Origin of the sequence: Streptococcus sp. 2018162 (assembly GCF_019754175.1) — a bacterium.
Classification (GTDB): domain Bacteria; phylum Bacillota; class Bacilli; order Lactobacillales; family Streptococcaceae; genus Streptococcus; species Streptococcus hashimotonensis.
Map to the genome: position 1 here is coordinate 6,113 of NZ_JAIJZP010000013.1, position 46,173 is coordinate 52,285.

The following is a 46,173-nucleotide window of genomic DNA, read 5'->3' on the forward strand; positions in this document are numbered from 1 at the left end:
GATTGTACGAACACCGGCCTTACCAGCTACGGATACGACTTCCTTACCTTCTTCAAGAGTAGGATCGTCTTCACGAACTGTCTCATAAGCAACAGCTTCTGTCTCCGTTACTTCTTCTGTTGTGATGCCTGGAACTTTCTTCGTACCAACCTTAATCACTTCGTTCACAGCTGGAGTTGTAACGCTATCGCTCTTAACAACACGACTTGTTTCTACTCCATCTGTCTTCGTTACGGTATAGACGATTGTACGAACACCGGCCTTACCAGCTACGGATACGACTTCCTTACCTTCTTCAAGAGTAGGATCGTCTTCACGAACTGTCTCATAAGCAACAGCTTCTGTCTCCGTTACTTCTTCTGTTGTGATGCCTGGAACTTTCTTCGTACCAACCTTAATCACTTCGTTCACAGCTGGAGTTGTAACGCTATCGCTCTTAACAACACGACTTGTTTCTACTCCATCTGTCTTCGTTACTGTGTAGACGATTGTACGAACACCAGCCTTACCAGCTACGGATACGACTTCCTTACCTTCTTCAAGGGTAGGATCGTTCTCACGAACTGTCTCATAAGGAACGGCTTTGGTCTCCGTTACTTCTTCTGTTGTGATGCCTGGAACTTTCTTCGTACCAACTTTAATCACTTCATTCACAGCTGGAGTTGTAACGCTGTCGCTCTTAACAACACGACTTGTTTCTACTCCATCTGTCTTCGTTACGGTATAGACGATTGTACGGACACCGGCCTTACCAGCTACGGATACGACTTCCTTACCTTCTTCAAGGGTAGGATCGTTCTCACGAACTGTCTCATAAGGAACGGCTTTGGTCTCCGTTACTTCTTCTGTTGTGATGACTGGTGCTTTCTTCGTACCAACCTTAATCACTTCATTCACAGCTGGAGTTGTAACGCTATCGCTCTTAACAACACGACTTGTTTCTACTCCATCTGTCTTCGTCACAGTATAGACGATTGTACGGACACCAGCCTTACCAGCTACGGATACAACTTCCTTACCTTCTTCAAGGGTAGGATCGTTCTCACGAACTGTCTCATAAGGAACGGCTTTGGTCTCCGTTACTTCTTCTGTTGTGATGACTGGTGCTTTCTTCGTACCAACCTTAATCACTTCATTCACAGCTGGAGTTGTAATGCTATCGCTCTTAACAACACGACTTGTTTCTACTCCATCTGTCTTCGTTACTGTATAGACAATTGTGCGAACACCGGCCTTACCAGCTACGGATACGACTTCCTTACCTTCTTCAAGGGTAGGATCGTTCTCACGAATTGTCTCATAAGGAACAGCTTTGGTCTCTGTCTCTTCTTCAAGAGTAATTACAGAAACAACTGTTTTCTTCGTACCAACCTTAATCACTTCATTTACAGCTGGAGTTGTAACGCTATCGCTCTTAACAACGCGACCTGTTTCTACTCCATCTGTCTTTGTCACAGTATAGACGATTGTACGAACACCTACTTGTCCCGGCGTCGCAACTTCTTCCTTACCTTCTTCAAGGTTCGGATCTTTTATCCGAATGGTTTCATACGGCTCTTCTTTCGTCTCTGTCACTTCTTCTGTTGTGATAACAGGAGATGGTGGCTGAACAGTTCCACTCAATTGAGCGCGGATTGCCTCAATACGAGCTTGGAGTTTTGCTCTTTCTGCGGAGTTTTTTACATTACTCACCGCAGCGATACTAGTAGCATACCCCCCCATAGCATCGGATTCTGTAAACAAATAGTCAGCAGTATCCTTATCGCCATCTGCAAGCGAAGCTTCTATTTCAGACAAATAGCCTGAAATCTTTTTAATTAAAGCAAGCTGCTCTGCATCTGGAAGTTCTTCATCTTCTCCTGGAGGAGTTTCCCCGGGTGGAAGATCGTTGGCATTGACTACCGTCGAACCGATCAACATTACATTGTTAAACCACGGCAACGGGTTCAACAAACTTGCAATGAGAGCAAGTCCAACGAGTCCTTGGAACCTTTTACTTCTCATAAAATTTCCCCTTTTCATAATATTTTAGGAATTTAAATATCCCAAATAATTATAGCGTTTATATAGAGAAAAATCAATAAAAAACAAAACTTAGGTGACTTTTATAAAGCCTATAGCTACACGTTTTCAATCTATTTTCATCTGTTTTTTGTCTGTTTTTTAACACATTTCTTTGAAACTTTAAATATTTATATATATGTATATTGATATACGTTTTTTTCTTGCAAAATAGATAGAATAAATACCCACATTCCTCTTAAATGATGTAGCTCTCCAGCAAAAATAAAAAGACAAAAATCCTGCATAAACACATCAAACATGATAGACAGAACAAGTTTTCTCTCTTGAAATTCCACACTGAATCTCAAACAAGCAAAAAGGCAGCAGAAGCTGCCTGGGTTAGCAATTATGCATTGCCACCGTTTTTCTTAATGATTTCATCTTGTACAGATTTTGGTACATCTTCGTAGTGGTCAAATACCATCATGAAGGTACCGCGACCTTGTGTTGCTGAACGGAGTACAGTTGCGTAACCGAACATTTCAGCAAGTGGCACATATGCACGAACGATTTGTGTGTTACCACGAGCTTCCATACCGTCAACGCGACCACGACGTGCAGTAACGTGACCCATAACGTCACCAAGGTTATCTTCTGGTGCAGTGATGGTTACAAGCATCATTGGCTCAAGGATAGTTGGTTGAGCTGTTTTCGCTGCTTCTTTAAGGGCAAGAGATGCTGCCACTTTGAAGGCTGTTTCAGATGAGTCGACATCGTGGTATGAACCATCGTAAAGCTTAGCTTTCACGTCAACGATTGGGTAACCAGCAAGAACACCGTTAGCCATAGATTCTACGAGACCTTTTTCAACCGCTGGGATGAATTCACGTGGAACCACACCACCGACGATAGCATTCTCGAACTCGAAACCTTTACCTTCTTCGTTTGGTGTGAATTCAATCCAAACATCACCGAATTGACCTTTACCACCAGACTGGCGTTTGAAGAAACCACGAGCTTGTGTAGAAGCGCGGAATGTTTCACGGTATGATACTTGAGGAGCACCTACGTTTGCTTCAACCTTGAATTCACGACGCATACGGTCAACAAGGACATCCAAGTGCAACTCACCCATACCAGAGATAACTGTTTCACCAGTTTCAACGTTTGTTTCAACGCGGAATGTTGGATCTTCTTCAGCCAATTTAGAAAGGGCAATACCCATCTTGTCTTGGTCAGCTTTAGACTTAGGCTCAACCATCAATTGGATAACTGGTTCTGGAACGTGGATTGACTCAAGGATGATTTTTGCTTTTTCATCTGTCAATGAGTCACCAGTTGTAGTATCTTTCAAACCAACCGCAGCGGCGATGTCACCTGCATAAACAGTTTCAATTTCTTGACGGCTGTTTGCATGCATTTGAAGAATACGTCCGATACGCTCACGTTTACCTTTAGAAGTGTTCAATACATATGAACCGCTGTTAAGGACACCTGAATATACACGGAAGAATGTCAAACGACCTACGAATGGGTCAGTCATGATCTTGAAGGCAAGAGCTGCAAATGGCTCTTCGTCTGATGCATGACGCTCTTCTTCAGCATCTGTATCTGGGTTAACACCTTTAATAGCAGGGATGTCAAGCGGGCTTGGAAGGTAGTCGATAACCGCATCAAGCATCAACTGAACACCTTTGTTTTTGAAGGCTGAACCACACAATACTGGGAAGAATTCAACGTTGATAGTTGCTTTACGGATAGCAGCTTTCAATTCTTCGTTTGTGATTTCTTCACCTTCAAGGTATTTCATCATCAATTCTTCATCAGTTTCAGCAACTGCTTCAACCAATTTTTCACGGTATTCTTCAGCTTGCTCAAGGTATTCAGCTGGAATATCTTCTTCAAGAATATCTGTACCAAGGTCGTTAGTATAGATTTCAGCTTTCATCTTGATCAAGTCGATGATACCACGGAACTCATCTTCAGAACCGATTGGCAATTGGATTGGATGAGCATTTGCTTGAAGACGCTCATGAAGTGTGCTTACTGAGTAAAGGAAGTCAGCACCGATTTTATCCATTTTGTTAGCGAATACGATACGTGGAACACCGTATTCAGTTGCTTGACGCCATACTGTTTCAGTTTGTGGCTCAACACCTGATTGTGAGTCAAGAACGGTTACCGCACCATCAAGAACGCGAAGTGAACGTTGTACTTCGATTGTGAAGTCCACGTGTCCTGGTGTGTCGATGATGTTTACACGGTGGTTATTCCATTGAGCTGTTGTCGCAGCAGATGTGATAGTGATACCACGCTCTTGCTCTTGCTCCATCCAGTCCATTTGTGATGCACCTTCGTGAGTTTCACCGATTTTGTGGATTTTACCAGTGTAGTAAAGAATACGCTCAGTTGTCGTTGTTTTACCCGCGTCAACGTGCGCCATGATACCGATATTACGAGTTTTTTCTAATGAAAATTCGCGTGCCATGAGGTTTGTTCTCCTATATTTTTAGTTTTCTATTCTGATTATACCATATTTTAAGAAAAGCGAGTGGGCAAATCCCACCCGCTTGATTTCTTACTAATGGTGTGAAGTGGTTGAGGCAAGCCTCAATCCGATTTTTGATGGTTGAACGAAGTTCGTTCAACTAATTGAGTTCAACTGACAGTTTATGTTAAACGCAGAACTGAACTCGAACGGCCTGCTGGCAACGAAAAAAGATAAATCTCATTGAATGCAAAAGCATTCTGCTTCGATTTCCTATTTTTCGTCGGCAGGCACGTTCTCTGTATCTTAATCTTACCAGCGGAAGTGTGCGAATGCGCGGTTTGCTTCTGCCATTTTGTGAGTATCTTCACGTTTCTTAACAGCTGCACCTGTGTTGTTTGCTGCATCCATGATTTCTTTCGCAAGGCGATCAATCATAGTGTGCTCACCACGGTTACGAGCGATTGTTACCAACCAACGAAGACCAAGTGTTGTACGACGCTCTGGACGAACTTCAACTGGGACTTGGTAGTTAGAACCACCGACACGACGTGCACGTACTTCAAGTACAGGCATGATGTTTTCCATTGCTGTTTCAAATACTTCAAGTGCATCGTTACCAGTTGCTTCTTTGATTTGATCAAAAGCACCGTAAACGATTGATGCAGCAGTACCACGTTTACCGTCCAACATAACACGGTTAATCAAACGAGTTACCAATTTTGAGTTATACAATGGATCTGGCAATACTTCGCGCTTAGGCGCTTGATTTTTACGACTCATTTATATTTCCCCTTTCTTAGCCTTTTGGACGTTTAGTACCGTATTTAGAACGGCCTTGCTTACGATCGTTAACACCTGCAGTATCAAGTGCACCACGAACGATATGGTAACGTACCCCTGGAAGGTCTTTTACACGTCCACCACGAAGAAGAACAACGCTGTGCTCTTGCAAGTTGTGACCGATACCTGGGATGTAAGCAGTAACCTCGATAAGGTTGCTCAAACGTACACGAGCAAATTTACGAAGGGCTGAGTTAGGTTTTTTAGGTGTCATTGTTCCGACACGAGTTGCAACACCGCGTTTTTGTGGTGATGAAACATTTGTTTGAACTTTTTTACGGCTGTTGTAACCAACGTTCAAAGCTGGTGATTTAGATTTTTCTACTTTAGACTTACGTGGTTTACGTACCAACTGGTTAATTGTAGGCATCTACATTCTCCTGTATATATTTTTTATTTTTGGTGATAGGGCATTGGTGACAACCCCTATCTGTGTGTACTTTTGCAACATTTGTCAGCACGTCCCTGTACACTCTTGAGAGACCAAAAGTAAAAAGTACCGTCTAATATAGTACCACATCCCAAGCCCATTGTCAAATAGATATGTTTGAAATTTTCAAGAAAAAACACAGCCAATCAGCTGTGTCATTTTGCTATTTCTTAGTAGCCCATACCCATTCCATCCATACCTTGTGGCATAGCTGGAGCGGCTGGTTCTGGTTTGTTGGCAACGACTGCTTCAGTTGTCAAAATCAAGCTGGCTACGGAAGCCGCATTTTGAAGAGCTGAACGTGTTACTTTAACAGGGTCAATGATACCTGCATCCATCATGTTGACCCATTCGCCTGTCGCTGCGTTAAAGCCAGTGCCAAGTTCTGAATTCTTCAGTTTATCAATGATAACCGAACCTTCATAACCTGCGTTATAGGCAATCTGACGCACAGGCTCTTCCAAGGCACGAAGGACAATATTGCGTCCTGTTTCATCGTCGCCTTTCAACTCCAATTTCGCTACGCTATCAATAACATTGACAAGGGCTGTACCACCACCGGCAACGATTCCTTCTTCAACTGCGGCACGTGTTGCGTTGAGGGCATCTTCGATACGGAGTTTCATTTCTTTCAACTCAGTCTCCGTAGCGGCACCGACTTTGATAACTGCAACACCGCCTGATAATTTGGCCAGACGCTCTTGCAATTTTTCACGGTCAAATTCTGAAGTTGTTCCCTCAATTTGTGACTTGATAACAGCGACACGGTTGGCAATGGCTTCTGGATTTCCAGCACCTTCAACAATGGTTGTACCATCTTTGTCGACCACAACTTTGGCAGCCTGACCAAGTGCTTCAATGGTCGCATCTTTCAAGTCCAAACCAAGGTCTTCTGTAATCACTGTACCGCCAGTCAAGATAGCGATGTCTTCCAGCATAGCTTTACGACGGTCACCAAATCCTGGCGCCTTAACAGCAACAACGTTAAATGTACCACGAATCTTGTTGAGAACAAGGGTAGGAAGCGCTTCGCCATCCACATCGTCAGCAATAATCAACAATGGACGATTGGTTTGGAGAATGCTTTCCAAAAGTGGCAAAATATCCTGGATGTGAGAAATTTTCTTATCGGTAATCAAGATGAATGGATTTTCAAGTTCAGCCACCATCTTTTCATTATCTGTCACCATGTATTGTGACAGATAACCACGGTCGAATTGCATACCTTCAACCACATCCAATTCTGTTTCCATACCGCGAGATTCTTCAATGGTGATAACGCCGTCTGTTCCCACGCGCTCCATAGCTTCTGAAATGTATTCACCAACTTTTTCAGAACGGGAAGATACCGCTGCTACCTGAGCAATTTCAGCTTTATTCGATACAGGACTTGCTTGTGCTTTCAAAGCTTCAACTGCAGTTGCAACTGCTGCTTCAATCCCACGACGGATACCGATTGGGTTGGCACCTGCAGTTACGTTTTTCAAGCCTTCGCGAACAATCGCTTGTGTCAAAACAGTGGCAGTTGTTGTACCGTCACCAGCAATGTCATTGGTTTTTGAAGCCACTTCGGATACCAACTTAGCACCCATATTTTCAAAATGGTCTTCCAACTCGATTTCTTTAGCAATGGTTACACCGTCGTTTGTAATGAGTGGTGAACCGTAAGCTTTTTCCAAGACAACATTGCGACCTTTAGGACCCAAGGTTACTTTGACCGTATCAGCCAAAATATCGACACCACGGACCATGCTCTCTCGTGCATCTGCTGCAAATTTAATTTCTTTTGCCATTTTCCTACCTCTATTCTACAATTGCCAAAATGTCTGCTTCACGGATGATGTGAACGGTTTGGTCTCCGTCTTTAACTTCCAATCCTGCATGAGCATCAATCAAAACAGTATCTCCAACTGCCACTGCTGGGGCAACCAAGTCACCATTCAAGGTACGAATCCCTTGTCCGATCGCTAGGACACTTGCTTCTTTTGTCTTTTCTTGACTTGTACCTGCTAGGACAAATCCACCAACTGTTTGTTCTTTTTCTTCAATTTTTACGACGATACGATCGCCCAATGGTTTCAACATGGTATTACCTCCTGGTCTTTTTAGCACTCTTTACCTCCGAGTGCTAATTCACATTTCCTATTGTATCACTTGGTCAAAAATAGTCAAGAAAATTCTATTCCTTTTTCGTGAAAATCCTTCTTAAGTATGAGATAGAATTTACCTATTCATTATTGGTAAACTATGCTATACTATTTTTAAGAAGTTAGGGGGTATTCATGAAATTTTTTAGAGATTTAAAAACAGATTACCTTGAAAGCCGATTTTCAGCCTACGAAAGTTTTGCAGAATGGTTTTTAAAACGTAAATTAGGCTTTTGGGGGAGTGGGAAAGAACTCGACTGGTCAAAAAGAGTTCCCCTCACTTCCAAACAGTAGGTTCGGGCTAAAATAGTCCACTGGACTATTTTACTCCCACGCCCGCACAGCTCAAAAGGTTCAGTGAACCTTTTGAGGTTGGAAATGAAGCGAACTCTGTTCGCAACAGTCGTAAGGTCAGATTTGGAGTGGGAAACACGAATTGCTGAGATTTGCTTCGCAAATCTTATCTCCAACCTTTAACAGTCCACTGGACTGTTAAACCCAATCAACCACTGCGCTGAGATGTTGACACGAACTCTGAGAAGCGAGACTGGACTTTTTGCCCCGTCGCCTATCTACTCTGGCTAGTCTGGATATTTTTCTTTAGCCACCCTCACTACATCATCTTTTTCTTTTATGGCGTTATTTTGTTATCACTGATTGTTATGCTAGTAGAATGGTGGAAATATAGAAAATGAACAGCAAAAAACGCCAACTTTCGTCAGCGTTTTTAAGGAGATATGAAAAATATTTAGGATTGACTATAGTATAGCCTACTTTTCAACATTCTCCATCGGTCTTGGGACCGATATTAAAACGGTAATTCCTCCTCTTCCAGAACCAAGTCAGCTAGGTCATCGCCAGTATTATTTTCTCGCATGGCACGTTGGGCGCGGCTTTCGAGCAACTGGAAGGTATTGCCCAAGATTTCCGTCACATAGTGGTTGCTGCCGTCTTTTTCGTATTTTCGCGTCCGCAATTCACCATCAATAGAAATTAAACTTCCTTTACTACCATAAGAGACAAGTGTTTCCGCCAGTTTTCCCCAGAAAATAACATTGAGAAAATCCGCTTCACGTTCGCCATTTTCTGTTTTGAAACGGCGATTCACAGCAATTGTAACACGAGTCAGATTTTTGCCATTTGGCGTTTGAGTCAGTTCCGGTTGGGCCGTCAAGCGACCGATTGCAATGATTTTATTATACATTTTTTATCCTCCTACTTATTTATTCGTAGGAAAGATGATAAAATGATGAAAAAGGAGAAAAATAGATGAAAAATATCCTTACCGCAAAGCTCCAATCTACCCAATCTTATACCAATCAGGAGCTCAGCTGGTTGTTGGAAAACATCGGTCATCCTGATCCTGCTATACGCGATGAATTGGTTTATGCTAGTTTTTGCCACATCTTTCTAGATGGTTTGATTACAAGAGAACAAGCACAGTCGCTACTACAATTCTCTCAAGAAACCAATCCCCTTTCCCTAGAAAGCTCCACACTAAAACGAAGTTTTACTTGCTTGCTTTACTGTCTTCTGCTGTCTATTGACAATGACCAAGATTCTGAGTACTCTGCATTTTTAAGCACTGACGACCGCGAACTGCTTTTCCAACAGGCCTTGGATTATTTGACGATTGAAGATGACTGGTCTGGCTACGATGAAAAACTCGGCTGGATCCATACCGCTGCCCACGGAGCAGATTTTCTTCTGGCTGCAAGCTGTCATGAGCAATTTCCCAATGATAAAACCGAAGAAGTCTGGCAGGCTATTGTCACTTGTCTAAAGAAACAAAAGCAAGTTTTCTCCGCTGGTGAAGAAATCCGCCTGGCACAGATTCCTGTCTACCTTTTGCTGAATGAGAAAGTAACTAGCCAGGAGCTGGCAGAATGGATTAACAAACTAGACTTTCCCAACCAAGAACCTCTGGACTACTTCCGGTGGCTTAATCTCCAACATTTCCTATCCAGTCTCTACTTCCAACTCAATTCACATCAGGTTTTGACAGAGGAACTCCGACAGGCTATTGAAGGAAAAATTGAAACAGCATAAAAGAATTGGCCATCTGACCAATTCTTCTTTTTCTATCCCTTCCAGTGTTTTACTGGATCAAAGGCTTCTCCGACCACTGCGGAGTCGTCCAATTCGATAATACCACGGACTTGTGGTGCGTTTGGCAGAGCCAATTCACGTGGGCTACACATCATACCAAAGCTATCCTCACCACGCAATTTCCCTGGGAAAATTAGGCTACCGCTCGGCATCATTGCCCCCGGAAGAGCTACAATGGTTTTCAAACCTTGGGCAGCATTTGGCGCACCAGCTACGATTTGCACTGTTTTGTCACCAACATTGACCTGACAGATATTGAGGTGGTCGCTGTCTGGATGAGGAACCAATTCCACAATCTGACCGACTACGAACTTTGGAGCATTGTCGTTGACCAAGCTTTCAGAAAAGCCTTCTTTTGCTAATGCTGCATTCAAGGTCGCAACTTGCTCGTCTGTTAGGAAAACTTGACCATTTCCAGCAAGCTCAACCAAACTTGATGCTTCAAAAATATTCCAAGCCACTGTTTTTCCTGTTTCTTCTAGGAAAACACGCGCCACTTGACCCTTACGTTCAAACTGGACAGCCTGACCCTTGTCCTCAGCAACAATCACCATCAGAACATCGCCAACGTGTTCCTTATTATATGTAAAAATCATTTCTTTTTCATTTCTCCTTTATGCAAATAGACCGGTCAAGCCTTTCCAAAGATTTTCAAAGAAGGCACCGATTTTTTCTAAAATCCCTGAATCTTGTAGATTCTTATAGGCTTCTGAAATTTGTTGCTCCGCCTGTTGCTTGAACTGGTTGAGCTGGGCAGCAACCTCAGCCGAATCAATGGCAGAGGTTTCCTGATAGGCTTTGGCAAAGGTAACCAATTTTGAAACCTCATCTGCTGTGATGACATTTTCCAAACCGTTATTGGCCAAGACATCGTTAATAATAGTATTGATGTCTGATTCGGAAGCTACCTGACCGTTGGACTGTTTGTAGTCGGCAAGAGCAGTCTTGATTTCCGCTACCGCCTTATCCAAAGCCGAACTATCAAAATTGGCGTCACCTGTATGGGCTGTTGCCACTTCATTGACTGTCTCTAGCTCCTGCTGAGCTACTTCGGTTCGGGCTGTATCAACTGTTTCACCATTGGCCGCGAGAGCCTTGTAAACACCTGTCAAAGCAGACTCCCCCGTTACCTGAATCGGAGAAGCTACATCAATCAAGACATCCGTCGCACCAGCTGTAATAGCCGCATTGGCATACTGCGTTTCGGTAATCAAGGTGATGTTCTGTGGCGTCTTAATATCCACCACAACCCCTTTCCCAGCATCCTGCTTTTGCACCAAGACAGATGAATAGAGGGAGGCTGTGTCCGCTCCAGATGTACCTAAATATTGGTCCATATCCGTACCAACAACTACCTGACGACTGACATTATTAACATCTGAAATACCAAATAGATTGTTAACCTCTGTCGCCTGCGCATCTGACAAACCGCCACCATAGACCAGTGTTGGCTTGCCCCATTTTTCATTGATAACATCTGTCTGAATTTCCGCTTGTGCCAGCGGGGCCAAACTTAAACTCAATCCCAGCACCACAGGTGCTAGAAGGATTTTTCCTAATGATTTCTTCATGTTCTTTCCTTTCTTTTGGACATAGCAGAGCTTCTCTGCTAATCTATCTACCCAGTCCAGATAAGAAGTTCATGATTTCTTCCTTGGTCTTGCGATTCTTATCAACAAAACGACCGATTTCCTGACCATTTTCCAAAACAACCAGACTTGGAATGCCTAAAATAGCCCATTCCTGCGCCAAAGACATAAAGTCATCTCGATCCAGTTGCACAAAACGGAAATCTGGAAAAGCCTCTTCGATAGCTGGCAAATGCGGTTTGATATAGTGGCAATCTCCACACCAAGTCGTCACAAATAGAAAAACAGTTGGCTTGCCATCTTCAATCAAGGCAGCTACTTCTTCAAGATTTGTTGGAAAAATCATTTTTCTTCCTCCCTGTATTGAATAGAACCTTGGGTATTTTCAAATAGAAATACCTGTCCCGCCTCCATCACAACCCCTCCGATAAGAGTTGTCTGCGTAGAAGCTGTTTCATCCACATAGACCGTGGCAATCTCTCCTAAATCAGCGAAAAAGTCACGCACCTCCTGCAAGGCCTGTGCTTTTTTACGGTCTTCTTGGATTTTACGGTAAAATTGAGCACTAGCGGTGAGCACACCTGCCCCCAATAAGCCTGCTAGCAAGGCTGTCTTTTTCTTTTTCATGTTGACTATTTTATCATATTTCCTCGGAATTTTCCCCAAAAATGCCATTGGACTTGTGACAGCTGAGACAAACTCGCACCACTTGACAAAAGACTTAAAAATAGATAGAATGGTCTTACAGTGAGAAGTTCGATAATACATCGGCAATCAAAAAGCCCCCAACGTTCCCAGCGTTGAGGGTTTTCTTTTGGAGCGAGACAGAACTCTAATTTAGTAAAATGAGTTCGTTGTCTCGCCCACGCACAGTTGATTAGGTCAGATTTGGAGTGTGAAACACGAACAAATCTACCAATCAACCACTGCGCTGAGATGTTGACACAAACTCTAAGTCATAAATCCCTCTCTATTGTCACGATTGTTGAGCCATCTTTCAAACAAAACTGTTAGAAAACTGACGAACAAAGGTACAAGAAAAACTGTGATATAGTCTTTTAGTTTACTTTTAGTACGAGGCAATGAGCCGCAGACATAACTGAAGTTAGGCAAGGCGAATTAACGAAGTAATAAAAGAAAAACTAAATGACGATAAATGCTTCCCACACTTAACAATCACTCCCCTCTCTATTTTGAGGGGCATTTCTATCCTAGCAAATTTCAATCACTCTCGTCAATACTATCCATATTTTGCCGTATTTTCAAGACAAGTCTAGTTCTTCGTGATAGAATAGTAGTAATCATGTCATGGAGGAAGAAGTATGACTCTTTTTGAAAAAATTAAAGAAGTTACAGAATTGCAAAGCTTACCGGGATTTGAAGGACAGGTTCGCAACCACATCCGCCAGAAAATCACACCGCATGTGGACCGCATTGAAACAGATGGACTAGGTGGAATTTTTGGCATCAAGGATACGGCTGTTGAAAATGCTCCTCGTATCCTAGTGGCTGCACATATGGATGAAGTCGGCTTTATGATTAGCCAAATCAAGCCAGACGGTACTTTCCGTGTTGTCGAGCTAGGGGGTTGGAACCCTCTGGTCGTATCCAGTCAAGCCTTCACGCTTCAACTACAGGACGGTCGGACCATTCCTGCCATTTCAGGTTCAGTGCCTCCCCATCTTTCTCGTGGGGCTAACGCTTCTGGCATGCCTGCCATTGCGGATATTATTTTCGATGCTGGTTTTGCCAATTATGACGAAGCTTGGGCGTTCGGCGTTCGTCCGGGGGATGTCTTAGTTCCCAAAAACGAAACCATTCTAACAGCCAACGGAAAAAATGTCATTTCTAAGGCTTGGGACAACCGCTTCGGTGTTCTTATGGTGACCGAACTACTGGAAAGCCTATCGGGTCAATCTTTGCCAAATCAGTTGATTGCTGGGGCAAATGTGCAAGAAGAGGTTGGCCTACGTGGAGCCCATGCTTCTACAACTAAGTTCAATCCAGATATTTTCCTTGCTGTTGATTGCTCGCCTGCAGGCGATATTTATGGCGACCAAGGAAAAATTGGTGACGGAACGCTACTTCGTTTCTACGACCCAGGTCATATCATGTTAAAAAACATGAAAGACTTCCTCTTGACGACTGCTGAAGAGGCTGGGGTGAAATTCCAATACTACTGCGGTAAAGGTGGAACAGATGCTGGTGCAGCTCACTTGAAAAATCAAGGTGTTCCATCAACGACAATCGGTGTCTGCGCTCGCTACATCCATTCACACCAAACCCTCTACAGCATGGATGACTTCTTAGAGGCCCAAACCTTCTTGCAAGCTATCGTTAAAAAGCTAGATCGCTCAACGGTTGATTTGATAAAAAACTATTAAAACAAAAGACTTTGCTAGGTAGAATGCCCGGCAAAGCCTTTTTTCTATATAGTCGAATGAATTAGCTTTCAGACAAGGAACTGAGGTGCAGATAGTACTAGAGTACGGCAAACCGAAAGTGACGATGTATCAAAGCTAATTCAAATGACTATAAACTCTTCTAAAATGTATTTCCTCACATAGGTAATGAAATAAAGTGAACCTGTAATCAGGTAAAGTTTTTTGGGATTGTCCAAGTCTGCCTGCTCCAACCACTCCTGATAGGTCTGAACTCGTTCATAGCCTGACGGATAATCTTTTAACTGCACTGCACGGAAATCGTCAAAGGTTGTCACGCTAACAGGTCCAAATTGGCTAAGCTGGGACAACATCTGGTCCACAGGCTTGGTATTGATGGCCGCAAAGAGGATTTCAATATCTCTGTCCGCATATTTTTCCTCTAGGAGCTGTGTCAGGACGGCGATGCTTTCATTATTGTGGGCTCCGTCAATCATGAGCCTTGGTTGTATCAATTCTAAGCGGCCCGGCCAGATGGCTTGGGACAAGCCCTGGCTGATGGTTTCATTGGTAATCTTTGGAAAATGAGGTCTGATGAGCTGAGCTGTGGTCACTGCCAAGGCTGCATTTACCTCCTGGTGATGACCCTGCATAAGCAGTGTTAAATCCTCAACTCGGCCGAAGGGGCTTGAAACCGCAAAGCCTGCTCTGCTATTTTCCAAAATAATTTCCCGCCCTACCGCATAGGTCAGACTCTGAAGCTGACGGGCCTGCTCCTCAAATACTGCCAGCACGTCTGGCTGGTCGGTCGCATAAAGGAAGGGAACCCGCTCACGCAAGACAGCAACCTTGTGACGGGCTATAGCAGCGTGGGTCTCTCCCAAAAAAGCCTGATGGTCCAAGCCGATAGAAGGACAAACTACCGCTAGAGGATTAAGGACATTGGTCGCATCATGCAAACCGCCCATGCCCGCCTCCACCAAGAGAATGTCGGGACGCTGGTAGTGAGCAAAGTAGATAAACATAGCCACTACTACAATCTCAAACTCCGAGATGGCACCCAGTCCAGCTGTCTGGTCCAAGTCCTCAATCAAGGGCTGCAAGTCTGTCACAATCCTCGCAAAATCGTCCTCCGAAATCATCTCCTGCTCAAAGACAATCTGCTCTCGAAAATCAATGATAGACGGTGACGTAAAGCGGCCGACGGTGTAATCCGAAAACCGTAAGATAGACTGTAAGGCATTCAAGGTCGAACCCTTGCCATTTGTTCCAACAAAGTGAATAGTCGGCACTTGAAGCTGGGGATTGTCCAAGCGTTCCAAGAGCCAGTTGACACGTGCAACACCGTTTTCTAAATCTGATGCAGGGCGATTCGATAGCCACTGACGAGTTTCTTGATAATCCATGATTCCCTCTCTACAAAAGCAGCAACAGGGGGATGACCTGTTGCTCGATACTGTTTTATTTAATACCCATTAACTTGGCCAATTCAGGTATTTTTTGTAAACTTGGCAAGACAAGCATGGTCACGACAATGCGTAACGGAATTTCAAAAATAGCCTTAATCAAACGACTGCTATACAAGGCAATCCAAGGAGTTCCAAAATGGAAATGGAGGGCAATCGGTGTCATGATAAAGGAAATCACAACCTGAATCAAGACAACTACACCAGCCACATAGAGCCAATCAGCTTTGTTTTTAATATTCAGCGGCTTCTGATAAAAGAACCAGCCGTAGATAAAAGCCGATACCGCCTCAATCAAAATCCAAGTGAAGAGAACAGTTTGCCCGCTAAACAAGACAAAGACTGGGTCTGAAATAGCCGCAAAGACAGCCGCCCAAACCGGACCAGCAATAGCTCCCAAAATAGTATTGGGAATGAAGGTAAACTGGACCTGCAAGGTCTCTGAAATCCGAATGGAGAAATAGTTCTCCACAACCATAACCAAGGCAAGGGTCATCGCAATAGCAGTCAACAACTGCACCGTTAGTTTTGGAATCTTCTTTTCCATAAAAAATGCTCCTTTTTCAAAAAAATGGAGCTGTCGTGTGTATTCGACAGCGGATGCAATGATTTACCGCGCTACTCTTAGCCAGACCCCAATGTTCCTACTCTAGGAGACATCAGATACAAGCAAAGATCAGCTTCGTTATGTGGCAACATCCCATCCACATACACTTGACGCAAACCATCTACTCTGTGCAAATTTCTTTGCCAGTCTATTGTATCACACACTATATATTTTGACCACTTGCTAAAAACTATACCTTTCTAAAGATATAAACTATAAGAGAAACAGGCAGTCTCCGACTGCCTGTTAGTTTTTCTTATTTCAAACGTTCAACTTCACGCGCAATAACCAACTCTTCATCCGTCGGGATAACCAAGACACGAACTTTTGATTCTGGCGTTGAAATATCACCATAGTTACCAAATACATTTTTTGCAGGATCCAACTCAATACCAAACCAAGACAAGCCTGCTATTACATCATTGCGCATAAGCGGTGCATTTTCACCCATACCTGCCGTGAAGACAATAGCATCCGCACCATTCAGAACCGCAAAGTATTGACCAATGAATTTCTTGATACGGTCGATAAAAATGTTATAAGCCAAAACAGCATCTGGGTTCTTAGCTTCCAAACCTGATTCAATGTCACGCATATCGCTTGAATAACCCGATACACCAAGCAAACCTGATTGTTTATTCAGCATGTTAACAACATCCGCAGCATCCTTCAACTCATCAACATTTGCAATCAAGTAAGGAATAATCGCTGGATCAATATCTCCCGAACGAGTACCCATCATTGGACCAGCTAGAGGAGTGAAGCCCATAGAAGTGTCAACTGATTGACCGTGGTAGTTGGCAGTAATAGATACACCATTTCCGATGTGAGCCGTAATCAATTTTAATTCCTCAAGCGGACGTCCCAATACTTTTGCTGCCTCATGCGCTACATAATAGTGGCTAGTTCCGTGAGCTCCGTACTTACGAACCTTGTGGTCGGTATAGTACTTTTGTGGAATCGGATAAAGATAGGCATGCTTTGGCATCGTAGTGTGAAAGGCTGTATCAAAAACAGCTACATTCAAAACTTCTGGTAGTACTTCCTCAAATGCACGCATTGCTGCTACGTGAGCAGGGTTATGAAGCGGTGCCAAAGCACTTAGTTCTTCAATTTGCTCAACCTCTTTTGGTCCAATAACAGCTGATTCTTTGAAAATCTCTCCACCTGCAACAACACGGTGTCCGATACCAGTAATTTCCTCGTAAGCAGCGATGATGTTGTGTTTAAGCAAGTCTTCTAGGAGAATCTTAACCGCAACCGTATGATTAGGAATATCTAAAACTTCACTTTCTTTCTTCCCATCATACTTAACTGTTGAGATGGAATCATTCAAACCGATGCGCTCAATAATCCCTGCTGCTAGTACTGTTTCTTCTGGCATTTGATAAAGTTGCCATTTTAGACTTGAACTACCTGCATTAATTGCAATTGTTTTTGACATATCTTACCTCTTTTAAAGCGTTTTCCTAACTAGTATAACAGATTTTCACTTAAATTGCATTCTCTTGCTTCCAATTTTTGAAATTGAGCATGAACTTCTGAATAGCTTCTGGTTCTTGAAGACTTTGTAAGGGATAAACAAACGGCGCCAACGGTCTTGCAGCTTTCTTTTGCAAGACAAAAATAGACTTGGCCATAGCAGCCTTCCCAAAGAGATTTGGTGGCAGGGCAATCATGGCAACAATATTGGCTTGCTCCTGTAACCAGCCTTTCAGTAAATCGCTTTGCGGACTAGTCAACAAATCATTTGGAGCCAAGAGAATAGCGAATCCATCCTTTTCCAGATATTTGAGGGATTGTTCCATGAGTAAATGATGGGCGTAGGTATGTTCATTTGGACTGGCAACCTGATAACGACTGGCAATCTGGTCATCTGGATAGTAGCCGATAGGCAAATCTCCCAAAATTACTTGACTTTCCTTCAAAATCTGCGGACGTACCGCATCTCCCTGAGCAAAAGAAATATCTGCCTGCATGACATCCGCAATACTTGCCGACAAATCAATCAAGAGGTCGTCCACTTCAATCCCCAAATAATCTAATTCTTTCTGGCTGGCGTTGAGAATAGTCTGAGCTAGATTGCCTGTCCCCGAACCAATTTCCAGAACCGTCACCTTGGAAGTAGCTACTAGTTGGTCCACTAGAAAAGATAGGATAAATCCGATAGAGTCTGGTGTGAACTGGTGATTATACTGCATGGGTTCAGTCTGATTGGCCTTGATGAGTAGGAACTGGAAGGCACGACGCCATTCTTCCTTGGTTAAATCTAGTTGTTTCAAGGTCTTGTTATTATTGACAACAAGATCTGTCTCATGCTGACCAGCTACGTAAGCAGCATTTTGCTCAATCATGGCATCATAGATATTGGTGCCTAGCTGGTTTTGGATAGTCTGTACGTTTTCTAATAGCAGGTCGTAAGCCTGTTCGATCTTTTCAAAATTCATACTCTTATCTTATCAAAAATTCACAGACTTTGCACCAAAAAGAGAGCGAGTCAACTCACCCTCCTTCTGAGGATAGCCCCAAAGGAAATTGATAGGTATACAGACCATCACTTGTTAACTCAACTGCAACCAATAGTTGGTCACCTTTAAGTTGATAACGAGCCTGTCCCTCTCGAAAGGAGACCCTTCCTCCATCCTCCTTCTGCTTAGAACCTGTGGTTAAATTTGCTTCCTTTTTATTCACCGCCGCTCCCGCAACTATTTTTTCTACTTGCAAGTCCTGCTCGACCTTGTCCAAGACCATCTGAGCCATGATATAAGCAGTCGTTTCTTGCCTTGCCACCTGTACCAAGCGACTCTCAGCCTCTTGGCGGTGGAGATAAAACTGAAGCAAAAGACTAAAAACTGCCAGCATCAAAAGGGCATAGAGCAGGATGCCCGCCTTAACTTTTTTCTTTAAAAGCATAGATAAAGGTCCGCTCCTCCCCGTTTTTAAAGCTAAAGTCGATGCGCACCAGCTGGTTTTCTTGGGAAATGGCTGCGCTATCCACCTGATAGAGCATGGGCTGGTAGCCCTGTCCCCTGTCATTTGTTTTCCGAAAATCATCCGACCGTGACTTACCAAAGGCCAAAGCCTGCCCTCCCTTATCAACATAGACCTTGCCATTTTCAACCTTGACCAAGTCAGCCTGGTCCCACTCCGACCGCAATTGACTAGAGAAGATCAACCATTCCTTTTGAACGGTCTGACCTTGATAATGCGCTTCTTGGACCAGCAGTTTTGACAAGCCTTCAAAGACCAGAAGACTACCTGAAAGAATGACTAAGGCTACCAAGCATTCCAAGAGAGTAAAAGCAGGAATTTTACTTTTTAACAACTGATAGAACCTCCTTTCCCTCGTGGAAAACAATGATCTTATCCGCTGTTCGTTGAACCTGAACTGTAACACCGTTTAAGGCTAGGTTATCTTGCTCGGTTTGAACAGCCATCTGTGCTAGATTGAGAATCTCCTGTTGTTCCAATTCCCAAGCCTGTCGCCTACGACCTGCATCCACCGCTGATAAAATCAGGCTGCAAATAGTCACTAGGGTCGCAAGGGCAACCAGACTTTCTAGCAAAATATAAGCCTTATTCTTCTGTTTTCTTATAGCGACCACTCCCTATATATAATTGATACGTGACTGTCTTTCGACTAAGCCGAAAACGAATCTTGGCCAGAGAAGAATTTCCACCATTTTCTTCAAATGTGATGGTCTTCCCTTCCAATACTTCTACATTTCTGGGTACCTGTACAGCCTGATAACCATTGGTCACTTCCTGTCCGCCAATAGCAAGGTTCACTGTTTGATGGGAACTGGCTGCCAATTTCTGACTGTCTTTATAGATGGCCTCAAATTCCCAGAGAAAAATCTCTTCCTGAACAGACCGAAAGGCCGTTTGCACCGTTCCTGACAGGCTGATTGCCAGAAAGCTGATGACAAATAAGGTCAGCAGGCTTTCAAACAGGGTAAAAGCCTTATTTTTTCGCCGTAGCATACTGCTCCGCTTGTTTTGGTGTAATATAACCAGCCTTTTGCAAGTCCTCCACCGTTGCTTCCTTATCATATTCCAATTCATAGAGCTCCATTTGACTCTCTACTACCTTAACAACTGCCGCATCCCCCTTCTTCTGAATAGCATCCTTCTGCTGGCTCAAATTTGGCACAAAAAGGAGCAAGAGCAGGCTAATGATCCCCAAAACGACTAACATCTCCACCAGAGTGAACCCTTTTACCTTCATTTCAATTAATTTTTTCATTTTACAACTCCATATTTTGATAAATCGGCAGCAACATGGCTGCGTAGATGAGAACGACCATTAAGGCCACAAAGAGAAAGACCAGCGGTTGAATCAGCTGCATGGCTCTATTGACCCGAGAGAAAAAGTCCTCCCAACATTCGGCTGCATAGACTGTCAACTCGCTTCCCAACTTGGACTTGACCTGACCATACTCGACAATCAAACTCAGCTCTCGCTTAAAAAAGGCATAGGTCTTAATGTGTTCGTGCAAGCTCTGACCATTGGAAAGCGACTGCTCCAGATCCTGCCCAATCTCCCGAAAGAGCTGCGATTGCTGCTCCTGCATCAAACCCACAATCTGCGGCAGGTCCAAGCCTTGCCCAATCAAACTCCCCCACTCCCTGGCGTAATAGGCCGTCTGATAGGTTTGGATGAGTTTTCCGAAAAATGGCAGAGTTGCTAAGCAGGAAAAGACCCTGATTTTGTTGGTTTTGCGAAACCAAACAAGACCAGCTAAGACCGCCACCAAACTAAGTCCACAGAGGGATAAAAAGATGGTCGGTAGATGATTGATCAGCACGGTCGCTGCATTGCCTTCCTCCAACTGGGGCAGAAGATAATTTTTCAAACCCAGCATAATCAAGAGCAGAAAACCTAGTAAGATAATTGGGTAGGTCGCCACCTCAATCAGCTTTTTACGAACCTTGCTGACATTTTCCAGATAGGACTGGATATGGCTCAAACTGAGGCTGGTATTGCCATGAACTTCTGCCAGAGCCACCTGTGTGACCACCGCATCTGAAAACCGCAAATCCGCCAGCAAACTTGAAAAGGGTTTGCCTGCTAACAGCCCGTCTGACAAGACCTGGGTATAGGGATCTGCCAGAAGCTGACTGCGTTTGAGGAAATCAACAATCTCCCCCAAATGAAAACCACTAGCAAAAAGATTATTGAAAAGCTCAATGACCTTACGCTGGCGAACCAAGGGCAATTTTTTCTGTTTCTGCCTGCCGAAGACTGATATGTCCTGCTGCAAAAAGGCGATCAATTTGCGCATTCCACCGGTCTGCGGAATGGTTTTGGTAATTTCCCTTTGCAAAATCTACTACACCTCCTCCCCCAATCAAACGTTGATAAGCAATACCTTGAAGGGCATTGTTTAACTCCTCAGGACTGACACCTAGTTCTAACATACGGGTATAGACACCTGAAATAGACCTTGCATGAACTGTTGAGAAAACGGTAGCTCCCGTCAGGCTGGCTCGAATGACTGCTCGAGCGGTTTCTGCATCCCGAATCTCACCAATGATGAGCAAGTCTGGTCGATGGCGGAGGGACAGTTTGATCAGATTGTCGTAGGTGGCTCCGATGGCTTCATTGAGCTGGAGTTGCAGCATGTCCTCCTGTTTGATTTCGACAGGATCCTCGATGGTCAAAATCTGCTTGTCTGGGAATTTCAGCCTGGCAAGATGGTACATAAGTGTGGTCTTACCAGAGCCGACTGGACCCGAAAAAAGGTAGAGCCCTCGTCCCTTGATTTCTTCTGCAAGCCGCTCGGCCGCCTCAAACCAGAACTTGAGTTCCTTGTCATTGTCATAGAGCAGGCGGATAACCAGACTTTCCTTGCCACGATAATCACCGACAGTTGATAAGCGAAGTGAAATCTCTCCGCTACCATAATCATAGTCACAGGAACCCTGCTGGCTACGGCGTTTTTCACCAACATTTAAACCTGCTAAAAACTTGAAATGGCTGATAATGGCTGTTACTTCCTCCTCAGCCAAGTCTTGCACAAACTCTCGCTCGTCCATGATACGATGGTAGACTTGATAGCCCTGACCACGAGGAACCAGATAGATGTCACTGACCCTATCTGCCACCGCCTCTTCAATCATCTTTCTTGCTTTTTCTTGAATCATACAACCTCCTCACACTATCAATTCGTAAGGAAACTTGATTTTCCATACTTTTTTGTTAAAATAATAAAAAAGCTTGGAGGTTCTTATGAAAAGATTAAAAAAAGGCGACCACATACGCGTAGTCAGTCCCTCTTCATCTATTGAAAGAATCGGTGGTTTTAAAGCCAATCTTGCTGCCAAGGAAAAACTGGAAGAACTGGGCTTCAAACTCACTTTCTCAGAACATTATTTTGAAAACGATATTTTTGATTCGGCTCCGATTGCCAGTCGTGTTGCGGACTTGGAAGTAGCCTTTGCGGATGAGTCGGTCGATGCCATTCTGACAACCATTGGCGGTGTCAACTGCAACGAACTGCTACCTTATCTGGATTTTGACCTAATCGCCCGCCATCCGAAAATTTTCTGCGGTTATTCGGATACGACCGCCCTGCTCAATGCCATCTACGCCAAGACAGGCATGCAAACCTACATGGGTCCAGCTTATTCAAGCTTCAAAATGGATTTGGGGCAACAGTATCAAACAGAAGCCTGGCTCAAGGCTGTGACACAAGACTCCTATGATTTGACGCCTAGTCCTGAATGGTCTAGCGACGCCTGGTACCTACCAGACGCCCCTCGCACCTTTTACCCAACAGAATGGAAAGTATATAATCCAGGCCAGGCCTCTGGTATTGCCATCGGCGGAAACATCTCAACCCTCAATCTACTGACTGGGACAGAGTTTGCACCCAGACCAGACAAATATATTCTATTTTTAGAAGAGGCGGAAGACGACGATTATCTCATTATCGCTCGTCATTTGACAGCTCTTCTACAAGCCTATCCAAATCCCCAAGCCCTTGTCTTCGGTCGTTTTCCTAAGGAGACCAAGATGACCCAGGAGATTTTGTTGGCGATTTTGGACAAGCACCCTATTCTCAAAAAAGTTCCTGTTCTCTACGATTTGGACTTTGCCCATACCCAGCCTCTGTTTACCATTACCATCGGTGGTCAAGTGGAGCTCGACACCGAAGCCTTTTCTATCAGATTCAGCTAAAAAGGATTGCTCACTAGGGCAATCCTTTTATGAATCATAGTTGACACATTTTCCTTGTCTTAGCTTGCAAGGGCGAACTCGCGGTTGTTGCACCGGTTTAGTAGCAAACCCCGCAGGTAAATTTTCTCTCGCTTCTACCAACATCAGCGAATGATACCGCTGCAAATATTCATCGCATTCCTCACACCAATGCTGGTCTGATTCATCCCAAAAAGCCACCATCGTTCCATTCTTACTTTTCTTCATTGGAAAATCCTCTGATAGCCGTACCCACTCTTTTTGAAAGGCATTCAGTGCATCCTCATAGCGATCAAAAGCAGCCCTACTGGTAACATCCTCTTCCCAACCATCTAAGAACCACCAGGGTTCAAAATCTCCATACATTTTAATAACTTGATACATAATATTACTTCCTTTTTCGTACACATTATATCGAAATTGTATGATTTAAGAAAACATTCTGCTTGTTAATTCCTTATCAAGTCATATATATGTTTCTTTCCGAATATCAAAAAGCACATCCCTCAAAGAGAGATGTGCCATCTTAATTTATTCAGTTACAGCAGCAAGTTCTGCTTCTGCTGCAAGTTCTTCAGCTACTGTGTCTTCAATGATTTCAACTTCATTGATGGCTTGTGGTTCAAGATTACGGTAGCGGGCCATACCTGTACCTGCTGGGATAATCTTACCGATAATAACATTCTCTTTAAGACCGAGAAGGTTATCACGTTTACCACGAATGGCTGCATCTGTAAGAACGCGAGTTGTTTCTTGGAAGGATGCGGCAGACAAGAATGAGTTGGTTTCAAGGGACGCTTTTGTGATACCCATAAGAACTGGACGAGCTGTTGCCGGAATACCACCAGCGATAACCACTTCCGCATTGGCATCTGTAAAGTCGGTAATATCCATGAGGGTACCCATGAGAAGATCTGTATCTCCTGGATCCATGACACGAACTTTACGAAGCATTTGGCGAACCATTACCTCGATGTGCTTGTCGCCGATTTCTACACCCTGGCTACGGTAAACTTTTTGAACTTCAGAAAGAAGGTAAGTTTCAACCGCCAAGACATCACGGACTTCAAGCAAGCGTTTTGGTTGGATAGAACCTTCGGTAAGGGCTGCTCCACGCGCAACTTGGTCACCAACTTCAACCTTCATACGGGCTGTAAATGGAACCACATATTCGCCTTCGCCAGTTTTACCTTTAACAAAGACTTTCTTGGTACGAGTAGAAGCATCTTCTTCAATAGCGATAACTTCACCTTTAACCTCAGTGATAACCGCTTCCCCTTTCGGATTACGGGCTTCAAAGATCTCTTGGACACGAGGAAGACCCTGCGTAATATCGCTGTTTGAGGCTACACCACCCGTGTGGAAGGTACGCATTGTAAGCTGTGTACCAGGTTCACCGATAGATTGAGCTGCAATCGTACCAACTGCTTCACCCACTTCAACCGCATCACCTGTTGCCAAGTTGATACCGTAACAATGACGGCAGACACCGTGACGAGTGTTACATGTAAATACGCTACGGATGGTTACTTGTTCAACACCTGCATTGACAATTTCACGGGCAATATCTTCAGTAATCAATTGGTTTGGACCAATGATAACGGCACCTGTTTCAGGATGTTTAACAGTTTTCTTAGTGTAACGACCTTGCAAACGCTCTTCAAGTGGCTCAATCATTTCCTTGCCATCTGTGATTGAACGGATGTCAAGACCACGGTCTGTTCCACAGTCGTCTTCACGGATAATAACGTCTTGGGCAACGTCAACCAAACGACGAGTCAGATAACCTGAGTCGGCTGTCTTCAAGGCCGTATCCGTCATACCCTTACGGGCACCGTGAGTTGAGAAGAACATTTCCAATACAGAAAGACCTTCACGGAAGTTAGACAAGATAGGCAATTCCATGATACGTCCGTTCGGAGCTGACATCAGACCACGCATACCGGCCAACTGGGAGAAGTTGGAAATGTTACCACGGGCACCAGAGTCCATCATCATAACGATTGGGTTCTTCGGATCTTGTTTTTCAACCAGACGTTTTTCCAATTTTTCCTTAGCTGAACGCCATTCATCTGTAACAGCTGTATAACGCTCATCGTCAGTAATCATACCACGGCGGAATTGTTTCTTGATTTGTTCTACACGTTCGTGAGATTCTTCAATGATTTCAGCCTTGTTGTCGATAACTGGGATATCCGCAATACCCACTGTCAAACCAGCGAGTGTTGAGTGATAATAACCCAAGTCTTTCAAACGGTCAAGCAGAGCTGATGTTTCAGTTGTACGGAAACGCTTGAAGATTTCAGCGATGATGTTACCAAGATTTTTCTTCTTGAATGGTTGGTTGATTGGCAATTCTGCAATAGCAGCCTTGATATCTGATCCTGGTTCCAAGAAGTATTTATCAGGGGTTCCTTCTGTCAAGTTAGCATTGTTTGGCTCTTGCAAGTATGGAAGACCTTCTGGCATAATCGCGTTGAACAAGATTTTTCCGACAGTTGTCATCATGACCTTGTGTTTTTGGTTGTCTTTCCAAGGTTTATCAAGGCTATCTGTTGCAATACCAACACGGGTATGCAAGTGAACATAGCCGTTGCGGTAAGCCATAACAGCCTCATCCGCATCCTTGAAGACCATACCTTCACCTTCACGACCAGCATCTTCCATGGTCAAGTAGTAGTTACCCAAAACCATATCCTGAGATGGTGTTACGACTGGTTTACCATCTTTAGGGTTAAGGATGTGTTCTGCCGCAAGCATAAGGATACGTGCTTCTGCTTGTGCTTCTTCTGACAATGGAACGTGAATCGCCATCTGGTCACCGTCAAAGTCGGCGTTGTAGGCTTCACAGACAAGCGGGTGCAAACGAAGGGCTTTACCATCGATCAGAACTGGCTCAAAAGCCTGGATACCCAAACGGTGAAGGGTAGGTGCGCGGTTCAAAAGAACTGGGTGTTCTTTGATCACTTCTTCCAAAATATCCCAGATACGATCATCCCCACGTTCAATCAAACGTTTTGCAGCTTTTACGTTACCAGCAATATCACGGGCAACGATTTCGCGCATAACAAACGGTTTGAAGAGCTCGATTGCCATTTCACGTGGCACACCACATTGGTACATTTTCAGCGTTGGACCAACGGCGATAACGGAACGTCCTGAGAAGTCAACACGCTTACCAAGCAAGTTTTGACGGAAACGTCCTTGCTTACCTTTAAGCATGTGGCTGAGTGATTTAAGTGGACGGCTACCTGGTCCTGTGATTGGACGACCACGGCGACCGTTATCAATCAAAGCATCCACAGCTTCTTGGAGCATACGTTTTTCATTTTGTACGATAATTCCTGGAGCATTAAGTTCCAAAAGACGTGCCAAACGGTTGTTACGGTTGATAACACGGCGGTAGAGTTCGTTCAAGTCTGATGCGGCAAAACGACCACCATCCAACTGAACCATCGGACGCAAATCTGGTGGAATAACTGGAAGGATATTGAGAATCATCCACTCAGGCTTATTACCAGATTTGTAGAATGCATCCAATACATCCAAACGACGAACTGCTTTAATGCGTTTTTGACCAGAAGCTGTTTTCAATTCTTCTTTCAAAGCTGCGATTTCTTTTGGAAGATCGACTTGTTTCAAGAGGTCTTGAATGGCTTCTGCACCCATTTTAGCAACGAATGAACCATAACCATATTCACGCAAACGCTCACGGTACTCGCGCTCAGTCATGATTGACTTGTGCTCAAGCGGTGTATCTTTCGGATCGATCACCACGTAAGCTGCGAAGTAGATAACTTCTTCCAAGGCACGTGGGCTCATATCCAAGGTCAAGCCCATACGACTTGGAATCCCTTTGAAATACCAAATGTGTGAAATTGGTGCTTTCAACTCAATGTGTCCCATACGTTCACGACGTACTTTTGCACGAGTCACTTCAACACCACAGCGGTCACAAGTAATCCCTTTATAACGGATACGCTTGTATTTACCACATGAACACTCCCAGTCTTTTGTTGGACCAAAGATGACTTCGTCAAAGAGTCCATCACGTTCTGGTTTAAGTGTCCGATAGTTGATTGTTTCAGGTTTTTTAACCTCACCGTAAGACCATGAACGAACCTTACTTGGTGAAGCTAACGTGATTTGCATACTTTTAAATCGATTTACGTCAACCACTAATAATCCCTTTCTTTTCTTGTGAGAGGCTGGATTCCCAGACCTCAAATTCTTGAACAATAATCAGCAGAATGGATAGCTGGTAAGCTATTCCTCTATAAATCAGACGATGGAAGACCGTTGGTCCTTATCTCTTTCAGTTCTGAGATTTGGACCAACTTGTTCCATCCATTCTCATTATTCTTTGCCTTCTGCTTCTTCTGCTGCAAAGGCTGCGGCTGCGTCAGCTGCGGCTTTTGCACGTGCTTTTTCAAGATCATCTACGTGGATGATGTCATCATCTTCACCTTCATCAAGGTCACGCAATTCTACTTCATTGTTGTCTTCATCAAGGACACGCATATCCAAACCAAGTGATTGCAATTCTTTGACAAGAACGCGGAATGATTCTGGAACACCTGGTTTTGGAATTGGTTTACCTTTGGTGATGGCTTCATAGGCTTTAAGACGGCCTGTCACATCATCTGACTTGTAAGTCAAGATTTCTTGAAGGACGTTTGAAGCACCGTAGGCTTCAAGGGCCCAAACCTCCATCTCACCGAAACGCTGACCACCAAACTGAGCCTTACCTCCGAGTGGCTGTTGGGTAACGAGTGAGTATGGTCCGACTGAGCGGGCGTGAAGTTTATCATCAACCATGTGGTGAAGCTTGATCATGTACATGACACCGACAGATACACGGTTGTCAAATGGCTCACCTGTACGTCCATCGTAAAGAATGGTTTTGGCATCTGAATCCATACCTGCTTCTTTAACAGTTGACCAGAGGTCTTCTGAACTTGCACCATCGAAAACTGGTGTTGCGATATGGATGCCCAAGTTGCGAGCCGCCATACCCAAGTGAAGTTCCATAACCTGACCGATGTTCATACGTGATGGCACCCCAAGTGGGTTCAACATGATGTCAACTGGTGTTCCGTCTGGAAGATATGGCATATCCTCAACAGGTACAATACGTGAAACGACACCCTTGTTACCGTGACGACCGGCCATCTTATCTCCAACCTTGATCTTACGTTTTTGAGCGATGTAAACACGAACCAACATGTTAACACCTGATTGCAATTCATCACCGTTGGCACGAGTAAAGATTTTCACATCACGAACGACACCATCGGCACCGTGAGGTACACGAAGAGATGTATCACGTACTTCACGTGACTTGTCACCGAAGATTGCGTGCAAGAGGCGCTCTTCAGCAGAAAGATCTTTTTCACCTTTTGGTGTGACTTTACCAACAAGAATGTCGCCCTCTTTAACTTCCGCACCGATACGGATAATACCCATTTCATCCAAGTTGCGAAGAGCATCTTCACCAACGTTTGGAATTTCGCGAGTGATTTCTTCAGGGCCTAACTTGGTATCGCGTGTTTCTGATTCGTATTCTTCCAAGTGAACAGATGTATAGACATCGTCTTTCACAAGGCGTTCAGACATGATAACCGCATCCTCGAAGTTGTAACCTTCCCACGTCATGTAGGCAACGATAGGGTTTTGACCAAGAGCCATTTCCCCATTTTCCATAGAAGGTCCATCTGCGATGAAGTCGCCTTTTTCTACGATGTCGCCCAATTTTACAAGGGTACGTTGGTTGTAGGCAGTACCAGAGTTTGAACGACGGAATTTAGAAATGTGGTAGACATCAAGCGATCCATCCTCACGACGCACTTCTACCTTGTCCGCATCTGCGTAGACAACCTTACCATCGTGTTGAGCGATGATTGCTGCACCTGAGTCGTGGGCAGCCTGGTATTCCATACCAGTACCAACGTAAGGTGCTTTTGGATCAATCAATGGAACAGCCTGACGTTGCATGTTGGCACCCATGAGGGCGCGGTTGGAGTCATCGTTTTCCAAGAAAGGAATACATGCTGTCGCAACGGCAACTACCTGCTTAGGAGAAACATCCATGAAATCTGCTGAATCTGCTGGGAACTCTTGGTTGTTACCTTGGTGACGTCCCATTACAATCTTATCAACGAAACGGTTGTTTTCATCAAGAGGTGATGTTGATTGTGCTACGATGTAGGCATCTTCTTCATCCGCTGTCAACCAAACGATTTCGTTTGTAACTGTACCAGTTGCACGGTCGATCTTGCGGTATGGTGTTTGGATGAAACCATACTTGTTGAGGTGTCCGTAAGAAGACAAGTTGTTGATCAAACCGATGTTAGGTCCCTCAGGCGTTTCAATCGGACACATACGACCATAGTGAGTGTAGTGAACGTCTCGAACCTCATAACCAGCACGGTCACGAGTCAAACCACCAGGTCCCAAGGCTGACAAACGGCGTTTGTGAGACAACTCAGAAAGTGGGTTGTGTTGGTCCATGAACTGTGACAACTGTGATGAACCAAAGAATTCTTTGATTGCGGCTGTAACAGGACGGATATTGATGATTTGTTGTGGCGTCAATACTTCATTGTCTTGAACAGACATACGCTCACGCAAGTTACGTTCCATACGAGTCAAACCGATACGTACTTGGTTAGCAAGCAATTCACCAACGGCACGAATACGACGGTTACCCAAGTGGTCAATATCATCTACACGACCAAGACCCTCAGCCAAGTTGAGGAAGTAGCTCATTTCAGCCAAGATATCCGCAGGTGTTACTGTACGTACGTTTTCTGCTGGATTCGCATTACCAATCACCGTCACAACACGTTCTGGATCCTTAGGAGCTACAATCTTGAATTTCTGTAAAAGAACTGGCTCAAGAAGAACAGCGTTGTCATTTGGAATATATTCTACCAAGTTGAGCTCATCGAATTGTGCTTCTACTTTTTCAAGCACATCACGACTCAATACAGTACCAGCTTCCAAGACGATTTCGCCTGTCTCACCGTTAATCACATGCTCAGCAAGTGTTTGGTTGAGCAAACGAGTACGAAGGTTGAGTTTTTTATTGATTTTATAACGACCAACAGGTGCCAAGTCGTAACGACGTGGATCAAAGAAACGAGCTGTCAAAAGACTACGAGAGCTTTCAGCTGTCTTTGGTTCACCTGGACGAAGGCGCTCATAGATTTCCTTAAGTGCTTCATCTGTACGAGAATCTGCTGGGTTTTTATGAATATCTTTTTCGATGGTATTGCGAACCAATTCGCTATCACCGAAGATGTCAAAGATTTCATCATCGCCTGAGAAACCAAGCGCACGAACAAGCGTTGTGAATGGAATCTTACGCGTACGGTCAATACGAGTGTAGGCAATGTCTTTTGAATCTGTTTCCAATTCCAACCAAGCTCCACGGTTAGGGATAACCGTTGAACCATAACCTACTTTACCGTTCTTATCTACTTTATCATTGAAGTAGACACCTGGTGAACGAACCAACTGAGAAACGATGATACGCTCTGCACCGTTGATGATGAAGGTACCCATTTCAGTCATGATTGGAAACTCACCGAAGAAGACTTCTTGCGTCTTGATCTCGCCAGTTTCTTTATTCACCAGACGGAAAGTTACATAAATTGGAGCTGAGTAGTTCGCATCATGCGCACGCGCCTCTTCCAATGTATATTTAGGTTCTTTCAATTCATAACCAACGAATTCCAATTCCATGGTATCCGTAAAGTTTGAAACTGGAAGTACATCTTCAAAGACTTCTTTTAAACCATAATCTAAAAAGTCTTGGAAAGAGTCCGTTTGGATTTCAATCAAATTTGGTAAATCAAGAACTTCCTTGATTCTTGAAAAACTACGACGGGTACGGTGCTTACCGTACTGAACTTCATGTCCTGCCAAGTTAATTCTCCTCTATTTTTCTATTGATTTTTCTGCAAAATCAAACACATTTGCCTTTTGTTAGAATTTTTAGAATCTTTAAGAATAGGTAACAATTCTCAAAAAAATTCCTCATAGACACAAAAAGAGCAGCTAAATCTTCCCTTGAAAAAGTTTGATTTAACTGCTGCAAGCCTTGTCTGGACAATATTTCAAACAAGACACACGACAAATAATTTACACTATTATAGCACAAGTACTAGGAAAAATCAAGGTGTTTCATTATTCGCTTGCTCACTAGTTGCTGTTTGCGTTTCTGATGATTGGTTCGTGTTATTAGCTGAAGAACTCGTGCTAGTCCGAGTCGAACTGCTTCGTTGGGTTGAGCTACTTGATGTAGGTGTTTGCGAGCCGATAATTGTATTCCAAGCCTGTGCTCGGTCACTATCTGTCCCCCCAACCATGAAGTTATAGCTCGTTACTGGTGCACCATTTTTAGCCCAATAACTAGTTGTCATCGCACCGCCAACTGTTACTTGGCGCCCATTTACCTGTGTCGTCCCTGCACGTTGACCTGTAGAAGCAACGACGCTAGAAGCAATAACACTACTGTCTAACTCAAATTTTCCTGCGAACATATCCGCATTAACATTGTAAAGAGCATCAACCATATGGGCCACATATTGTGAATTATTGTGGTAGCCAGTCCAGACATACATTTCTGAGTTATCATCATTCCCAGCCCATGTACCTAAAGTTACTCTAGGGGTCGATAGCATGAGCCACACGTCATTGACTTCATTACTTGTTCCCGTCTTACCGACGAAATCAGACGATGCTGCCTGTGGGTTTAAACCACTCAATCGACTCTTGAACGTCGTAGTATACCCAGAGTTGACAACCTGTCTCAAAAGCTGGTTCATAATACTTGCAGTTGCTTTAGAATAGACCTGAACCGGAGCAGCTTCATGCTGATACACTACTGTTCCATCAGAGGCAGTAATGCTTTCAACAATGTAATGTTTATTATAAACACCACCATTTGCCAAAGTTTGGTAGGCATTGGTATTTGTCAATACTGAAATTTCAACACCACCGCCCAACGGTACACTTTCAATATCATACATAGGAATATGATAATTCATTTTATCCATGTACGCTTTGGCATCTACACCTGCATTTCTCATCATCTTATAGGTCCAAAAAGCAGGAATGTTAACAGAACGGTCAATAGCCGTCTGTAAGTTCATCATGCCAGTACCACGTCCTGAACCATACATAATCGGTTGTCCACTTGAAAAGTTCGTTGGATAATCTGAAAGGATGCTGGCAGAACCTATCAAACCTTGATCAATCGCAATACCGTAAGCTAACAGAGGCTTGATGGTTGAAGCTGGCGAACGAAGAGTATCAAAGGCATGGTTATTCTGGTTGGTTGCATAATCACGACCACCCACAAATCCTAAAATGGCTCCTGTGGCATTATCAATTAACACACTACCTGTCTCGACATATTCGTTTCCATCATCCAAAACAGATCCATAGTTTGCCACAACAGACTGCATTGCCGCATAGATTCCTTGATCAACGGTACTCTTAATCGTATAGCCGCCCTGACTCAATTCTTGCTTAGCCAATTCTTCATAGGAAGCCTTAGTTTCATCGTTTTTCAAGTCATTTTCAGAAACCTTATCGCGTTTTACCAGATAATCAAACATAACCTCTTGCGCTTCTTCCATGACCTCGTAGTAGAGATAATCTTTCGTATCCGCCATTACAGGAGCTGGAGCAATAAAATCTTGTTTAATATCGTAAGCTTTGTAGGTTTCGTATTCTTCCTTGGTCAAGAATGACGCCCGATACATATTAAAGAGAACATCTTGATAGCGTTCAATACCGTAAACCATATCTTCATCTGATTTACGTGTTCCATCTGATGCATAGGGAGAATAAACAATCGGACTTTGCGGTAAGCCTGCAATAAAAGCAGCCTGCGGAACAGTCAAGTCTTTCGCTGGTTTACCAAAAATTCCCTGAGCCGCAGCTTCTACCCCTGCAATATTTCGTCCCTGATTATTTCGACCAAATGGAGAAACATTTAGGTAAATGGTTAAAATCTCTTCCTTGGTCATATTCCGCTCTAATGCCAAAGCCGAAACAATCTCATTAGCTTTACGCGTAAAGGTTGGAGCATCTCCGACAAGTTGCTGTTTTATCAATTGCTGCGTCAAGGTTGAACCACCACTAGATGAGCCTAGACCAACTGATCCCAGTGCCGCACGCAAAACAGCCTTAGGCACAACCCCGTTGTGGGTTTCAAATGTTTCATCCTCTGTCGCAATTACAGCCTGTTTTAGATAATTAGAGACCTCTTCCGAAGTAATGGGTACACGAAGCAAATCTGAATTAACTTCCGACACCAAGCTACCATCCGAATAGGTAACGGTGGAAATCCGACTAACTTCTGAAACCTTCGCTACCAGTTCCTCTGTTTTGGGAATCTTAACATCATCGAAAAGACTAACCACGAAACCAATTCCTATACCCGCACCAAAAAGACCGAATAGGAAGACCAAGACAGCTACTGAATTGAATAATAATTTCAGCGTCCGAAGGAAAACTCCCACTGCATCCCCTAAGCCTAGGGCACTGATTTTCTTTTTAAAATCTTGCTTATCTGATTTAGTCGCCATATTAACTCCTTATCGTTCCATTATACCAAATTTTGTTTATTTTCCGCAATTTCATGGTATAATAGGAGAGAATTTTTTAATGGTGAGATGCGGTTTTAGCTTGTAAAAAACTCAAAAACCAAAGCATCTTGTTGAAGGAGAAACGCATGAACATTTTTGAAGAACTAAAAGCACGTGGCTTGGTCTTTCAAACGACTGATGAAGAAGCCCTAGTAAAAGCATTAACAGAAGGGCAAGTATCCTATTATTCTGGCTACGACCCAACTGCCGACAGCCTGCATTTGGGGCATTTGGTACCAATCCTCGTCTGCCGTCACTTGCAATTAGCAGGGCACAAACCTTACGCTCTAGTTGGTGGAGCTACTGGTCTGATTGGCGACCCTTCCTTCAAGGATGCGGAGCGCAGCTTGCAAACCAAAGATACCGTAGACGGTTGGGTTGATAAAATCCAAGGTCAACTCTCTCGCTTCTTGGATTTTGAAAATGGTGACAACAAGGCCGAAATGGTCAACAACTACGACTGGTTCTCAGACATCAGCTTTATCGACTTCCTCCGTGATGTTGGTAAATACTACACAGTCAACTACATGATGAGCAAGGACTCTGTGAAAAAACGGATTGAAACAGGGATTTCCTACACCGAGTTTGCTTACCAAATCATGCAGGGTTATGACTTCTACGAGCTCAATGACAAGCACAATGTAACCCTGCAAATCGGTGGTTCTGATCAGTGGGGCAACATGACAGCTGGTACTGAATTGCTTCGTCGCAAGGCTGACAAGTCTGGTCACGTGATGACTGTTCCTCTCATCACAGACTCAACTGGTAAGAAGTTTGGTAAGTCAGAAGGCAACGCTGTTTGGTTAGATGCCGACAAGACTTCACCGTATGAAATGTACCAATTCTGGCTCAATGTCATGGACGACGACGCCGTTCGTTTCTTGAAAATCTTTACCTTCTTGTCACTAGATGAGATCGCTGAGATTGAAGAAAAATTTGACGCTGCCCGTCATGAACGCCTAGCTCAGAAGATTTTGGCTAAGGAAGTCGTGACATTGGTTCACGGTGAAGAAGCTTACAAACAAGCCCTTAACATCACCGAGCAATTGTTCGCTGGCAATATCAAAAATCTATCTGCAAAAGAACTCAAACAGGGCCTTAGCAACGTTCCAAACTATGCTGTACAGGCTGAAGACAACCTTAACATCGTGGAACTCTTGGTTACCTCTGGTATTGTCACCTCAAAACGCCAAGCTCGTGAGGACGTAGCAAATGGTGCGATTTATGTCAACGGCGAGCGTGTGCAAGACTTGGACTACACACTGTCTGACAGCGACAAAATCGACGGCGAGTTGACCGTTATCCGTCGTGGGAAGAAAAAATATTCAGTTTTGACTTATTAATATTTTTCAAGGAAATCCTATGTGATTTCCTTTTCTGCTAACCTAGGAGAAATGACATGACCTGTATTTTTTGTCACCAACTCAATGAAAATGACATTCTCTACCAGACGGAGCATTTCAAGGTCGTCTGGGACATTGACCCTGTCCAAACAGGGCATCTGCTGATTATCAGCAAGGAACACTATGACACGCTCAGCCAAGTCCCTCCTGCTGTTCGCTATGAGCTATCAGACTTGGAAGTCTTGTTGACTGAAAAACTCTGTCAAATATTGGCAATTGACGGCGTGACCATAGCCTGCAACGATCGCTTGTTTGATGCTGGCACCCATTTCCATGTCCACCTGATTCCACGCTTGCAATCAGACAGCTTCTGGGACCAAATTTCACTTGCACAAGTGCAACTGGATCTGACTCACTTTCTCAAAGCATTATAAAAAGCAGCTCGACGGCTGCTTTTTCACTTATATCAACTCTTCCACTTCATAGATCGTATCTTCCAGCACCTCTTGGTACTGGTTCCAAGTCATAGGCCACAGAGGTTTCCACCTCCGCCAACTGCTCTTCCAGCTGGATTTTCACCTCTTCCACCCCATCCATTTCCAAGAGGTGTTTGGTCACGTGCTTGACACAGTTTTGGCACGATAAGTTTTTCAATTTCAAAGTTTGCTTCATATTCTTTCTCCTTTTGCATGATGCCCGCAGGTACATTGCCCCGCCAAACACCGACAAGCGATTTGCTCGGGTGCAGTCCTTTGTAACTGCGAGATTTTGCTGGCTAGATTTTCAAGGCTTTTTTTGGAAAATGTCCCTGTGTCTAGCAGTTTTTCAACCAGTTGCCCCTGTTTTGTGGAACATATGGTAGCTAGTAAGAGCTCCACCTGCCCCTGCAAATGTTCCTCTTCACTGATCAGCGGGTAGTAGTGGTACTTGCTAGTTTCCTTAGCCATTCTCAAATAGTTTTTCTTCCGCAGCCGCCCTAAAAGTGTCTTAATGGTCGTCGCCTGCCAATCAAAGCCTTCCTGCAAAGCCTGAATAATTTCCTGAGAAGTTGCACCAGGATAGGCCCACAAGACCCGCATGACCTGCCACTCCGCAGCAGAAATTGTCTGCTCCACACATTCACCTCCCAACAATCATTTTCTAACTTTAGTTTACATTTGTAGTCAAAAAATGTCAAGAAGAAAGACTGAACATCTTGCCCAGTCTTCTCATTATTCTTAGTGAGCCAGCATTTCCTGACCAATTTCCAAACCAGTCAAACCAACAGGGTAGTATGTCGGCCAGTTTTCCAATTCTTCCAAAAGTTTTTCTTGGCTCTCTCCACCAAAATAGATATGGAAGTGACCTGTTTTAACAGGGGCAATATTGTGGTCGCTAAATTGAACATACTTATAGTTACCAGCATTTGCATCCGTTGCTTCAAACAAGAAACGAACACCACGATTTCCTTTTTTGTAGGTCAAAATCTTATAACCCACATACTTATACGTGAATTTTTCTTTCTTATCTCCCACTACAAATTCCATGGTATTATCTGTAATGTTAATTTGATCAACATCTGTTTTGTAGCCTGTATCGTAATAAGCCTTGTACTCTTCAGCTGTCATACCACCTTTGATCTTAGCCTTGTAATCCCAGACCTGATCTAGTGTACCATCAAGCAAGTATGGATAAACAGATTGCCACTCACCTGCATAATCTGAAAGAGTACGATCTTTTACGGCACTATCTTCAAAATAACCATTATAAACAGTTTGCGCAGTCTCAGCACCTTCTTCTGGCAAAATTTCAGAACCTTCTTGGGAAGTTGTTTTTTCAAGGGCAGTCAGATTATCTTCCATAACAGAAATATAATCCTTACCATTTTTCATATCCTCATCCGTCAAACTTTCAAGAGGATTAAGAACGTCCAACTGAACCCCAGTCTCTTTAGCAAGTGTTTCTGCAACAGATTTTGACGCATTTTCTTCAAAATAGATATACTTAATACCATATTTATTGATATACTCTGTCAATTCTGCTAGACGTGATGGAGTCGGATCCTCATCTGCAGCAACACCTGTAATAGAAACTTGTTTCAAACCATAGTCCAAAGCCAAATATGCAAATGCAGTATGTTGTGTAACAAAGTATTTCTGTTTCGCAGCAGATAATGTTTCAGAATACTTCATATCTAAAGCATCTAATTTCTCAATATAGGCTGCCGCATTTGTTTCAAAAGCATCTTTCTTTTCTGGGTATTTAGCTACCAAACTATCACGAATATTTTCTACAAGTGTGATGGCACGCTCAGGAGACAACCATACATGCGGATCATAAGCATGGCTATGCCCCTCCTCACTATGGTCGTGATCCTCACCTTCTTCACTACCTGGTAACAAAAGCATCCCTTCCGTCGCACTAATCACATTAACCTTTGTTGTATCAAGTGATTTTTCAACATCATGAACCCATGTTTCCATATTTTCATTTTCATAAACAAAAGCATCAGCCTCTTGGATACGAGCAATATCTTTGGCTGACGGCTCATAACCATGAACCTCTGTCCCAGCCTTAACCAACAGATCAACATTTGCCTCATCACCTGCCACCTGCTTGGTGAACTCATAAACAGGATAAAAGGTCGTTACAATATTCAACTTCTCATCTTCAGAAGCTGTGCTATTGCCACAAGCCCCCAAAAGCAAAGCTGAGACAGACAAGAATAATAAACCAACTTTTTTCATCTTAACTCCTTATTTTTTAAATTTTTGAACAACATTCACCAGTAAGAAAATACTAATGAAAATCAAGGTAATACTTGCACTCGCTGGGGTTTCTGCATAGTAAGAAGTCAGCAAGCCCATGACCATTCCAAAAAAGCCAATGCCCATCCCAGTAAAGATAACAGCTTTAAAACTCTTACCAAGTCGCAATGCAATAGAAGCAGGTAGAACCATAATGGTTGAAACCAGCAAAGCACCTGCCGCAGGAATCATTAAGGCAATGGCAACACCAGTCACCACATTGAAGGCAATGGACATAGCTCGTACAGGCAACCCATCTACAAATGCCGTATCCTCATCAAAGGTAAGAATATACATCGGACGTAAAAACAACAATGTCAGCACAATGACAATCACAGCAATCGTAAACAAAGCAATTACCTGCTCCTGACTAATCGTCACAATCGAGCCAAACAGATATTGTTCCAGGCTAAGCCCTGATTTCCCACCAGATTTATTCATGACAATGAGCGAAATAGCCAAACCAGTCGACATGAGGATAGCCGTCCCAATTTCCATAAAATTCTTGTAAATTGTCCGCAAATACTCTAAAAATACAGCTGCCACAATAACGACAAGAACAGTCGAAAGCGTTGGTGAAATCCCCAATACCAAACCAAATGCAACCCCCGCCAACGAAACATGACTAAGAGTATCCGACATCAAACTCTGTCGTCTGAGTATCAAAAAGACCCCCAAAATAGGCGAGAACAGACTCATCGCAATGATTGCCAGGAAAGCACGCTGCATAAAGTCATAATGAAATACAGATAGATCAAACATTGGCAACCTCCTCATCCGCTTCATGAACATTGAAACAACGCCAAGGAGACTGTTGATCACGAACTAGGTGAATATTACGATCAACGTATTTATTCAATTCATCGGGATCATGAGTTATCATCAAAACCGACTTTCCATGCTTCTTAGCCGAATGATGCATGAGCTGGTAGAAAGCATCCTTGGTCCCTGCATCCATCCCTGTTGTCGGTTCATCCAGAATAAAAATATCTGGATCAGAGGCAAACATACGCGCAATAACCGCGCGTTGCTTCTGCCCACCACTCAAAGCACCTAAGCGCTTATCTCGATGTTCCCACATTCCAACTGATTCCAAACTAATCCGAACATGTTCCTCATCATGGGCTGTCAAACGACGAAACCAACCTTGTCGAGGATAACGCCCTGATTTTACAAATTCGTAAACCGTGCTCGGAAAACCAGCATTAAAACTTGCAATTTGCTGAGGTAAATAGGCCATTCTTAACTTCTTACCTTTTATACTCTTCTCAGCAATAGAAACCCTCCCCTGTTTGGGCTTCAATATCCCCAAAGTCGCCTTAATGAGGGTTGTCTTGGCTGCGCCATTCTCACCAGTCAAAGTCACAAATTCCCCACTATCAAGATAATAATGAATATGTTCTAAAACCGGTTCTTTGTCGTAGTAAAACGACAAGTCTTCCACAGTAATATATCTCATTTATTTTCTAATCTTCTCCACTAACTCACTTAAGAATCGAGCAATTGACTCCTGCTCTTCGAGACTATAATTTTCCAAAAGCTCTTCATAAGCTTCCAAGGTATGCGCGTGATGATGAGCATGCTCTGCAGCAATAGGCTTAGCAGCCTCAGTCAAACTAAAGCGAACAATACGAGCATCTTTATCATCTCTAACCGCCACCAATAACCCCTGAGCAACTAATGACTTTGTAGCCTTCGTGATCGCAGCCTGACTGACATTCAACTCCTTAGCAATCTCAGTATTAGTATATGCAGCCTTTTCAATAAGCATCAAAATATGCTCCTGCGTATTCGTCAACTTCACCGTGCTTTGACAAGAACCAACCAAAATCTCCAGTTGATTCTCCGAACTCAAAACAATCTCGTGCAGGTACTTCTCAATTTCTAATGCAATACGATTCATAGGCATCCCCTTAACCTTTTAATTAACTTGTTAAGTATACCACATAGAAAACAAAAAAACAAGGAAAATTTACTGAAAAAGAGTAGATCTATCCATAGCAACTCATAAGCCTTCTTAATAAAAAAGAAACACCAATTTCTCAGTGTTTCTTCATTTCAAACTATTCTTACCATCTGTTAACAGCAGATTCCACCTCTGTTGTAACATCCCTATACTCGAGATTAGTCAAACTTGCATAGACATCATCGATACTATCACGATAAAAATGATCCGACTGAGCTGATAGCTTAACCATTTTATCTTTATCTAGTTCACTCGGTGCTTCTAGTGTAACAATACCATCCTTGTCAATAATCAATTTAGAGAAATTGTAAACATAGAAATCTGTTGAAGTTTTGACAAAAGAATCTTCTTTTGCATTAACATACTCATAAACAATAGCTAAATCCCCATAATAACTATTCTTCCACCCTTTAGTCTCTTGATAGTCATGACGATAAAAAATATGATGACGCTTCAAACTATACTGACTGGTAAGGTTTTCCTCTGCAAAATCTTTTTCAGCCTGCTCTTGGGCAATAGCAAGCAAGTCAGCTAGATTTTTAATTTCACTAACAGTATCAGGAATTTTATCCAAACCAGAAACCTCAAGACTAATTTCCTTATCATCTGTCAATACATAGCCTGTATTCATGGCTAATTCTGCTTTCTCTACCGAAAAAGCAATCATATCTCCATTCGAAATTGGTGTACTATTGCTTGCGGAAGGTTTCAATATATCATCACCATTCTCCCCAATAGGATAGAGAATAGTACTGTCAATACTGATTTCTGGATAATCTGCCTGACCACTAATGCCAGTATAAGTAACTGCCAGCTTTTTTACCAGATCCTGAGAACTAATTTCTGTTGTTTCTGTAAGACCCGATACATCGTAGGTATAGGTTTCAGATTTTATCTTACTAGCCACAGCCGATTCCTTATCCACATCAACTGTTACTTTTACCTTATCTCCATTGCTCAATGCCTCAGAGCCATCTACTGAAACAGACACCCCATCATGGACAGCATCTTGTTCCTCATCTGTTGCATCCTTCCCATAAAGTTTGGCAATCAGCTCCTCCCTATCAAGAGATACGGTTGCAGTTCCATAACCATCGTACCCCTTAAAAGAAACAGATAGATATTCTTTCGTTCCCACCTGACAAGCCGTTAACACCAAAACTGACAAGGCTACAAAACCTAATCTTAATAATTTCTTTTTCATCTTTCTCCTACAAACCAGGACTTCTCCAGTTCATTTGAATCAGCGAATAGTTGCATGGACGCCGTAATGCTCCATGTTAGCTAATTTTTCATTAACTCGCGCATTCTGGATAGCTACCCTTGCCGCGGGATCTTCCAAATGAGCCTACCCTTTACGAAGTCGCTCTGCCTGATCACGCAGTTGTGAAATTTGAGCATTACTCCGCGCCAATTATTCTGCCATTCTTTCCTATCCTCTTCTCCGTTTTTTTGCATAACCTAGTCCAAGACCAGCAAGGGCCGTGTAGCCTAACAATACCAAAAGGCTTTCTTGTGAGCCCGTTTGTGGCAGCTGTCTATACTTTTCAACTCTGCTATAAGTGATTGGCTGTAGCTTAGTACCTGTAGTTTGGTTGCCATCAAAGTAGCCCACAATCTTACCAACTTTATCTGTGATAGCAATCGGTTGACCGCCTGCATCATTGATAGCTTGTCTCTGAGCCACAATCTGTGCTTGGGTATAAGCCTCCTTCACAGCCTCATATTGAGCTTTAGCATCACGTTGGTTCTTCAAGTATTGGTCCAACTTATCAATTTCAGCGTCAAGGGTTGCTTTAGCAGCAGTGTGAGCCTCGATAGCTTTTGCAAGCTCTGATTGAGCGTCTGCAAGGACTTGGTCCGCATTTTTGAGTGCTGTAAGCTTAGCCAATTGTTCAGCAAGTTGCGCTTTCAATACAGTAATTTCATCTGCAATCTTAGCTTCTTCAGCCTTCAATGCCTCTACTTTCGATTGAGCTTCGGCAAGAACGACTTCGCTTGTAGACTTAGCTTCTTTCAGTTGAGCCAATTTTGCTTCTTCAGTAGCCAATTGACTTTTCGCATCTTCAAGAGCTTTCGTCTTCGTTGCTACGTCAGCGTTGAGGTTGTCAACAGCTTGTTGAGCCTTAGCCAAGCGAGTTTCAGCAGCTTGACGAGCAGCGGTTGCACTTGTCAAGGTAGCCTGGGCGGCTGGTGTTTGGTCAGCGATTGCTTCAAGGCTTGCAATGGTTGCACGAGTTTCGGCAAGTGCTGCTTGAGCCTTGTCATTTGTAGTTCTTGCTTGAGCAAGAGTTGCTTTGACACTTGTGTCTGCTGTGACAGCTTTTGCTTGAACCGATTTCGCATCTTCAAGGGCTTTCGTCTTCGTTGCTACGTCAGCGTTGAGGTTGTCAACGGCTTGTTGAGCAGCAACAAGGCGCGCTTCTGCGGCTTTACGCACAGTGGTTGCACTTGTCAATGTAGCTTGGGTGGCTGGTGTTTGGTCGGCAGTAGCTTTCAAAGCAGTCAATTGAGCCGTAGTTGCTTGAAAAGCTGATTGAGCTTGGTTGTTAGCAGTCGTTGCACTAGCAAGAGTTGCTTGTGCTTGCTTGTCAGCTTGTGTCGCTTGAGCCTGTGCTGTCTTAGCAGTTGCCAATTCAGCCTTGAGGGCTGTTGTGTCGTATGGTGCAGCGATAGTGTTGCCACCGTCATCGATAAATTGAAGGCTATGTGCACGTCCAAATCCACCAGGTGTTACACTTGTAACAAAAGCACCGCTAAATTTTGTTTTCGATGAACTACTAGATGATGAAATAGAACGAGTCCAATATGCGTTTGTAATATGCGCATAATTTTGATTATAGTCCCCTGCCCATGTATCGATTGACATACGATAGATTCTACGATATAACTCGGTCATTGCAGTGTTTTTTGTTGAAACAAAACTAATGTTTTCCATACTATAATCCACATTGTTATTGCCATCATTTTCTAATGCAGTATAGCTATGGTCACCAGTATTATCGTTTTCAGCTGTATAATTTTTGGCAATTTGCATAGCAGCTTGTACGGCATCTTTTGTGACGATCACATCTTCATTATTAGCACCCCATATTTGTCTACGAATTGCATTACCAATATGAACATAATATTGGGATAAAGCTGTTACTTGCACTTCTGTCATGTTTGCGGGGTCAACCACAGTTGTGTCAACAGGAGTTACCATTGTTTTAGTATAGCCAACCATATCGGTTGTATACCATGTATTGACTGCATCAAACAAGGCATCTTTATTGCTTTGAGACTTATCCTTCACAAACGCCTTATAAGCATCGATAACATCTTGTGACAGTTTTGGTGTTGTTAAGTTATCAAAAGCTGCGATGTTAGCTGTCAATTCTGCCACTTTGTTGTCGGCAGCTGTTTTTGCGTCTGCTTTAGTTTTCGCATCAGCCTGTGCTTCTGCAAGAGCTGACGCTGTTTGGTTAGCAGTCGCTTGTTGTTGCGTTTGTGTTTCAGTAAAGCTTGCAATGTCGCTGGCCTTTTTAGCATCCGCAGCTTGAGCAGTTGCAAGGTCAGTTTGTGCCTTGTTTTCGGCTGCTTGTGCTTGTGTAAGGTCTGCTTGTGCATCATCGCGTTCTGCAATGATTGTAGCAGCACCAGTACCGTCTAGTGCCGTCTGGGCCTTATCAACTGCCGTATTGGCATTTACCAAGTCAGCCGCTGCTTTTGTAGCATCCGCTTGTGCTTGTGCAAGGTCGCTTGCAGTCTTATCTGCTGTTGCAGATTGAGTAGCTTCGGTTGCTTTAGCAGTTGCCAAGTCACTTGCTTTCTTAGCATCAGCTTCTTGAGCTTTAGTAAGGTCGCTTTGTGCTTTGGTTTCGTCTGCTTTAGCAACCTCAAGGTCACTTGCAGCAGCGTCACGTTCTGCAGTAATCGTCTCTTTACCAGTGCCGTCTAGAACTGCTTGTGCATTATCCACAACTGTTTGAGCATTGTCCACAACAGTCTCTTGAGCGTCAATGGCCGCTTGGTCACTATTTACTTTAGCTTGTGCATCATCGGCTTTTGCTTGTGCTTCAGCTGTGTTTTCAGCGGCTTGAGTAGCCTTGCTTTTAGCTTCTGAAATAGCTGTTTGCGTATCAGCCACCCCTGTTTCAGCAGTCGCAATGTTCTCATCAGTCGCTTCGGCCTTGTTTCTTTCAGCCTCTGCAACCACTTCAGTGGCCCTTTCAATCACGTTTGCGGCATTTTCTTCGGCAACACTCGCATCCACCACCACAGCAGTCTGATCAGTTACAGCCTGGTCAGCAGCAGTCTTAATAGTAGCCGCCTGATCAACCGTTGCTTCAGTCGGTGTTTCTGTTACAACAGCAGTACCATTGGTCACGATAACACCTGATACCGTCTCAATACCTACACTAGCTGTTAGAGACACCTCAGGGCTCTCTACAGGGCTTGTAGGGGTATTTACAGCTTCTTCAGCATGCACACCATTTGCAATTACAAATGAGCTAAGAGTCGCTACTCCAATAGCTGTGCTCTTTATCAGTTTCTTGCCCATCAATTGAATCTCCTTTTTTAGCAATTAGGAAAGGCTTGGCTGTAAAGTCAAGCCTTGTTATACTAGTATAACAAGCGATTTGTCAAGTATTTTGTGCAATATTTTCATTTATTTGTCAAAAAAAGACCTAAAAATTTTACATACTTTTCCAAGTCGATAAGAGATAGAAGAACAAGCCCATGACAAAACTTTCACCGCCAGCCCCATAAAAGCTTGTCATCAGCCCAAAGGAAAAACTGAAAGCATTATTTCCCATGCCCAAATCAATCAACACTTTAAATACAGGAAACAACTGTTTTCCCATTATCAACTTAATAAAGTAGAAGTACTATAGCAAATCTAACAGTACTACAATATCAGAAATATTCTGATCCTAAAACCACCCTACCCGCCAAACAAAGCAAAAAAAGAAACGCTGATAAATCAACGTTTCTTCATAAACTATACCGGCGGCCGGGGTCGAACCGGCACGTCCTTGCGGACACTGGATTTTGAGTCCAGCGCGTCTGCCAATTCCGCCACGCCGGCATATAGTTGAACTGGGGTAGCTGGATTCGAACCAACGCATGAGGGAGTCAAAGTCCCTTGCCTTACCGCTTGGCGATACCCCAATATTAAAATAGGCGAGTGAGGGGAATCGAACCCCCGAATGTCAGAGCCACAATCTGATGTGTTAACCACTTCACCACACCCGCCATATAACACGGGCAGTAGGAATTGAACCCACACTGAAGGTTTTGGAGACCTTAGTTCTACCTTTAAACTATGCCCGTAAAGGTATGGAGAGAGAGGGATTCGAACCCCCGAACCCGAAGGAGCGGATTTACAGTCCGCCGCGTTTAGCCTCTTCGCTATCTCTCCGAAATATAATATTAAATTAATGGCGCGAGACGGAATCGAACCGCCGACACATGGAGCTTCAATCCATTGCTCTACCAACTGAGCTACCGAGCCAAATTCTTAAAGAAATTGCGGGAGCAGGATTTGAACCTACGACCTTCGGGTTATGAGCCCGACGAGCTACCTAGCTGCTCCATCCCGCGATAGTAGTAAGGAGGATGTGGGATTCGAACCCACGCACGCTTTTACACGCCTGACGGTTTTCAAGACCGTTCCCTTCAGCCGGACTTGGGTAATCCTCCAAATATAGTCCGTACGGGATTCGAACCCGTGTTACCGCCGTGAAAAGGCGGTGTCTTAACCCCTTGACCAACGGACCATATAATGGGCACGAGTGGAATCGAACCACCGACCTCACGCTTATCAGGCGTGCGCTCTAACCATCTGAGCTACGCGCCCAAACCAAGTTTGGGTATGAACTATGTTCAAAGCGGGTGACGAGAATCGAACTCGCGACAACAGCTTGGAAGGCTGTAGTTTTACCACTAAACTACACCCGCTTATATGGGAGTTAACGGGATCGAACCGCTGACCCTCTGCTTGTAAGGCAGATGCTCTCCCAGCTGAGCTAAACTCCCAATTTGCTAAGCGACTACCGTATCTAACAGGGGGCAACCCCCAACTACTTCAGGCGTTCTAGGGCTTAACTGCTGTGTTCGGCATGGGTACAGGTGTATCTCCTAGGCTATCGTCACTTAACTGTTGAGTC

General features: G+C 43.7%; 40 protein-coding genes, 12 tRNA genes, 1 rRNA gene, 1 pseudogene and 1 riboswitch. Of the genes and pseudogenes, 6 read left to right on the forward strand and 48 right to left on the reverse strand.

Annotated elements, in window-relative coordinates; translation table 11 throughout:
* The 6 genes from K5Q22_RS09185 to groES all read right to left on the reverse strand — a co-directional run.
* On the reverse strand, positions 1 to 2,004 hold a 2,004-nt coding region (locus tag K5Q22_RS09185; RefSeq protein WP_221868619.1), incomplete at its 3' end, for a G5 domain-containing protein.
* A gap of 406 nt (positions 2,005 to 2,410) precedes the next feature.
* On the reverse strand, positions 2,411 to 4,492 hold the full coding sequence (fusA, locus tag K5Q22_RS09190) for an elongation factor G (RefSeq protein WP_105142578.1): 2,082 nt from the start codon (positions 4,490 to 4,492) through the stop codon (positions 2,411 to 2,413).
* A gap of 312 nt (positions 4,493 to 4,804) precedes the next feature.
* A complete protein-coding gene (gene rpsG / locus K5Q22_RS09195) occupies positions 4,805 to 5,275 on the reverse strand; it encodes a 30S ribosomal protein S7 (RefSeq protein WP_002940031.1) in 471 nt (156 codons plus the stop codon).
* Positions 5,276 to 5,291: 16 nt separating this feature from the next.
* Entirely contained in the window at positions 5,292 to 5,705 is a 414-nt protein-coding gene (gene rpsL / locus K5Q22_RS09200; protein ID WP_002940030.1) for a 30S ribosomal protein S12, read from the reverse strand.
* A 230-nt stretch (positions 5,706 to 5,935) separates the two neighbouring features.
* Positions 5,936 to 7,558, reverse strand: a complete 1,623-nt coding sequence (gene groL / locus K5Q22_RS09205; protein ID WP_024393522.1) for a chaperonin GroEL — start codon at positions 7,556 to 7,558, stop codon at positions 5,936 to 5,938.
* Between the two features lie 10 nt (positions 7,559 to 7,568).
* Complete coding sequence (gene groES / locus K5Q22_RS09210) at positions 7,569 to 7,850, reverse strand: co-chaperone GroES (protein WP_074391341.1); 282 nt, start codon at positions 7,848 to 7,850, stop codon at positions 7,569 to 7,571.
* 197 nt (positions 7,851 to 8,047) lie between these two features.
* Here groES and K5Q22_RS09215 point away from each other — a divergent pair, with 197 nt between their 5' ends.
* Positions 8,048 to 8,206 carry a hypothetical protein gene (locus K5Q22_RS09215; protein WP_169051031.1) on the forward strand — a complete coding sequence of 53 codons (159 nt, stop codon included), beginning with the start codon at positions 8,048 to 8,050 and terminating at the stop codon, positions 8,204 to 8,206.
* A 514-nt stretch (positions 8,207 to 8,720) separates the two neighbouring features.
* On the opposite strand, the gene K5Q22_RS09220 is transcribed toward K5Q22_RS09215, so the two are convergent.
* The gene (locus tag K5Q22_RS09220) at positions 8,721 to 9,116 is read right to left on the reverse strand and encodes a single-stranded DNA-binding protein (RefSeq protein WP_074391339.1); all 396 of its coding nucleotides are present in this window, start codon (positions 9,114 to 9,116) and stop codon (positions 8,721 to 8,723) included.
* A gap of 65 nt (positions 9,117 to 9,181) precedes the next feature.
* Here K5Q22_RS09220 and K5Q22_RS09225 point away from each other — a divergent pair, with 65 nt between their 5' ends.
* Entirely contained in the window at positions 9,182 to 9,961 is a 780-nt protein-coding gene (locus tag K5Q22_RS09225) for a DUF2785 domain-containing protein (RefSeq protein WP_205014170.1), read from the forward strand.
* Positions 9,962 to 9,993: 32 nt separating this feature from the next.
* Here K5Q22_RS09225 and ytpR read toward each other — a convergent pair whose 3' ends face one another.
* Genes ytpR through K5Q22_RS09245 form a run of 4 tightly spaced genes read right to left on the reverse strand, consistent with a single transcriptional unit; the run spans position 9,994 to position 12,237 of the window.
* Positions 9,994 to 10,617 carry a YtpR family tRNA-binding protein gene (ytpR, locus tag K5Q22_RS09230; protein WP_205014168.1) on the reverse strand — a complete coding sequence of 208 codons (624 nt, stop codon included), beginning with the start codon at positions 10,615 to 10,617 and terminating at the stop codon, positions 9,994 to 9,996.
* A gap of 18 nt (positions 10,618 to 10,635) precedes the next feature.
* Positions 10,636 to 11,592 carry a DUF1002 domain-containing protein gene (locus K5Q22_RS09235; protein WP_205014166.1) on the reverse strand — a complete coding sequence of 319 codons (957 nt, stop codon included), beginning with the start codon at positions 11,590 to 11,592 and terminating at the stop codon, positions 10,636 to 10,638.
* Positions 11,593 to 11,635: 43 nt separating this feature from the next.
* Positions 11,636 to 11,956, reverse strand: coding sequence for a thioredoxin family protein (locus K5Q22_RS09240; protein ID WP_205014163.1), 321 nt, complete (start codon positions 11,954 to 11,956; stop codon positions 11,636 to 11,638).
* Positions 11,953 to 12,237 carry a DUF4651 domain-containing protein gene (locus tag K5Q22_RS09245; RefSeq protein WP_015646299.1) on the reverse strand — a complete coding sequence of 95 codons (285 nt, stop codon included), beginning with the start codon at positions 12,235 to 12,237 and terminating at the stop codon, positions 11,953 to 11,955. The genes K5Q22_RS09240 and K5Q22_RS09245 overlap by 4 nt, the downstream gene beginning before the upstream one ends.
* Positions 12,238 to 12,932: 695 nt before the next feature.
* Between K5Q22_RS09245 and pepA the strand changes: the two genes are divergently transcribed.
* Positions 12,933 to 13,994, forward strand: a complete 1,062-nt coding sequence (gene pepA / locus K5Q22_RS09250) for a glutamyl aminopeptidase (protein ID WP_205014161.1) — start codon at positions 12,933 to 12,935, stop codon at positions 13,992 to 13,994.
* 140 nt (positions 13,995 to 14,134) lie between these two features.
* On the opposite strand, the gene K5Q22_RS09255 is transcribed toward pepA, so the two are convergent.
* From K5Q22_RS09255 to comGA, 11 genes are all read right to left on the reverse strand, one after another.
* Positions 14,135 to 15,397: a folylpolyglutamate synthase/dihydrofolate synthase family protein gene (locus K5Q22_RS09255; RefSeq protein WP_205014158.1), complete on the reverse strand. Its 1,263-nt coding sequence runs from the start codon at positions 15,395 to 15,397 to the stop codon at positions 14,135 to 14,137.
* A 55-nt stretch (positions 15,398 to 15,452) separates the two neighbouring features.
* Positions 15,453 to 16,004, reverse strand: coding sequence for a folate family ECF transporter S component (locus tag K5Q22_RS09260; RefSeq protein ID WP_074391332.1), 552 nt, complete (start codon positions 16,002 to 16,004; stop codon positions 15,453 to 15,455).
* 45 nt (positions 16,005 to 16,049) lie between these two features.
* Positions 16,050 to 16,195: riboswitch (THF riboswitch) on the reverse strand.
* 125 nt (positions 16,196 to 16,320) lie between these two features.
* Positions 16,321 to 17,508: an acetate kinase gene (locus tag K5Q22_RS09265; protein WP_029171182.1), complete on the reverse strand. Its 1,188-nt coding sequence runs from the start codon at positions 17,506 to 17,508 to the stop codon at positions 16,321 to 16,323.
* 49 nt (positions 17,509 to 17,557) lie between these two features.
* Positions 17,558 to 18,511: a class I SAM-dependent methyltransferase gene (locus tag K5Q22_RS09270; RefSeq protein ID WP_114866115.1), complete on the reverse strand. Its 954-nt coding sequence runs from the start codon at positions 18,509 to 18,511 to the stop codon at positions 17,558 to 17,560.
* 55 nt (positions 18,512 to 18,566) lie between these two features.
* Positions 18,567 to 18,977 (reverse strand): competence type IV pilus minor pilin ComGG, encoded by a 411-nt coding sequence (comGG, locus tag K5Q22_RS09275; protein WP_114866114.1) that lies wholly within the window; start codon positions 18,975 to 18,977, stop codon positions 18,567 to 18,569.
* Positions 18,955 to 19,389, reverse strand: a complete 435-nt coding sequence (gene comGF / locus K5Q22_RS09280) for a competence type IV pilus minor pilin ComGF (protein WP_205014156.1) — start codon at positions 19,387 to 19,389, stop codon at positions 18,955 to 18,957. Before comGF ends, comGG begins: the two co-directional genes overlap by 23 nt.
* Positions 19,376 to 19,669, reverse strand: a complete 294-nt coding sequence (comGE, locus tag K5Q22_RS09285) for a competence type IV pilus minor pilin ComGE (protein WP_044752980.1) — start codon at positions 19,667 to 19,669, stop codon at positions 19,376 to 19,378. Before comGE ends, comGF begins: the two co-directional genes overlap by 14 nt.
* Positions 19,641 to 20,048 carry a competence type IV pilus minor pilin ComGD gene (gene comGD, locus K5Q22_RS09290; RefSeq protein WP_205014154.1) on the reverse strand — a complete coding sequence of 136 codons (408 nt, stop codon included), beginning with the start codon at positions 20,046 to 20,048 and terminating at the stop codon, positions 19,641 to 19,643. The genes comGE and comGD overlap by 29 nt, the downstream gene beginning before the upstream one ends.
* Positions 20,029 to 20,310, reverse strand: a complete 282-nt coding sequence (gene comGC, locus K5Q22_RS09295; RefSeq protein ID WP_024385124.1) for a competence type IV pilus major pilin ComGC — start codon at positions 20,308 to 20,310, stop codon at positions 20,029 to 20,031. The genes comGD and comGC overlap by 20 nt, the downstream gene beginning before the upstream one ends.
* A 1-nt stretch (position 20,311) precedes the next feature.
* Positions 20,312 to 21,349 (reverse strand): competence type IV pilus assembly protein ComGB, encoded by a 1,038-nt coding sequence (comGB, locus tag K5Q22_RS09300; RefSeq protein ID WP_260619274.1) that lies wholly within the window; start codon positions 21,347 to 21,349, stop codon positions 20,312 to 20,314.
* Positions 21,261 to 22,211: a competence type IV pilus ATPase ComGA gene (gene comGA / locus K5Q22_RS09305; RefSeq protein WP_205014151.1), complete on the reverse strand. Its 951-nt coding sequence runs from the start codon at positions 22,209 to 22,211 to the stop codon at positions 21,261 to 21,263. The genes comGB and comGA overlap by 89 nt, the downstream gene beginning before the upstream one ends.
* Before the next feature lie 85 nt (positions 22,212 to 22,296).
* On the opposite strand from comGA, the gene K5Q22_RS09310 reads away from it, so the two are divergent.
* Positions 22,297 to 23,247, forward strand: a complete 951-nt coding sequence (locus K5Q22_RS09310) for a S66 peptidase family protein (RefSeq protein ID WP_205014149.1) — start codon at positions 22,297 to 22,299, stop codon at positions 23,245 to 23,247.
* A gap of 27 nt (positions 23,248 to 23,274) precedes the next feature.
* Here K5Q22_RS09310 and K5Q22_RS09315 read toward each other — a convergent pair whose 3' ends face one another.
* From K5Q22_RS09315 to pbp1b, 4 genes are all read right to left on the reverse strand, one after another.
* A complete protein-coding gene (locus K5Q22_RS09315; protein ID WP_024385120.1) occupies positions 23,275 to 23,649 on the reverse strand; it encodes a DUF1033 family protein in 375 nt (124 codons plus the stop codon).
* Positions 23,650 to 23,796: 147 nt separating this feature from the next.
* Complete coding sequence (gene rpoC, locus K5Q22_RS09320) at positions 23,797 to 27,444, reverse strand: DNA-directed RNA polymerase subunit beta' (RefSeq protein ID WP_205014147.1); 3,648 nt, start codon at positions 27,442 to 27,444, stop codon at positions 23,797 to 23,799.
* Between the two features lie 177 nt (positions 27,445 to 27,621).
* Positions 27,622 to 31,194, reverse strand: coding sequence for a DNA-directed RNA polymerase subunit beta (gene rpoB, locus K5Q22_RS09325; RefSeq protein ID WP_002936570.1), 3,573 nt, complete (start codon positions 31,192 to 31,194; stop codon positions 27,622 to 27,624).
* Between the two features lie 248 nt (positions 31,195 to 31,442).
* Complete coding sequence (gene pbp1b, locus K5Q22_RS09330; protein ID WP_205014145.1) at positions 31,443 to 33,866, reverse strand: penicillin-binding protein PBP1B; 2,424 nt, start codon at positions 33,864 to 33,866, stop codon at positions 31,443 to 31,445.
* 146 nt (positions 33,867 to 34,012) lie between these two features.
* On the opposite strand from pbp1b, the gene tyrS reads away from it, so the two are divergent.
* Both tyrS and K5Q22_RS09340 read left to right on the forward strand, forming a co-directional pair.
* Entirely contained in the window at positions 34,013 to 35,269 is a 1,257-nt protein-coding gene (gene tyrS, locus K5Q22_RS09335) for a tyrosine--tRNA ligase (RefSeq protein WP_205014143.1), read from the forward strand.
* A gap of 56 nt (positions 35,270 to 35,325) precedes the next feature.
* Positions 35,326 to 35,703, forward strand: a complete 378-nt coding sequence (locus tag K5Q22_RS09340) for an HIT family protein (protein WP_205014141.1) — start codon at positions 35,326 to 35,328, stop codon at positions 35,701 to 35,703.
* 27 nt (positions 35,704 to 35,730) lie between these two features.
* Here the strand turns inward: K5Q22_RS09340 and K5Q22_RS09345 are convergent.
* The 22 genes and pseudogenes from K5Q22_RS09345 to rrf form a co-directional block, all read right to left on the reverse strand.
* Positions 35,731 to 35,941, reverse strand: a pseudogene (locus tag K5Q22_RS09345) (heavy-metal-associated domain-containing protein).
* A complete protein-coding gene (locus tag K5Q22_RS09350) occupies positions 35,938 to 36,384 on the reverse strand; it encodes a CopY/TcrY family copper transport repressor (RefSeq protein WP_205014138.1) in 447 nt (148 codons plus the stop codon). The pseudogene K5Q22_RS09345 and the gene K5Q22_RS09350 overlap by 4 nt, the downstream one beginning before the upstream one ends.
* A gap of 102 nt (positions 36,385 to 36,486) precedes the next feature.
* Complete coding sequence (locus tag K5Q22_RS09355) at positions 36,487 to 37,995, reverse strand: zinc ABC transporter substrate-binding protein AdcA (protein WP_205014136.1); 1,509 nt, start codon at positions 37,993 to 37,995, stop codon at positions 36,487 to 36,489.
* Between the two features lie 9 nt (positions 37,996 to 38,004).
* Positions 38,005 to 38,817, reverse strand: coding sequence for a metal ABC transporter permease (locus K5Q22_RS09360; RefSeq protein ID WP_002936593.1), 813 nt, complete (start codon positions 38,815 to 38,817; stop codon positions 38,005 to 38,007).
* Positions 38,810 to 39,514 (reverse strand): metal ABC transporter ATP-binding protein, encoded by a 705-nt coding sequence (locus K5Q22_RS09365; protein WP_205014134.1) that lies wholly within the window; start codon positions 39,512 to 39,514, stop codon positions 38,810 to 38,812. The genes K5Q22_RS09360 and K5Q22_RS09365 overlap by 8 nt, the downstream gene beginning before the upstream one ends.
* Positions 39,515 to 39,958, reverse strand: coding sequence for a zinc-dependent MarR family transcriptional regulator (locus tag K5Q22_RS09370; protein WP_012774904.1), 444 nt, complete (start codon positions 39,956 to 39,958; stop codon positions 39,515 to 39,517). It lies immediately after the preceding gene.
* Positions 39,959 to 40,124: 166 nt separating this feature from the next.
* Complete coding sequence (locus K5Q22_RS09375) at positions 40,125 to 41,225, reverse strand: hypothetical protein (RefSeq protein WP_044669111.1); 1,101 nt, start codon at positions 41,223 to 41,225, stop codon at positions 40,125 to 40,127.
* 228 nt (positions 41,226 to 41,453) lie between these two features.
* Positions 41,454 to 44,564: an SEC10/PgrA surface exclusion domain-containing protein gene (locus K5Q22_RS09380; protein ID WP_205014198.1), complete on the reverse strand. Its 3,111-nt coding sequence runs from the start codon at positions 44,562 to 44,564 to the stop codon at positions 41,454 to 41,456.
* Between the two features lie 136 nt (positions 44,565 to 44,700).
* Complete coding sequence (locus tag K5Q22_RS09385; RefSeq protein ID WP_205014132.1) at positions 44,701 to 44,868, reverse strand: hypothetical protein; 168 nt, start codon at positions 44,866 to 44,868, stop codon at positions 44,701 to 44,703.
* Between the two features lie 140 nt (positions 44,869 to 45,008).
* A tRNA-Leu gene (locus K5Q22_RS09390) sits at positions 45,009 to 45,092 on the reverse strand.
* Positions 45,093 to 45,103: 11 nt separating this feature from the next.
* Positions 45,104 to 45,175: transfer RNA gene (locus K5Q22_RS09395), tRNA-Gln, on the reverse strand.
* 11 nt (positions 45,176 to 45,186) lie between these two features.
* Positions 45,187 to 45,259: transfer RNA gene (locus K5Q22_RS09400), tRNA-His, on the reverse strand.
* A 7-nt stretch (positions 45,260 to 45,266) separates the two neighbouring features.
* Positions 45,267 to 45,337 (reverse strand) — tRNA-Trp (locus K5Q22_RS09405).
* Between the two features lie 7 nt (positions 45,338 to 45,344).
* A tRNA-Tyr gene (locus K5Q22_RS09410) sits at positions 45,345 to 45,425 on the reverse strand.
* 20 nt (positions 45,426 to 45,445) lie between these two features.
* Positions 45,446 to 45,518 (reverse strand) — tRNA-Phe (locus K5Q22_RS09415).
* A gap of 15 nt (positions 45,519 to 45,533) precedes the next feature.
* Positions 45,534 to 45,607 (reverse strand) — tRNA-Met (locus K5Q22_RS09420).
* Positions 45,608 to 45,616: 9 nt separating this feature from the next.
* Positions 45,617 to 45,706 (reverse strand) — tRNA-Ser (locus tag K5Q22_RS09425).
* A gap of 5 nt (positions 45,707 to 45,711) precedes the next feature.
* Positions 45,712 to 45,783, reverse strand: a tRNA-Glu gene (locus tag K5Q22_RS09430).
* Between the two features lie 6 nt (positions 45,784 to 45,789).
* Positions 45,790 to 45,863: transfer RNA gene (locus K5Q22_RS09435), tRNA-Ile, on the reverse strand.
* Between the two features lie 30 nt (positions 45,864 to 45,893).
* Positions 45,894 to 45,964, reverse strand: a tRNA-Gly gene (locus K5Q22_RS09440).
* Positions 45,965 to 45,969: 5 nt separating this feature from the next.
* A tRNA-Val gene (locus tag K5Q22_RS09445) sits at positions 45,970 to 46,042 on the reverse strand.
* Positions 46,043 to 46,047: 5 nt separating this feature from the next.
* Positions 46,048 to 46,163: ribosomal RNA gene (gene rrf, locus K5Q22_RS09450) — 5S ribosomal RNA — on the reverse strand.
* Positions 46,164 to 46,173: the final 10 nt, after the last annotated feature.

Bases quoted from the DNA above. Each gene is read 5' to 3' on its own strand.
- K5Q22_RS09265 (WP_029171182.1), bottom strand. From the start codon at position 17,508: ATGTCAAAAACAATTGCAATTAATGCAGGTAGTTCAAGTCTAAAATGG.
- K5Q22_RS09255 (WP_205014158.1), bottom strand. From the start codon at position 15,397: ATGGATTATCAAGAAACTCGTCAGTGGCTATCGAATCGCCCTGCATCA.
- groES (WP_074391341.1), bottom strand. From the start codon at position 7,850: ATGTTGAAACCATTGGGCGATCGTATCGTCGTAAAAATTGAAGAAAAA.
- fusA (WP_105142578.1), bottom strand. From the start codon at position 4,492: ATGGCACGCGAATTTTCATTAGAAAAAACTCGTAATATCGGTATCATG.
- K5Q22_RS09315 (WP_024385120.1), bottom strand. From the start codon at position 23,649: ATGTATCAAGTTATTAAAATGTATGGAGATTTTGAACCCTGGTGGTTC.
- rpsG (WP_002940031.1), bottom strand. From the start codon at position 5,275: ATGAGTCGTAAAAATCAAGCGCCTAAGCGCGAAGTATTGCCAGATCCA.
- pbp1b (WP_205014145.1), bottom strand. From the start codon at position 33,866: ATGGCGACTAAATCAGATAAGCAAGATTTTAAAAAGAAAATCAGTGCC.
- K5Q22_RS09365 (WP_205014134.1), bottom strand. From the start codon at position 39,514: ATGAGATATATTACTGTGGAAGACTTGTCGTTTTACTACGACAAAGAA.
- comGC (WP_024385124.1), bottom strand. From the start codon at position 20,310: ATGAAAAAATTAATTGAAATGAAGGTAAAAGGGTTCACTCTGGTGGAG.
- K5Q22_RS09220 (WP_074391339.1), bottom strand. From the start codon at position 9,116: ATGTATAATAAAATCATTGCAATCGGTCGCTTGACGGCCCAACCGGAA.
- K5Q22_RS09235 (WP_205014166.1), bottom strand. From the start codon at position 11,592: ATGAAGAAATCATTAGGAAAAATCCTTCTAGCACCTGTGGTGCTGGGA.
- tyrS (WP_205014143.1), top strand. From the start codon at position 34,013: ATGAACATTTTTGAAGAACTAAAAGCACGTGGCTTGGTCTTTCAAACG.
- K5Q22_RS09380 (WP_205014198.1), bottom strand. From the start codon at position 44,564: ATGGGCAAGAAACTGATAAAGAGCACAGCTATTGGAGTAGCGACTCTT.
- K5Q22_RS09260 (WP_074391332.1), bottom strand. From the start codon at position 16,004: ATGGAAAAGAAGATTCCAAAACTAACGGTGCAGTTGTTGACTGCTATT.
- comGD (WP_205014154.1), bottom strand. From the start codon at position 20,048: ATGCTACGGCGAAAAAATAAGGCTTTTACCCTGTTTGAAAGCCTGCTG.
- K5Q22_RS09310 (WP_205014149.1), top strand. From the start codon at position 22,297: ATGAAAAGATTAAAAAAAGGCGACCACATACGCGTAGTCAGTCCCTCT.
- K5Q22_RS09270 (WP_114866115.1), bottom strand. From the start codon at position 18,511: ATGAATTTTGAAAAGATCGAACAGGCTTACGACCTGCTATTAGAAAAC.
- pepA (WP_205014161.1), top strand. From the start codon at position 12,933: ATGACTCTTTTTGAAAAAATTAAAGAAGTTACAGAATTGCAAAGCTTA.
- K5Q22_RS09355 (WP_205014136.1), bottom strand. From the start codon at position 37,995: ATGAAAAAAGTTGGTTTATTATTCTTGTCTGTCTCAGCTTTGCTTTTG.
- K5Q22_RS09375 (WP_044669111.1), bottom strand. From the start codon at position 41,225: ATGAAAAAGAAATTATTAAGATTAGGTTTTGTAGCCTTGTCAGTTTTG.
- K5Q22_RS09240 (WP_205014163.1), bottom strand. From the start codon at position 11,956: ATGATTTTTCCAACAAATCTTGAAGAAGTAGCTGCCTTGATTGAAGAT.
- comGA (WP_205014151.1), bottom strand. From the start codon at position 22,211: ATGATTCAAGAAAAAGCAAGAAAGATGATTGAAGAGGCGGTGGCAGAT.
- comGB (WP_260619274.1), bottom strand. From the start codon at position 21,349: ATGCGCAAATTGATCGCCTTTTTGCAGCAGGACATATCAGTCTTCGGC.
- K5Q22_RS09360 (WP_002936593.1), bottom strand. From the start codon at position 38,817: ATGTTTGATCTATCTGTATTTCATTATGACTTTATGCAGCGTGCTTTC.
- comGG (WP_114866114.1), bottom strand. From the start codon at position 18,977: ATGCTTTTAAAGAAAAAAGTTAAGGCGGGCATCCTGCTCTATGCCCTT.
- K5Q22_RS09340 (WP_205014141.1), top strand. From the start codon at position 35,326: ATGACCTGTATTTTTTGTCACCAACTCAATGAAAATGACATTCTCTAC.
- K5Q22_RS09245 (WP_015646299.1), bottom strand. From the start codon at position 12,237: ATGAAAAAGAAAAAGACAGCCTTGCTAGCAGGCTTATTGGGGGCAGGT.
- ytpR (WP_205014168.1), bottom strand. From the start codon at position 10,617: ATGATTTTTACATATAATAAGGAACACGTTGGCGATGTTCTGATGGTG.
- K5Q22_RS09215 (WP_169051031.1), top strand. From the start codon at position 8,048: ATGAAATTTTTTAGAGATTTAAAAACAGATTACCTTGAAAGCCGATTT.
- K5Q22_RS09385 (WP_205014132.1), bottom strand. From the start codon at position 44,868: ATGGGAAAACAGTTGTTTCCTGTATTTAAAGTGTTGATTGATTTGGGC.
- K5Q22_RS09225 (WP_205014170.1), top strand. From the start codon at position 9,182: ATGAAAAATATCCTTACCGCAAAGCTCCAATCTACCCAATCTTATACC.
- rpsL (WP_002940030.1), bottom strand. From the start codon at position 5,705: ATGCCTACAATTAACCAGTTGGTACGTAAACCACGTAAGTCTAAAGTA.
- K5Q22_RS09370 (WP_012774904.1), bottom strand. From the start codon at position 39,958: ATGAATCGTATTGCATTAGAAATTGAGAAGTACCTGCACGAGATTGTT.
- groL (WP_024393522.1), bottom strand. From the start codon at position 7,558: ATGGCAAAAGAAATTAAATTTGCAGCAGATGCACGAGAGAGCATGGTC.